This is a genomic window from Streptomyces sp. NPDC127100, from assembly GCF_042724095.1.
GTDB lineage: Bacteria > Actinomycetota > Actinomycetes > Streptomycetales > Streptomycetaceae > Streptomyces.
The window spans coordinates 56011-113275 of the sequence record NZ_JBHXFL010000003.1; the positions used below are offsets into that span (position 1 = coordinate 56011).

Annotated in this window: 46 protein-coding genes, 1 pseudogene and 1 riboswitch (2 of these 48 running past the window's edge); of the genes and pseudogenes, 21 read left to right on the forward strand and 26 right to left on the reverse strand. The window is 72.7% G+C overall.

Annotated elements, in window-relative coordinates; translation table 11 throughout:
* The 8 genes in view from ACFWJB_RS05025 to nuoN are tightly spaced (at most 11 nt apart) and all read left to right on the forward strand, a layout consistent with a single transcriptional unit that may run on beyond the window.
* Positions 1-2389: the 3' portion of an NADH-quinone oxidoreductase subunit G gene (locus ACFWJB_RS05025; protein WP_385457938.1), read on the forward strand. It extends 116 nt beyond the left edge of the window; 2389 of the gene's 2505 nt are visible here — the last part of the coding sequence; its start codon lies off the left edge, out of view; it ends in the stop codon at positions 2387-2389.
* Complete coding sequence (gene nuoH, locus ACFWJB_RS05030; RefSeq protein WP_385457940.1) at positions 2386-3762, forward strand: NADH-quinone oxidoreductase subunit NuoH; 1377 nt, start codon at positions 2386-2388, stop codon at positions 3760-3762. The genes ACFWJB_RS05025 and nuoH overlap by 4 nt, the downstream gene beginning before the upstream one ends.
* The gene (nuoI, locus tag ACFWJB_RS05035; protein ID WP_385457942.1) at positions 3755-4396 is read left to right on the forward strand and encodes an NADH-quinone oxidoreductase subunit NuoI; all 642 of its coding nucleotides are present in this window, start codon (positions 3755-3757) and stop codon (positions 4394-4396) included. The genes nuoH and nuoI overlap by 8 nt, the downstream gene beginning before the upstream one ends.
* Complete coding sequence (locus tag ACFWJB_RS05040; RefSeq protein WP_386920327.1) at positions 4393-5250, forward strand: NADH-quinone oxidoreductase subunit J; 858 nt, start codon at positions 4393-4395, stop codon at positions 5248-5250. The genes nuoI and ACFWJB_RS05040 overlap by 4 nt, the downstream gene beginning before the upstream one ends.
* On the forward strand, positions 5247-5546 hold the full coding sequence (gene nuoK, locus ACFWJB_RS05045; protein ID WP_004927567.1) for an NADH-quinone oxidoreductase subunit NuoK: 300 nt from the start codon (positions 5247-5249) through the stop codon (positions 5544-5546). The genes ACFWJB_RS05040 and nuoK overlap by 4 nt, the downstream gene beginning before the upstream one ends.
* 11 nt (positions 5547-5557) lie before the next feature.
* On the forward strand, positions 5558-7522 hold the full coding sequence (gene nuoL, locus ACFWJB_RS05050) for an NADH-quinone oxidoreductase subunit L (protein WP_386920329.1): 1965 nt from the start codon (positions 5558-5560) through the stop codon (positions 7520-7522).
* Positions 7523-7527: 5 nt separating this feature from the next.
* Positions 7528-9099, forward strand: coding sequence for an NADH-quinone oxidoreductase subunit M (locus ACFWJB_RS05055; protein WP_385457948.1), 1572 nt, complete (start codon positions 7528-7530; stop codon positions 9097-9099).
* Positions 9096-10754 carry an NADH-quinone oxidoreductase subunit NuoN gene (gene nuoN, locus ACFWJB_RS05060; protein ID WP_385457950.1) on the forward strand — a complete coding sequence of 553 codons (1659 nt, stop codon included), beginning with the start codon at positions 9096-9098 and terminating at the stop codon, positions 10752-10754. The genes ACFWJB_RS05055 and nuoN overlap by 4 nt, the downstream gene beginning before the upstream one ends.
* A gap of 80 nt (positions 10755-10834) precedes the next feature.
* On the opposite strand, the gene ACFWJB_RS05065 is transcribed toward nuoN, so the two are convergent.
* Positions 10835-11434: a Uma2 family endonuclease gene (locus ACFWJB_RS05065; RefSeq protein ID WP_385457952.1), complete on the reverse strand. Its 600-nt coding sequence runs from the start codon at positions 11432-11434 to the stop codon at positions 10835-10837.
* A gap of 214 nt (positions 11435-11648) precedes the next feature.
* Between ACFWJB_RS05065 and recQ the strand changes: the two genes are divergently transcribed.
* Complete coding sequence (recQ, locus tag ACFWJB_RS05070) at positions 11649-13631, forward strand: DNA helicase RecQ (RefSeq protein ID WP_386920332.1); 1983 nt, start codon at positions 11649-11651, stop codon at positions 13629-13631.
* Between the two features lie 18 nt (positions 13632-13649).
* Here the strand turns inward: recQ and ACFWJB_RS05075 are convergent, their stop codons facing one another.
* The 8 genes from ACFWJB_RS05075 to fahA all read right to left on the reverse strand — a co-directional run bounded on the left by ACFWJB_RS05075 (position 13650) and on the right by fahA (position 23111).
* Entirely contained in the window at positions 13650-16373 is a 2724-nt protein-coding gene (locus ACFWJB_RS05075; protein ID WP_385457956.1) for a fumarate reductase/succinate dehydrogenase flavoprotein subunit, read from the reverse strand.
* Between the two features lie 11 nt (positions 16374-16384).
* Positions 16385-17173: an ABC transporter ATP-binding protein gene (locus tag ACFWJB_RS05080; RefSeq protein ID WP_385457958.1), complete on the reverse strand. Its 789-nt coding sequence runs from the start codon at positions 17171-17173 to the stop codon at positions 16385-16387.
* A complete protein-coding gene (locus tag ACFWJB_RS05085; protein WP_386920335.1) occupies positions 17151-18044 on the reverse strand; it encodes an ABC transporter permease in 894 nt (297 codons plus the stop codon). The genes ACFWJB_RS05080 and ACFWJB_RS05085 overlap by 23 nt, the downstream gene beginning before the upstream one ends.
* Positions 18041-19396 carry an ABC transporter substrate-binding protein gene (locus tag ACFWJB_RS05090; protein ID WP_385457962.1) on the reverse strand — a complete coding sequence of 452 codons (1356 nt, stop codon included), beginning with the start codon at positions 19394-19396 and terminating at the stop codon, positions 18041-18043. The genes ACFWJB_RS05085 and ACFWJB_RS05090 overlap by 4 nt, the downstream gene beginning before the upstream one ends.
* Positions 19397-19409: 13 nt before the next feature.
* Complete coding sequence (locus ACFWJB_RS05095; protein ID WP_010986276.1) at positions 19410-19637, reverse strand: ferredoxin family protein; 228 nt, start codon at positions 19635-19637, stop codon at positions 19410-19412.
* 34 nt (positions 19638-19671) lie between these two features.
* A complete protein-coding gene (locus tag ACFWJB_RS05100; protein WP_385457964.1) occupies positions 19672-20460 on the reverse strand; it encodes a GntR family transcriptional regulator in 789 nt (262 codons plus the stop codon).
* Positions 20461-20649: 189 nt separating this feature from the next.
* On the reverse strand, positions 20650-21588 hold the full coding sequence (locus ACFWJB_RS05105; RefSeq protein ID WP_385457966.1) for a M56 family metallopeptidase: 939 nt from the start codon (positions 21586-21588) through the stop codon (positions 20650-20652).
* Between the two features lie 311 nt (positions 21589-21899).
* Positions 21900-23111: a fumarylacetoacetase gene (fahA, locus tag ACFWJB_RS05110; RefSeq protein ID WP_386920338.1), complete on the reverse strand. Its 1212-nt coding sequence runs from the start codon at positions 23109-23111 to the stop codon at positions 21900-21902.
* Positions 23112-23468: 357 nt separating this feature from the next.
* Between fahA and ACFWJB_RS05115 the strand changes: the two genes are divergently transcribed.
* Positions 23469-24638: a DegT/DnrJ/EryC1/StrS family aminotransferase gene (locus ACFWJB_RS05115; protein ID WP_385457970.1), complete on the forward strand. Its 1170-nt coding sequence runs from the start codon at positions 23469-23471 to the stop codon at positions 24636-24638.
* Positions 24631-26952: a lipopolysaccharide biosynthesis protein gene (locus ACFWJB_RS05120; protein ID WP_385457972.1), complete on the forward strand. Its 2322-nt coding sequence runs from the start codon at positions 24631-24633 to the stop codon at positions 26950-26952. Before ACFWJB_RS05115 ends, ACFWJB_RS05120 begins: the two co-directional genes overlap by 8 nt.
* 33 nt (positions 26953-26985) lie before the next feature.
* Here the strand turns inward: ACFWJB_RS05120 and ACFWJB_RS05125 are convergent, their stop codons facing one another.
* The 6 genes from ACFWJB_RS05125 to ACFWJB_RS05150 all read right to left on the reverse strand — a co-directional run bounded on the left by ACFWJB_RS05125 (position 26986) and on the right by ACFWJB_RS05150 (position 33939).
* Positions 26986-28158, reverse strand: coding sequence for a glycoside hydrolase family 26 protein (locus tag ACFWJB_RS05125; RefSeq protein ID WP_385457974.1), 1173 nt, complete (start codon positions 28156-28158; stop codon positions 26986-26988).
* Positions 28155-28607, reverse strand: coding sequence for a hypothetical protein (locus ACFWJB_RS05130; protein ID WP_386920341.1), 453 nt, complete (start codon positions 28605-28607; stop codon positions 28155-28157). The genes ACFWJB_RS05125 and ACFWJB_RS05130 overlap by 4 nt, the downstream gene beginning before the upstream one ends.
* Before the next feature lie 49 nt (positions 28608-28656).
* Complete coding sequence (locus tag ACFWJB_RS05135; RefSeq protein ID WP_386920343.1) at positions 28657-30558, reverse strand: hypothetical protein; 1902 nt, start codon at positions 30556-30558, stop codon at positions 28657-28659.
* A gap of 102 nt (positions 30559-30660) precedes the next feature.
* Positions 30661-31416: a polysaccharide deacetylase family protein gene (locus ACFWJB_RS05140; protein ID WP_385458045.1), complete on the reverse strand. Its 756-nt coding sequence runs from the start codon at positions 31414-31416 to the stop codon at positions 30661-30663.
* Between the two features lie 89 nt (positions 31417-31505).
* The gene (locus ACFWJB_RS05145; RefSeq protein WP_386920345.1) at positions 31506-32822 is read right to left on the reverse strand and encodes a glycosyltransferase; all 1317 of its coding nucleotides are present in this window, start codon (positions 32820-32822) and stop codon (positions 31506-31508) included.
* Between the two features lie 31 nt (positions 32823-32853).
* Positions 32854-33939 (reverse strand): GNAT family N-acetyltransferase, encoded by a 1086-nt coding sequence (locus ACFWJB_RS05150; RefSeq protein ID WP_385457982.1) that lies wholly within the window; start codon positions 33937-33939, stop codon positions 32854-32856.
* 213 nt (positions 33940-34152) lie between these two features.
* Here ACFWJB_RS05150 and ACFWJB_RS05155 point away from each other — a divergent pair, with 213 nt between their 5' ends.
* A complete protein-coding gene (locus ACFWJB_RS05155; RefSeq protein ID WP_385457984.1) occupies positions 34153-34962 on the forward strand; it encodes an HAD family hydrolase in 810 nt (269 codons plus the stop codon).
* Positions 34963-34981: 19 nt separating this feature from the next.
* On the opposite strand, the pseudogene ACFWJB_RS05160 reads toward ACFWJB_RS05155, so the two are convergent.
* A pseudogene (locus ACFWJB_RS05160) lies at positions 34982-35961 on the reverse strand (IS5 family transposase).
* 263 nt (positions 35962-36224) lie between these two features.
* Here ACFWJB_RS05160 and ACFWJB_RS05165 point away from each other — a divergent pair.
* Positions 36225-37175: a DUF1963 domain-containing protein gene (locus tag ACFWJB_RS05165; protein WP_125628102.1), complete on the forward strand. Its 951-nt coding sequence runs from the start codon at positions 36225-36227 to the stop codon at positions 37173-37175.
* Positions 37176-37301: 126 nt separating this feature from the next.
* On the opposite strand, the gene ACFWJB_RS05170 is transcribed toward ACFWJB_RS05165, so the two are convergent.
* A complete protein-coding gene (locus ACFWJB_RS05170) occupies positions 37302-37796 on the reverse strand; it encodes a transglycosylase SLT domain-containing protein (RefSeq protein ID WP_385457986.1) in 495 nt (164 codons plus the stop codon).
* Positions 37797-37799: 3 nt separating this feature from the next.
* Positions 37800-37965, reverse strand: a riboswitch (cyclic di-AMP (ydaO/yuaA leader).
* A gap of 733 nt (positions 37966-38698) precedes the next feature.
* Here ACFWJB_RS05170 and ACFWJB_RS05175 point away from each other — a divergent pair.
* The 4 genes from ACFWJB_RS05175 (at position 38699) to ACFWJB_RS05190 (ending at position 43151) form a co-directional block, all read left to right on the forward strand.
* Positions 38699-39709, forward strand: coding sequence for a polyprenyl synthetase family protein (locus tag ACFWJB_RS05175; protein ID WP_386920348.1), 1011 nt, complete (start codon positions 38699-38701; stop codon positions 39707-39709).
* Positions 39710-39969: 260 nt separating this feature from the next.
* Positions 39970-41181, forward strand: a complete 1212-nt coding sequence (locus ACFWJB_RS05180; protein WP_386920350.1) for an outer membrane lipoprotein carrier protein LolA — start codon at positions 39970-39972, stop codon at positions 41179-41181.
* Positions 41182-41227: 46 nt separating this feature from the next.
* On the forward strand, positions 41228-42211 hold the full coding sequence (locus tag ACFWJB_RS05185) for an ATP-binding cassette domain-containing protein (RefSeq protein ID WP_386920352.1): 984 nt from the start codon (positions 41228-41230) through the stop codon (positions 42209-42211).
* A complete protein-coding gene (locus tag ACFWJB_RS05190) occupies positions 42198-43151 on the forward strand; it encodes an ABC transporter permease (protein WP_386920354.1) in 954 nt (317 codons plus the stop codon). Before ACFWJB_RS05185 ends, ACFWJB_RS05190 begins: the two co-directional genes overlap by 14 nt.
* Here the strand turns inward: ACFWJB_RS05190 and ACFWJB_RS05195 are convergent.
* A complete protein-coding gene (locus ACFWJB_RS05195; RefSeq protein ID WP_385457995.1) occupies positions 43141-43743 on the reverse strand; it encodes a flavodoxin family protein in 603 nt (200 codons plus the stop codon). The two genes, ACFWJB_RS05190 and ACFWJB_RS05195, sit on opposite strands and share 11 nt — an antisense overlap.
* 302 nt (positions 43744-44045) lie before the next feature.
* Here ACFWJB_RS05195 and ACFWJB_RS05200 point away from each other — a divergent pair, with 302 nt between their 5' ends.
* Entirely contained in the window at positions 44046-45650 is a 1605-nt protein-coding gene (locus ACFWJB_RS05200) for a tetratricopeptide repeat protein (protein ID WP_386920356.1), read from the forward strand.
* Between the two features lie 25 nt (positions 45651-45675).
* Here the strand turns inward: ACFWJB_RS05200 and ACFWJB_RS05205 are convergent, their stop codons facing one another.
* The 3 genes from ACFWJB_RS05205 to ACFWJB_RS05215 form a co-directional block, all read right to left on the reverse strand.
* Positions 45676-46629, reverse strand: coding sequence for a M28 family metallopeptidase (locus ACFWJB_RS05205; RefSeq protein WP_385458000.1), 954 nt, complete (start codon positions 46627-46629; stop codon positions 45676-45678).
* Between the two features lie 128 nt (positions 46630-46757).
* Positions 46758-47822, reverse strand: a complete 1065-nt coding sequence (rarD, locus tag ACFWJB_RS05210; protein ID WP_386920358.1) for an EamA family transporter RarD — start codon at positions 47820-47822, stop codon at positions 46758-46760.
* Positions 47823-47959: 137 nt separating this feature from the next.
* The gene (locus ACFWJB_RS05215; protein ID WP_386920360.1) at positions 47960-48814 is read right to left on the reverse strand and encodes an SDR family oxidoreductase; all 855 of its coding nucleotides are present in this window, start codon (positions 48812-48814) and stop codon (positions 47960-47962) included.
* A 97-nt stretch (positions 48815-48911) separates the two neighbouring features.
* On the opposite strand from ACFWJB_RS05215, the gene ACFWJB_RS05220 reads away from it, so the two are divergent.
* Entirely contained in the window at positions 48912-49367 is a 456-nt protein-coding gene (locus ACFWJB_RS05220) for a winged helix-turn-helix transcriptional regulator (RefSeq protein ID WP_385458006.1), read from the forward strand.
* Between the two features lie 13 nt (positions 49368-49380).
* On the opposite strand, the gene ACFWJB_RS05225 is transcribed toward ACFWJB_RS05220, so the two are convergent.
* The 5 genes from ACFWJB_RS05225 to ACFWJB_RS05245 all read right to left on the reverse strand — a co-directional run bounded on the left by ACFWJB_RS05225 (position 49381) and on the right by ACFWJB_RS05245 (position 56301).
* Positions 49381-50439, reverse strand: coding sequence for a 2-oxoacid:ferredoxin oxidoreductase subunit beta (locus ACFWJB_RS05225; protein WP_386920362.1), 1059 nt, complete (start codon positions 50437-50439; stop codon positions 49381-49383).
* Positions 50432-52360: a 2-oxoacid:acceptor oxidoreductase subunit alpha gene (locus tag ACFWJB_RS05230; protein WP_386920364.1), complete on the reverse strand. Its 1929-nt coding sequence runs from the start codon at positions 52358-52360 to the stop codon at positions 50432-50434. The genes ACFWJB_RS05225 and ACFWJB_RS05230 overlap by 8 nt, the downstream gene beginning before the upstream one ends.
* A 237-nt stretch (positions 52361-52597) precedes the next feature.
* The gene (locus tag ACFWJB_RS05235; protein ID WP_308033321.1) at positions 52598-53257 is read right to left on the reverse strand and encodes a response regulator transcription factor; all 660 of its coding nucleotides are present in this window, start codon (positions 53255-53257) and stop codon (positions 52598-52600) included.
* 268 nt (positions 53258-53525) lie between these two features.
* Positions 53526-54893: a sensor histidine kinase gene (locus ACFWJB_RS05240; RefSeq protein ID WP_386920366.1), complete on the reverse strand. Its 1368-nt coding sequence runs from the start codon at positions 54891-54893 to the stop codon at positions 53526-53528.
* A gap of 181 nt (positions 54894-55074) precedes the next feature.
* A complete protein-coding gene (locus tag ACFWJB_RS05245; RefSeq protein ID WP_385458014.1) occupies positions 55075-56301 on the reverse strand; it encodes a sensor histidine kinase in 1227 nt (408 codons plus the stop codon).
* Positions 56302-56494: 193 nt separating this feature from the next.
* Between ACFWJB_RS05245 and ACFWJB_RS05250 the strand changes: the two genes are divergently transcribed.
* Entirely contained in the window at positions 56495-56890 is a 396-nt protein-coding gene (locus ACFWJB_RS05250) for an NADH-quinone oxidoreductase subunit A (protein ID WP_385458016.1), read from the forward strand.
* Positions 56881-57265: the 5' portion of an NADH-quinone oxidoreductase subunit B gene (locus ACFWJB_RS05255; protein ID WP_386920368.1), read on the forward strand. 266 nt of this gene lie beyond the right edge of the window; 385 of the gene's 651 nt are visible here — the first part of the coding sequence; it begins with the start codon at positions 56881-56883; its stop codon lies off the right edge, out of view. The genes ACFWJB_RS05250 and ACFWJB_RS05255 overlap by 10 nt, the downstream gene beginning before the upstream one ends.

Sequence of the window (57265 nt, forward strand, 5' to 3'; positions counted from 1 at the left end):
CATCCGGGCCGCCGAGCAGCTCGGCATCGAGATCCCACGGTTCTGCGACCACCCGCTCCTCGACCCGGCCGGCGCCTGCCGCCAGTGCATCGTCGAGGTCGAGGGCCAGCGCAAGCCCATGGCGTCCTGCACCATCACCTGCACCGACGGGATGGTGGTCAAGACCCAGCTCACCTCGCCCGTCGCCGAGAAGGCCCAGCACGGGGTGATGGAGCTGCTGCTCATCAACCACCCGCTGGACTGCCCGGTCTGCGACAAGGGCGGCGAATGCCCCCTGCAGAACCAGGCCATGTCGCACGGCCAGGCCGACTCCCGCTTCGAGGGCAGGAAGCGGACCTACGAGAAGCCGGTGCCGATCTCGACGCAGGTGCTGCTCGACCGCGAGCGGTGCGTGCTCTGCGCCCGCTGCACCCGGTTCTCCAACCAGGTCGCCGGCGACCCGATGATCGAGCTGATCGAGCGGGGCGCGCTCCAGCAGGTCGGCACCGGCGAGGGCGACCCCTTCGAGTCGTACTTCTCCGGCAACACCATCCAGATCTGCCCGGTCGGCGCGCTCACCTCGGCGGCGTACCGGTTCCGCTCCCGCCCGTTCGACCTGATCTCCTCGCCGTCCGTGTGCGAGCACTGCTCCGGCGGCTGCGCGACCCGCACCGACCACCGGCGCGGCAAGGTCATGCGGCGCCTCGCGGCCGACGACCCCGAGGTCAACGAGGAGTGGATCTGCGACAAGGGACGGTTCGCCTTCCGGTACGCGCAGCAGCGCGACCGGCTGACGACCCCCCTGGTGCGCAACGCCGAGGGCGACCTGGAACCGGCCTCCTGGCCGGAGGCCCTCCAGATCGCCGCGCAGGGACTGCTCGCCTCGCGCGGGCGCACCGGAGTCCTGACCGGCGGCCGGCTCACCGTCGAGGACGCCTACGCGTACAGCAAGTTCGCGCGCGTGGCGCTCGACACCAACGACATCGACTTCCGCGCGCGCGTGCACAGCGCCGAGGAGGCCGACTTCCTGGCCGCCCGGATCGCCGGACGCGGCCATGACCTCGACGGCACGGGCGTCACGTACACCGCGCTGGAGAAGGCGCCGGCCGTGCTGCTGGTCGGGTTCGAGGCCGAGGAGGAGGCGCCCGGCGTCTTCCTGCGGCTGCGCAAGGCCTGGCGCAAGCACGGGCTGAAGGTCTACTCCCTGGCCACCCACGCCACCCGGGGCCTGGAGAAGGCCGGCGGCACGCTGCTGCCCGCCGCTCCCGGCACCGAGACCGAGTGGCTGGACGCGCTCGCGAGCGGCGTCGGCCTGGAGGACGGCGGCGCCCAGGCCGCCGAGGCGCTGCGCGCCGAGGGCGCCGTGATCCTCGTCGGCGAGCGGCTGGCGGCCGTGGCCGGCGGCCTCACCTCCGCCGTACGGACCGCCACCGCGACCGGCGCCCGGCTGGTGTGGATCCCGCGCCGGGCCGGGGAGCGCGGCGCGATCGAGGCGGGCGCACTGCCGTCGCTGCTGCCGGGCGGGCGCCCCGCGACCGACCCGCGCGCCCGCGCCGAGGTCGCCGCGGCCTGGGGCCTGGCCGACCTCCCGCACGGCCACGGCCGCGACACCGGCGAGATCGTCGAGGCCGCCGCCCGCGGTGAACTCCAGGCGCTGCTGGTGGCGGGCGTCGAGATCGCCGACCTGCCCGACCCGGCACGCGCGCGTGCGGCACTCGCCGAGGCGGGCTTCGTGGTGTCGCTGGAGCTGCGGCCCAGCGAGGTCACCGCGCACGCCGACGTGGTCCTGCCCGTCGCCGCGGTCGCCGAGAAGGCGGGGACCTTCCTCAACTGGGAGGGCAGGGGGCGCTCCTTCGAGGCCGCCCTCAAGCCCGACCAGATGACCCGCCGCGTCGCACCCACCGACGGGCGCGTGCTCCAGATGCTCGCCGACGCCATGGACGTCCACCTGGGCCTGCCGGATCTGCGCACCACGCGCGCGGAGATCGACCGGCTCGGCGCCTGGGACGGCCCGCGGGCCGGCGAGCCGCTGCGCACCGCGAGCGCGCTGCCCCGGCCGGCCGCCGGGGAGGCCGTGCTCGCCGGGCACCGGCTGCTGCTCGACCGGGGTCTGCTCCAGCAGGGCGACGAGGCGCTCGCCGGCACCCGGCACGCCGCACGCGCGCGCGTGTCGGCCGCCACGGCCGCCGAGGCGGGCGTCAAGGACGGCGACCTCCTCGCCGTCACCGGACCCGCCGGGGCCGTAACCCTCCCGCTCCAGGTCACCGAGATGCCCGACCGGGTGGTCTGGCTCCCGCTGAACTCGGCCGGCGACGGCGTCGCCTCCGACGCCGGGGTGCTGCCCGGAACCCTCGTCCGCATCGGCCCGGCCACGCTCGCGGGCGAGGCCCCCAAGGAGGTGGAGGCATGAGCCCGTACCTCGCCGCTGAAGACCTCTCCATGTTCGGCACCGACCCCTGGTGGCTGGTGGCGATCAAGGCGGTCTTCTGCTTCGCCTTCCTGATGGTGACCGTGCTGTTCTCCATCGTGTGGGAGCGCAAGGTCGTCGCCTGGATGCAGCTGCGCATCGGCCCCAACCGGCACGGCCCCTGGGGCATGCTCCAGTCCCTCGCCGACGGCATCAAGCTGATGCTGAAGGAAGACGTCGTCGTCAAGCGCGCCGACAAGGCGGTGTACGTCCTGGCGCCGATCGTCGCGGCCATCCCGGCCTTCATGGCGATCGCGGTGATCCCCTTCGGGCCCGCCGGCAACGAGGTCTCGATCTTCGGCCACCGCACCGCCATGCAGCTCACGGACCTGCCGATCGCGATGCTGTTCATCCTCGCGGTCGCCTCCGTCGGCATCTACGGCATCGTGCTCGCCGGATGGAGCTCCGGATCGACGTACCCGCTGCTCGGCGGCCTGCGGTCCTGCGCGCAGATGATCTCCTACGAGATCGCGATGGGCGCCGCGTTCGCCTCGGTGTTCCTCTACTCCGGTTCGATGTCGACCTCGGAGATCGTCGCTCAGCAGAGCGACCGCTGGTACATCGTGCTGCTGCCGGTCTCCTTCATCCTCTACATCGTCACGATGGTCGGCGAGACCAACCGCGCCCCCTTCGACATGCCGGAGTCCGAGGGCGACCTGGTGGGCGGCTTCAACACCGAGTACTCGTCGATCAAGTTCGCGATGTTCATGCTCGCCGAGTACGTGAACATGGTGACGGTCTCGGCAGTCGCCACCACGCTGTTCCTCGGCGGCTGGCGGGCCCCGTGGCCGGTCAGCACCTTCTGGGAGGGCGCCAACCACGGCTGGTGGCCGCTGCTCTGGTTCGTCGTCAAGGTCCAGCTGCTGCTGTTCTTCTTCATCTGGCTGCGCGGCACGCTCCCGCGCGTGCGCTACGACCAGCTGATGAAGCTCGGCTGGAAGGTCCTCATCCCCGTCTCCCTGGTCTGGCTGATGCTGGTCGCGACCGTGCGGGCCATGCGGAACGAGAACTACGGCTTCACCGACATCGCCCTCTACATCGGCGGAGCCGTCCTGGCCCTGCTGCTGCTGTCCTTCGTCGCCGACATCTACCGCGACAAGGGCAAGGGCGCCGAGGAGCCCGCCGGGGAACCGGCCGCCTTCGACCCGATGGCCGGCGGGTTCCCCGTGCCGCCGATGCCCGGGCAGGAGCTGCCCCCGGTACCGCGGCGCCGCCCGCGCCGGGACCGGGAGCTGATTGTCAGTGGCGGACCCGATACTCAGAGTGACGGACCTGTGGGCGGATCCACGGATGGAAAGGAGGCGTCCGATGGCTGAGGAACCGAAGGAGACCGACCCCGGTTTCCTGAACCCCGTGGCCGGCTTCGGCGTGACCTTCAAGGCCATGTTCAAGAAGCGGCTCACCGAGCAGTACCCGGAGCAGCGCAAGACCACCGCTCCGCGCTTCCACGGACGGCACCAGCTCAACCGCCATCCGGACGGCCTGGAGAAGTGCGTCGGCTGCGAGCTGTGCGCCTGGGCGTGCCCCGCCGACGCGATCTACGTGGAGGGCGCCGACAACACGGACGAGGAGCGCTACTCCCCGGGCGAGCGGTACGGCCGCGTCTACCAGATCAACTACGCCCGCTGCATCCTGTGCGGCCTGTGCATCGAGGCGTGCCCCACGCGCGCGCTGACGATGACCAACGAGTTCGAGCTGGCCGACTCCACCCGTGCCGACCTCATCTTCACCAAGGAACAGCTGCTCGCCGGCCTGGAGGAGGGCATGGTCGACTCGCCCCACGCCATCTACCCGGGGGCGGACGAGCAGGACTACTACCGGGGCCTGGTCACCGAGGCGGCGCCCGGTACCGAGCAGCAGGTCGCCCACTCCAAGGGGGAGGTCGTCCAGGAGGCGGCCTCGACCTTCGGCGCGGAGGAGCCGGCGTCGGAGAAGGTGATCCGCCGATGAGCGCGCAGCTCGCCGCCGCGGCGACCCTCTCCGCGGGCACCTCCACCGGCGAGGCCGTCCAGTTCTGGATCCTCGGCACGGTCGCGGTGATCGGCGCCCTGTGCACCGTCTTCATGAAGAAGGCCGTGCACAGCGCGCTCTGCCTCGCCGGGACCATGATCGTCCTGGCGGTGTTCTACCTCGCCAACGGCGCCTACTTCCTCGGCATCGTGCAGATCGTCGTCTACACCGGCGCGGTCATGATGCTGTTCCTGTTCGTGGTGATGCTCGTCGGCGTGACCGCGGCGGACTCCCTGAAGGAGACCATCAAGGGCCAGCGCTGGCTGGCCCTGGTCTGCGGGCTCGGCTTCGGCGTCCTGCTGTTCGCCGGCATCGGCAACGCGTCCCTCAAGGAGTTCGACGGCCTCGGCCAGGCCAACGCGGGCGGCAACGTGGAGGGCATCGCGTCCCTCATCTTCACCAGGTACGTCTTCGCCTTCGAGATCACCGGCGCCCTGCTCATCACGGCCGCCGTCGGTGCCATGGTGCTCACCCACCGCGAGCGCACCGAGCGGGCCAGGACGCAGCGCGAGCTGTCCGAGCAGCGCGTCCGCGACGGCAAGTACCTGCCGCCGCTGCCGGCGCCCGGCGTCTACGCCCGGCACAACGCGGTCGACATCGCGGGCCTGCTGCCCGACGGCACCCCGTCCGAGCTGACCGTCAGCAAGACGCTGCGCGACCGCGGCCAGGTCCGCGACGTCTCGACGGAGGCGCTCAACGACCTCAAGGCCCTGGAGCAGCGCGCCGAGGAGCGTCTGGAGCGCGGGGCGGTCGGGCCGGCCACCTTCAAGCGGTCCGAGGAGGCGTCGAAGTGAACCCCGTCAACTACCTCTATCTCGCAGCCCTGTTGTTCACGATCGGCGCCACCGGCGTGCTGATCCGGCGCAACGCGATCGTGGTCTTCATGTGCGTCGAGCTGATGCTCAACGCCTGCAACCTCGCGTTCGTCGCCTTCTCCCGGATGCACGGCAACCTCGACGGCCAGATCATCGCCTTCTTCACGATGGTCGTCGCCGCCGCCGAGGTCGTGGTCGGGCTCGCGATCATCGTGTCCCTGTTCCGTTCCCGCCACTCGGCCTCGGTCGACGACGCCAGCCTGATGAAGTTGTGAGGGGCTGAATCGTGACAAACCTGATTGCGCTGCTGGTGGCGGCGCCCCTGCTCGGAGCCGCGGTCCTGTTGTGCGGCGGCCGGCGGCTGGACGCCGTCGGCCACTGGATCGGCACGCTGCTGGCCGCGGCGTCGTTCGTGATCGGCGTCGTCCTCTTCACCGACATGCTCGGCAGCGGCGCCGAGGACCGCACCCTGACGCAGCACCTGTTCAGCTGGATCCCGGTGGAGGGCTTCCAGGCGGACGTCGCCTTCCGGCTCGACCAGCTGTCGATGACGTTCGTCCTGCTGATCACCGGCGTGGGCTCGCTGATCCACCTGTACTCGGTCGCGTACATGGAGCACGACGAGCGGCGCCGCCGCTTCTTCGGCTACCTGAACCTGTTCCTCGCGGCGATGCTGATCCTCGTCCTCGCCGACAACTACCTGCTGCTGTACGTCGGCTGGGAGGGTGTCGGTCTGGCCTCCTACCTGCTGATCGGTTTCTGGCAGCACAAGCCCAGCGCGGCCACGGCCGCGAAGAAGGCCTTCCTGGTCAACCGCGTCGGCGACATGGGGCTGTCGATCGCGATCATGCTGATGTTCCTCTGGTTCGGCACCTTCGCCTTCGGGCCGGTGCTCGGCTCGCTGGAGGAGCCCGGCCTCGCGGGACATGCCGGCGAGGGCAAGCTCACCGCGATCGCGCTGATGCTGCTGCTCGCCGCCTGCGGCAAGTCGGCCCAGGTGCCGCTGCAGTCCTGGCTCGGTGACGCGATGGAGGGCCCGACCCCGGTCTCCGCCCTCATCCACGCCGCGACCATGGTGACCGCGGGCGTGTACCTGATCGTCCGCTCGGCGGCCGTCTTCAACGGCGCTCCGGACGCCCAGTTGGTCGTCACGATCGTGGGCGCTGTCACGCTCCTGTTCGGTGCGATCGTCGGTTGTGCGAAGGACGACATCAAGAAGGCGCTGGCCGGTTCCACCATGTCGCAGATCGGCTACATGGTGCTGGCCGCGGGCCTCGGCCCCATCGGCTACGTCTTCGCGATCATGCACCTGGTGACGCACGGCTTCTTCAAGGCCGGGCTGTTCCTCGGCGCCGGTTCCGTCATGCACGGCATGAACGACGAGGTCGACATGCGGCGCTACGGCGGCCTGCGGAAGTACATGCCGGTCACCTTCGTCACCTTCGGCCTCGGCTACCTCGCCATCATCGGCTTCCCGGGCCTGTCCGGCTTCTTCTCCAAGGACAAGATCATCGAGGCGGCGTTCGCCAAGGGCGGCACCGAGGGCTGGATCCTCGGCGCCTGCGCCCTGCTGGGCGCGGCCGTCACCGCGTTCTACATGACGCGCGTGATGCTGATGACGTTCTTCGGCGAGGAGCGCTGGCGTCAGGCTCCGACGCCGTCCCCGGCCGCGCCCGATGTCGAGCCGGCCGCCGAGACGCGCGGCGAGTACGAACCGCCCCACCCGCACGAGTCCCCGAAGATCATGACGATCCCGATGATCGTGCTGGCCGTCGGATCGGTCGGGGCCGGTGCCTTCTTCAGCATCGGCGACCGCTTCCTGCACTGGCTGGAGCCCATCACCGGGCACAGCCACGGCGACTCGCCGATCGGCGCCGGGACGGTCACCTGGGCGACGGTGGCCTGCATGGTCATCGGCGTCGCGATCGCCTGGGCGCAGTACGGGCGCCGCCCGGTCCCGGCCGTCGCCCCGCGCGGGTCGCTGCTCACCCGGGCCGCCCGGCGCGACCTGCTCCAGGACGACTTCAACCACGTGGTCCTGGTGCGCGGCGGCGAGCACCTCACCCGCTCGCTGGTCTACGTCGACCACACCCTGGTCGACGGGGTCGTCAACGGCACGGCGGCCTCGGTCGGCGGCCTGTCCGGGCGGATGCGCAAGCTGCAGAACGGCTTCGCGCGCTCGTACGCGGTCTCGATGTTCGGCGGTGCGGCGGTCCTCGTCGCCGCGACCCTGCTGATGAGGGCGGTCTGATACCGATGTCCTTTCCCCTGCTGACAGCGACGGCGGTGGTCCCGGCCGTCGGGGCGATCGCCACGGCGGCCGTGCCGGCCGCCAAGCGCGGCTTCGCCAAGTGGCTGGCGCTGGCCTTCTCGATCGCCACGTTCGTCCTCGCGGAGCTGGTGGTCGTCCGCTTCGATCCCGGCGGCGCCCGCTACCAGCTCACCGAGTCGCACTCCTGGATCGCGGAGTTCGGGGTGCGGTACGAGCTGGGCGTGGACGGCATCGCCGTGGCGCTCATCGCGCTGACCACCCTGCTCGTCCCCTTCATCATCCTCGCGGGCTGGCACGACGCGGACCCGCTGGAGACCGGCAGCAAGCGGTGGCGGCCGACGCAGGGCTTCTTCGCCCTGATCCTGGCCGTCGAGGCGATGGTGATCATCTCCTTCGAGGCCACCGACGTCTTCCTCTTCTACATCTTCTTCGAAGCCATGCTGATCCCGCTGTACTTCCTGATCGGCGGCTTCGGGGACCGGGCGCACGAGCACGGCGAGAAGGCGGCGTCCACCCAGCGGTCGTACGCGGCCGTGAAGTTCCTCCTCTACAACCTGGCCGGCGGTCTGATCATGCTGGCCGCGGTGATCGGGCTCTACGTGGTCGCCGGGAACTTCTCCCTCACGGAGATCGCCGAGGCGCGGGCCAACGGCTCGCTGGACATGGCGACCAACACCGAGCGCTGGCTGTTCCTCGGCTTCTTCTTCGCGTTCGCGGTGAAGGCGCCGATGTGGCCCCTGCACACCTGGCTGCCCAACGCGATGGGGGAGGCCACCGCGCCGGTCGCGGTGCTCATCACCGCGGTGGTCGACAAGGTGGGCACCTTCGCGATGCTCCGCTTCTGCCTCCAGCTGTTCCCGGAGGCGAGCAAGTGGGCGACGCCGGTGATCCTCGTCCTGGCGTTGGTCAGCATCATCTACGGGGCGCTGCTCGCGGTCGGCCAGCGCGACATCAAGCGCCTGATCGCCTACGCGTCGATCTCGCACTTCGGCTTCATCATCATGGGCATCTTCGCGATGACCAGTCAGGGCCAGTCCGGCGCGACGCTGTACATGCTCAACCACGGGATCTCGACCGCCGTGCTGATGCTGATCGCCGGCTTCCTGATCTCCCGGCGCGGCTCGCGGCTCATCTCCGACTACGGCGGTGTGCAGAAGGTCGCCCCGGTGCTCGCCGGCACGTTCCTGATCGGCGGTCTGGCCACGCTGTCCCTGCCGGGTCTCGCGCCGTTCGTCAGCGAGTTCCTGGTGCTGGTGGGCACGTTCACGCGCTATCCGGTGATCGGCATCATCGCCACCTTCGGGATCGTGCTCGCCGCGCTCTACACCCTCGTCCTCTACCAGCGGACGATGACCGGGCCGGTGAAACCCGAGGTGAGGGCCATGCCCGACCTGCGGGTGCGTGAGCTGGTGGTCGTGGCTCCGCTGGTGGCGCTGCTGATCTTCCTCGGCGTCTACCCGAAGCCCGTCACGGACATCGTCAACCCGGCGGTGCAGCAGACCATGTCCGACGTACACAAGAAGGACCCCCAGCCCGAGGTGGAGGCGGCCAAGTGAGCGCATCAGCCGTCCACAGCCTGTGGACAACGGCGGCAACGGCGGCCGACCCGATCGCGAAGATCGACGCACCGAAGATCGAGTACGGGCAGCTCGCGCCCACGCTCATCGTCATCGGCGCGGCGATCGTCGGAATCCTGATCGAGGCCTTCGTTCCGCGCAGGTCCCGCTATTACGCACAGATGTTCGTATCCGTCGTCGCGCTCGTCGCCGCCTTCGCCGCGGTCGTCGCGCTCGCGGCGCGCGGGTACGGCACGACCAAGGCGGGCATCGCGGCGATGGGCGCCATCGCCGTCGACGGACCGGCCCTCTTCCTCCAGGGCACGATCCTGCTGGCGGCGCTGGTCGGCCTGTTCACCTTCGCCGAGCGCCGGCTCGACCCGGAGACGCACGGCAACCGTGTCGACTCCTTCGCCGCGCAGGCCGCGGCCGTGCCGGGCAGCGAGAGCGAGCAGAAGGCGGTGAAGGCCGGGTTCACCACCACCGAGGTGTTCCCGCTGCTGCTCTTCGCCGTCGCCGGCATGCTGGTCTTCCCGGCGGCCAACGACCTGCTGACGCTCTTCGTCGCCCTGGAGGTCCTCTCCCTCCCGCTGTACCTGCTGTGTGCCCTGGCCCGGCGCAAGCGGCTGTTGTCGCAGGAGGCGGCGGTCAAGTACTTCCTGCTCGGCGCGTTCGCCTCCGCGTTCACCCTGTTCGGCATCGCCCTGCTCTACGGCTACGCGGGCTCGATGTCGTACGGCAGGATCGCGCAGGTCGTCGACGGCACCGTGCAGGGCGTCACCCCGGCGCTCGCCGGGACCATGGGCAACGACGCGCTGCTGCTCGTCGGGTCCGCGCTGATCGTCATGGGCCTGCTGTTCAAGGTGGGCGCGGTGCCGTTCCACATGTGGACGCCGGACGTGTACCAGGGTGCGCCGACGCCGGTGACCGGCTTCATGGCGGCGGCGACCAAGGTCGCGGCCTTCGGCGCCCTGCTCCGCATCCTCTACGTCGTCCTGCCCGGCCTGCGCTGGGACTGGCGGCCGGTGATGTGGGCGGTGGCGATCGTCACCATGCTGGGCGGCGCGATCGTGGCGATCACCCAGACGGACATCAAGCGGCTGCTGGCGTACTCGTCGATCGCGCACGCGGGCTTCATCCTCGCGGGTGTCATCGCGACCACGCCGGACGGCGTCTCGTCCGTCCTCTTCTACCTGGCCGCGTACTCCTTCGTGACGATCGGCGCCTTCGCGGTGGTCACGCTGGTGCGCGACGCGGGCGGTGAGGCGACGCACCTGTCGAAGTGGGCCGGGCTCGGGCGCAGGTCGCCGCTGGTGGCGGCCGTGTTCGCGGTGTTCCTGCTGGCCTTCGCGGGCATCCCGCTGACCTCCGGGTTCGCGGGGAAGTTCGCCGTCTTCAAGGCGGCGGCGGAGGGCGGCGCGGCCCCGCTGGTCGTGGTCGGTGTGATCTCGTCGGCGATCGCGGCGTTCTTCTACATCCGGGTGATCGTTCTGATGTTCTTCAGCGAGCCGCGGCCCGAGGGCCCGACGGTCGCGGTGCCGTCCCCGCTGACCATGACGGCGATCGGCGTCGGGGTGGCGGTCACGGTGGTGCTCGGCGTGGCCCCGCAGTACTTCCTGGACCTCGCGGGCCAGGCGGGAGTGTTCGTGCGCTGACGCGGGCGTCCCCCGGCACGGACACGACGGCGGCCCGGCCCCCTCGGGGGGTGCCGGGCCGCCGTCGTGCGGCGTCGCGGCTACTCGCCGCCGCGGCGTGCCTTGATGGTGGTCAGGTCCAGATCCATCGGGAACGGCGCGCTCACCTTCATGCGCTCGCGGAAGATGCCCACACCGGTGTAGGTGCCGGTGGCGGGCTCCAGCTCGAAGGCGTGCACCACGGCGAGCCCCTTCTCGTTCTCCACCCGCCAGTAATGGGCGATGCCGGCCCGGGCGTACTTCAGCGGCTTTGTCTCACGGTCGCGGGAGACGGATTCGGCGGAGACGACCTCGACGGCCAGAGTGACGGCCCCGGCGGGGCAGCGGGTCTGCTCCGGATCGTCGACCGCGTCACCACGTACGACGACGACGTCCGGCTCTGGCCGGTTCTGCCGGTCGATGTCGATGGTGAACTCGCGGACGACCTCGAACTCCGCCGGGGCGAGTGACTGCAACTGCCACTCGAAGAAACTCACCGCGCGTGAGTGGAAAAGGGTCTGCGGACTCACGAAGACCAGGCTCCCGTCGATCAGCTCCGTGTGCGGAGGCAGGTTCGGAAGCCGGTCCAGGTCGTCCGCCGTCCAGCCGCCCTCCGGCGGGATCGGCCAGGCGGGCGCGGACGCCTTCGGTGCGACGCTCATCAGTGCTCCCATGGGACGGAGTCTCGCGGGTGCAATCAGACTATCCGCCGGAAACGGACGGGTCTCCCGCGAACGTGTGAACGAGAACCGTGTCCTTGACGCCCCGGCCCGAGGGCGGCCTGTGGACGGAGCCGGGGCTGTCGGCGCGGGCCCCTATCGTTGAGGCAGTGGTCGGGACAGGACGGGCGCGGCAGGACGTACGGGGGACGGGACGATGGGCGTGATCGGCGAGATGACGGATACGGCAGGGACGACACGGCTGGACAGCGAGACGCTGGCCACGCTGCACCGGGTCTTCGGGTACGAGGCCTTCCGCGGTGAGCAGGAGGCGGTCGTCGACCACGTGGTGGCGGGCGGCGACGCCGTCGTGCTCATGCCCACCGGCGGCGGCAAGTCGCTGTGCTACCAGATCCCGGCCCTGGTCAGGCCCGGCACCGGCATCGTGGTCTCGCCGCTCATCGCCCTCATGCAGGACCAGGTGGACGCGCTGCGGGCCCTCGGCGTGCGGGCCGGGTTCATGAACTCCACGCAGGACTTCGACGAGCGGCGCGTGGTGGAGGCCGAGTTCCTCGCCGGCGAGCTGGACCTGCTGTACCTGGCGCCCGAGCGGCTGCGGCTGCAGAGCACCCTCGACCTGCTCTCCCGCGGCAAGATCTCCCTCTTCGCGATCGACGAGGCGCACTGCGTCTCCCAGTGGGGTCACGACTTCCGGCCCGACTACCTGTCCCTGTCCCTGCTCGGCGAGCGCTGGCCGGACGTGCCCCGGCTCGCGCTCACGGCGACGGCCACCCACGCCACCCACCGCGAGATCACCGAGCGGCTGGACATGCCGGCCGCGCGGCACTTCGTGGCCAGCTTCGACCGGCCCAACATCCAGTACCGGATCGTGCCGAAGACCGACCCCAGGAAGCAGCTGCTGAACTTCCTGCGCGAGGAGCACGCCGGAGACGCGGGCATCGTCTACTGCCTCTCGCGCAATTCCGTCGAGAAGACCGCCGAGTTCCTGTCGCGCAACGGCGTCGAGGCCGTGCCGTACCACGCGGGCCTGGACGCGGGCACCCGCGCGGCGCACCAGTCGAGGTTCCTGCGCGAGGAGGGCCTGGTGGTCGTGGCGACCATCGCCTTCGGCATGGGCATCGACAAGCCGGACGTCCGCTTCGTCGCCCACCTGGACCTGCCCAAGTCGGTCGAGGGGTACTACCAGGAGACCGGCCGCGCCGGACGCGACGGACTGCCGTCGACCGCCTGGATGGCGTACGGACTCAACGACGTCGTCCAGCAGCGCAAGCTGATCCAGTCCGGCGAGGGCGACGAGGCGTTCCGCCGCCGGGCCCAGTCCCACCTGGACGCGATGCTGGCCCTGTGCGAGACCGTGCGGTGCCGTCGCGGTCAGCTCCTCGCCTACTTCGGGCAGGATCCCGACCCGGCCGGCTGCGGCAACTGCGACACCTGCCTCGCCCCGCCCGAGACCTGGGACGGCACGGTGGCGGCACAGAAGGTGCTGTCGACCGTGGTGCGGCTGAAGCGGGAGCGCGGGCAGAAGTTCGGCGCCGGGCAGATCATCGACATCCTGCTGGGCAAGCGCACGGCCAAGGTGATCCAGTTCGACCACGACCAGCTCTCCGTGTTCGGCATCGGCGAGGAGCTGACCGAGGGCGAGTGGCGGGGCGTCATGCGGCAGCTGCTGGCCCAGGGCCTGCTCGCGGTCGAGGGCGAGTACGGCACGCTGGTGCTGACCGACGCCAGCGGGGCGGTGCTGCGGCGGGAACGGGAGGTGCCGCTGCGCAAGGAGCCCAAGAAGGAGGCGACAGCCCGGGGGACGGGCGGTTCACGGGGGGACCGCAAGTCCAGGGCCGCCGCGGCCGAGCTGCCCGAGGAGCTGCGGCCCGCCTTCGAGGCACTGCGGGCCTGGCGGGCGGAGCAGGCCCGCGAGCAGGGCGTCCCGGCGTACGTCATCTTCCACGACGCCACGCTGCGGGAGATCGTCACCGCCCGGCCCACCTCGGTCGCGGAGCTCGGCGGGATCAGCGGTGTCGGTGAGAAGAAGCTGGTGACGTACGGGGAGGGCGTGCTGGCGGTGCTCGCCGGGACGGCCGGCGATGCCTCGCCGGCCCCGTCCCCCGCGACCGGCGCCGAGCCCGGCCCGCACGACTGGCCCGAGGGCGAGCCGGAGCCGGAGCCCGACGACTGGATGTGAGCACGCCCGGGGGCTCTGTCACAGGGCCCGGGCCGCGTACGCCCTGACGTCGGCGTCGCTGTCGGTGGTGGCCGTGGCGAGGGCCGACCGGGCGTCCGGCGTGCCCTCGGTGTGCCGGGTGAGGGCCAGGACGGCCGCCTTGCGGACATCGGCGTTCGGATCGGCGAGGACCTTGGCGAGGACGGGGACCGCGGCGGCGGAGGCGGCGGCGGACAGGGCGGTGGCCGCGCCTGCCCGTACCTGCCAGGCCGGGTCGGACAGGGCGGTGACCGCACGCGCCGCCAGCGGGGCCGGGCAGCCCGTCTCCGCCAGCGCCGCGAAGGCCGCGCCGCGGACCAGGGCGTCGGGATCCCCGGTGAGCCGCTCGTGGGCGTCGCCCGGGGCCGCCCGCAGCGTGCCCAGGGCCTTGGCGACGGCGACCCGGACCTCCCGGGACGGGTCCTCGGCGGCCGGTGAGAGCGACTCGGCGGCGTCCAGGGAGACCAGCCCGCGTACGGCCTCGATGCGCACGGCGGTGTCCGGATCGCCGAGCGCCCCGGTGAACGTGCCGGTGCCGCCCAGCCGCAGGACGCGCAGCAGGTCGAGCGCGGTCGCGCGGACCACGGGGTCGGACTGGTCCAGCGCCCGGGCGAGGGGCTCGCCCAGTGCCGGCTCGGGTGCCAGCGTGTCGGCCAGTTCGCGCAGCGAGGCCGCCGCGGCGGCGCGCACCTCGCCGTCCGGGTCGGACAGGGCGGTGGCGAGGGCCGGACCGGTGCCGGCGGGCACGGTCTCGGTCAGCACGGTGACCGCCGTGCGCCGGACGGCGGGCTCGGGGTCGGACAGGTACGGCCGGAGGACGGACAGGTCGGGCTCGTTCTCGGCGAGGGCCAGCAGCTCCAGCAGCCGGGGCGAGGACGTCGCGGCGGGATCGGCGACCGTACGCCCGCCGTCGCCTCCGGTCACCGTGGGCCGCGCTTCCGTGGCGCGGGGCGCGGCGTCGCGGGCGCCCGCCGTCGCCACCTGCTCCGGGTGCACCTCGCCGAGGTGCCGAGAGGCGCCGCCGACCGGGGTGAACTCGTCGACCGGCACCAGGTAGGGAGCCACCGGCCGCGCCGTGAACTCCATCGCGCCACCGGGGGACTTGTGCAGGTCCAGGTGGTGGAGCCAGGAGACGTCGTCGCGTTCGGGGAGGTCGACGCGCTCGTGGTAGAGGCCCCAGCGGGACTCCGTGCGGGCCAGGGAGGCCCGGGCGGCCATCTCCGCGCAGTCGCGGATGAAGTCGACCTCGGCGCAGCGCATCAGCTCGTGCGGCGTGCGCGCGCCCATCGCCGCGATGTCCGCACGCATCCGCTCAAACGCCTCCAGGGCCAGCGACAGCCGCGCCCCGGACTTCGGCGGGGCCACGTAGTCGTTCACGAAGCGGCGCAGCTTGTACTCGACCTGCGGCTGCGGCGGGCCGTCGGGGTTGCGCAGCGGGCGGTAGACCAGTTCGTGCGCGGCGCGCAGCTGGTCGGCCGGCAACTCGCCCTCGTACGGCCGGTACCGGGCGGCGTCGGCGCCCGCCAGGTCGCCGAAGACGAACGCGCCGATCATGTAGTTGTGCGGCACGCAGGCCAGGTCGCCGGCGGCGTAGAGGCGGGGGACGGTGGTGCGGGCGTGGTCGTCCACGCGGACGCCCGAGGCGGAGTGGCCGCCGCACAGGCCGATCTCGGAGATGTGCATCTCGACGTCGTGGGTGCGGTAGTCGTGCCCGCGGCCCGCGTGGAAGGTGCCGCGGGTGGGGCGTTCGGTGGAGTGCAGGATCGACTCCAGGGCGGAGACCGACTCCTCCGGGAGGTGGCTGAGCTTCAGGTACACCGGACCGCGGTCGCTGGCGACCTCCGCCGCGAACTCGGCCATCATCTGGCCCGACCAGTAGTCGGAGTCGACGAAGCGCTCGCCGTGCCGGTTGACCTGGTAGCCACCGAAGGGGTTGGCGACGTACGCGCAGGCGGGACCGTTGTAGTCCTTGATCAGCGGATTGATCTGGAAGCACTCGATGCCGGTCAGTTCGGCGCCCGCGTGGTAGGCCATGGCGTAGCCGTCGCCCGCGTTGGTGGGGTTCTCGTAGGTACCGTACAGGTAGCCGGAGGCGGGCAGGCCGAGCCGGCCGGCGGCGCCGGTCGCCAGGATCACGGCGCCCGCGCGGACGGTCACGAACCGCCCGGTGCGGGTGTGGAAGCCCGCCGCGCCCACCGCCCGGCCCTGCGCCGTCAGGACCCGCACCGGCATCACCCGGTTCTCGATGCGGATCCGCTCCCGCATCTCGCGCCGCCGGAGCTGCCGGTACAGGACCTTCTTGACGTCCTTGCCCTCCGGCATCGGGAGCACGTAGGAGCCCGACCGGTGCACCTGGCGGACCGCGTAGTCGCCGTGCTCGTCCTTCTCGAACTTGACCCCGTACGACTCCAGCCGTTGGACCATGGCGAAGCCGCGGGTGGCCGTCCGGCGGACGGTGGACTGGTCGACGATGCCGTCGTTGGCGCGGGTGATCTCGGCGACGTAGTCGTCGGGTTCGGCCCGGCCGGGGACGACGGCGTTGTTGACGCCGTCCATGCCCATGGCGAGGGCGCCGGAGTGCCGGACGTGGGCCTTCTCCAGCAGCAGGACGTCGGCACCGTGCTCGGCGGCGGTCAGCGCGGCCATGGTGCCGGCGGTGCCGCCGCCGATGACGAGGACGTCGCAGGTGAGTTCTTCGGCGTCGGTGAGGGCGGGGATCTCCACCAGGGGGCCTTTCAGGTGCCGAGGGATGTGAGGACGTCGCGCCGCAGCGTCACGCGGGCCGGGTCGTCGTGCGCGGTGCGGTCCCGGGGGCGGGGCACGTCGCGCACGGCGATGAGCCGGCCGGAGCCGAGCAGGGCGACGCGGTCGCCGAGGAACAGGGCCTCGTCCACGTCGTGCGTGACGAAGACGACGGTCGCGCCCGTGCCGCGCAGCACCTCGACCAGCAGGTCCTGCATGCCGGCGCGGGTCTGGGCGTCGAGGGCGCCGAAGGGCTCGTCCATCAGGACGGCACGGGGGCGCGCGGCGAGGGCCCGGGCGAGCTGGGCGCGCTGCCGCTGGCCTCCGGAGACGCGGTGCGGCAACTGCCGGGCGTGCGCGGCCAGTCCCACCCGGTTCAGCCAGGCGGCCGCCCGGTCGCGGCGCTCGGCGCGGGCCAGGCCCTGGATGGCGAGGGGCAGTTCGACGTTGGCGCGCAGCGAGCGCCAGGGCAGGAGGGCGTCCTCCTGGAAGACCAGCGCGCGGTCCGCTCCCGGTCCGTCGATGCGCCGGCCGTCCTGCTCGGCGGTCCCGGCCAGCGGGTGCAGCAGGCCGGCCAGGGTGCGCAGCAGCGTCGACTTGCCGCACCCGGACGGGCCGACCACGGTGAGGATGCCGCCCGGGGCGACGTCGACGTCCACGCCGGTCAGGGCGGGGGCGTCCGGGCGGCCGAGGACGGCGTCGCGCAGGGTGAGGCGGGTGCCGTGGGAGGAGGCCCGGGGGCCGGCCGCCGGAGGGGTCTCAGTCTCGGACGAGGTGCTCATCGCGTGCCTCCTCGGTCTCGGCGTCCTTGTGAGCGGCGGGTTCGGCGGTGCGGGCGGAGGGCACGGCGGTACGGGTCCGCGCGGACCTGGGGCGGGCGGCGCCGGGTACGTACGACGCGCGCGGCAGCCAGTGGGTCAGGCGGCGGCCGAGCAGCTCCACGGCCGTGGAGGTCAGCCAGCCCAGCACCCCGATGGTGACCATGCCGACGAACACGCCCGGGTAGTCGACGACGGTGTAGTCCTGCCAGGTGCGGTATCCGACGCCGTACTGGCCGGAGATCATCTCGGCGGAGATCACGCAGATCCACGACACGCCGATACCGACCGACAGGCCGCCGAAGACGCCGGGCAGCGCGCCCGGCAGGACGACCGCGCCGAGCACCCGCCACCGGCCGCCGCCCATCGTGCGCACCGCCTCCTCCCACACGGGGGTCAGCGCGCGGACCGCGTGCCGGGTCGAGACCAGGACCGGGAAGAACGCGGCGGTGCAGGTGATGAAGACGATGCCCTGCTCGTTCGAGGGGAAGAGCAGGATCGCGACGGGGACCAGGGCGATGGCCGGGATCGGCCGGATCACCTCCAGCACCGGCCCCAGAAGGTCCTCGGCGAGCCGCGAGCGGGCCACGAGCACACCGGTGGCCACGCCCAGGACGGCGGCGAGCAGGAAGCCGGTGAGGATGCGGGTGAGGCTGTCGGTGAGGTCCGTCCAGTAGTCGGGGCCGGCCAGCCGGCCGGCGAAGGTGCGGGCCACGTCGGTGACGGTGGGGAACTGCGAGAAGCGCAGCCAGAGGTCGACGTCCCGGCTGGTCAGCAGCTGCCACAGACCGAGCGCGGCGGCGAGCGAGACGGCGCGCAGGGCGTACCGGATCACGACGCCCGCTCCAGTGCCTCGGCGTACGTGACGACGCGCGCTCCGCGGTGCCCGGCGAGGTACGCCTCGGCGGTCGCCGGTGTGACGAAGGGCAGCAGCGCGTCGCCGTCGGCCACCCACACCGACTGCTCGGCGAACCACAGGGTGCCGGTGGTGGTGTCGGGGACATAGGCGGCCCGTACGTCGTCCCGGTGCGTGGCGACGTGCCGCAGCAGGGCGGTGGGCGAGGTGAAGGGGACGGTCTTCCGCGCGCCTTCGGGCCAGACCTCGCCGGCCGGTTCCGGGGGTGCGGCGGAGAGCCGCTCGGCGTACTCCGCCGCACCGAGCGCCCTGCGCACGTACCGGTCGTCGACGAAGGCGTCCACGTCCACGTCGCCGGTCAGCTTCGCGTCCTCGAGGACGGACACGTCCTCCTTCAGGGCCGCGACGAGCTCAGGTCTGATCGCCGGGTCGAAGGTGGCGATGCCCTGGGCGCCGTTGTAGAGGTAGACGGCCTCGGCGGGCAGGCCGGTGGCCTTCGCGACCGTCTCGGCGGCGTCCACCGGGTGCGCGTCCAGGTAGTCGGTCGCCTGGGTCTGGGCCTTCAGGAACGCGTCCAGCACGGCCGGGCGCTTCTTCGCGAAGTCCTCGCGCGCGGTGACCCCGTGGAAGGTGGGCAGGTCCAGCTGCGCACCGTCGTACAGGGCCTTCGCCTTGCCCTGCTGGGCGAGCAGGCCGGGCCAGGCGACGAACTGCGACAGGGCGTCGGCGCTGCCCGAGGACAGGGCGGAGGCGCCGACGGCCGGCTGCTGGTTGAGCTTCTCGATGTCCTCGTCCGGGTCGAGGCCGGCCCGCTGGAGCGCGCGTACGAGGGTGCCGTCGGCGGCCGAGCCGACGCTGGTGGAGACCTTCTTGCCCTTGAGGTCCCTCAGGGAGGTGAGTGAGGAGCCGGGCGCTGTGACGATGGTGTTGAGGCCGCCGCGGAGGTTGTAGCCGGTGACCGAGACCAGCCGGGTCGGCTTGCCGAGCTGCTTGCCGCGGGCCGCGTTGATGAGCAGCGGGAAGTCGCCCATCGAGCCGATGTCGATCTTCCCGGCGGTCATCTGGGCGGTGATGGGGGCGCCGGTGGCGTAGTCCTGCCAGTTCACCTTGTAGGTGACGCCGTCGCCGAGGGCGTCGAGCTGCTTCTCGAAGTAGCCGAGCGAGCGCAGCAGCGTGCCGGCCGTGACGGTGTTGATCGTCCGGGACTGGTAGCCGACGGTCACGGTGACCGTCGAGCCGTCGGCCGAGGCGTCGCCGCCGCAGGCGGTGAGGGGCAGCAGCAGGGCGGCGACGGCCGTGGTGGCCAGGACGGCGGAGCGTTCGGTTCTCATCGGAGTCGGCCTCTCACCGGAGCAGGTAGGGCATGTTGACCGTGACGGCCCCGGTGGGGCAGCGGGCGGCGCACGGGCCGCAGTACCAGCACTCGTCGACGTGCATGTACGCCTTGCCGTTGCTCTCGTCGATGGCGAGGGAGTCCAGCGGGCACATGTCCACGCAGAGCGTGCAGCCGTCGATGCACTTCGACTCGTCGATGGTCACGGGCACGTCGGCCCGCTGGGGCGCCAAGGGCATGGCTGTCTCCAGGGATGTGCGCGAAGGAGGGTGGTTACCGGGACCGGTGCAGGAGGCCGCTCATCGTGATGCGGTCCCCGCGGAAGCGGATGAACTCCAGGTCGACGGGGCGGCCGTCCGCGAGGTGGGTGAGGCGTTCCAGCATGAGGACCGCCGTGCCGCGCGGGGCCTCGAGCACGGCGGCGCAGTGCGCGTCCGCGGTGACCGCCTCCAGGGTGATCTCCGCGTGGCCGAGGGACCGGCCGGTGACGGACTCCAGGAGGCGGAAGACGTCGGTGTTCTCCAGGTCGGCGCCGAGCAGGGCGGTGCCGATGTCGAGGGGCAGGTAGGTGAGGTCGAGGGAGAGGGGGATGCCGTTCAGGCGGCGCAGGCGCTCGATGTAGAGGACGTCGGTGCCGGGCGCGACCCGGAGGCGTTCGGCGACCGGGGCGGGTGCCCGGACCGGGACCGTCGTGCGGACCTCGTTGGTGACCCGGCCGTGTTCGTGGAGGGTCTCGGCGAGGCCCATCAGACGGTCCAGCCCGTGGGCGTACTTGCGGGCCACGACCACGGTGCCGACGCCGGGCTGGCGGGCGACGAGGCCTTCGGCGCGGAGCAGGTCCAGCGCCTCGCGGACGGTGTTGCGGGAGGCGCCGTACTCGGTGGCGAGGGCGTCCTCGTGGGGGAGCGTGGTGTCGGGGAAGGCCTCCGTGAGGATCTGGCGGCGGAGCACGTCGGCGAGTTGGCGGGCCCGGTCGGCGCGCAGCCGGCGCCGCGCGCGGTGGGCGGCGACGGTGGTCGCGCCCTGGCCGGCGTGGTCCCGGATGCGGTCGGTGGGCGGCATGGCCGGAACCATACCTATCCGGTGGGGTACGTGGTGTTGCTGGAGTGTTGCGCCACCGGGGGCCCCGTCCGGAGTGCGGTTGAGCTGCGGTTTCCTGGTGGGTGGGGTGAGAAGTGCCACCGGGACGCGGGACGGTTGAGGGGCGTCCGGCGCGGCCCGGGCCGCGGGCGCGCGTGGCCGGCGATCCGTCTACGTCAGCGCCGTCAGGCCCGGGGCGAAGGTGATCAGCAGGGGGATGAGAGGGACCAGGGCGGCCGTCGCCGTGGTCAGGGCCCGGTGACGGGGGGTCAGGCGGGGCCGGGGCTCCAGGAGGCGGTCGACCCGTTCGCCGAGGAGGCGGTGGCTGGAGGCGCAGGACAGGACGCCCCGGTGCTGGTTGAGCTCGATCAGCGCCAGCGCCGTGGTCAGGTGGCCGCAGCGGCGGGAGGCGGTGTCGTCGGCGGCGAGTTCGACCAGGCGGTGGGTCTGGTCGCAGAAGTGGGAGAAGAGCGGGACCCGCGGGAAGCCGGTCGCCAGCGCGGTGGACAGGTGCAGCAGCCAGTCGTGACGGGCCCGGGCGTGCCCGCGTTCATGGGTGAGCACGGCGTCGAGCTGGTGGTCGGTCAGGCGGTGCAGCGCGCCGGTGGTGACGACCAGCTGGGACGGGCTGCCGGGCATCCACCAGGCGTCCGGGTACTCGTCCTCGAGGACCAGGAGGGGACCGCGGGCCCGGGGGAGCCCGGCGGGCAGGTCGGGGGCGCGTTCGCGCAGGTGCGCACGGGACCGGGCGCGGCGCCGTCGGGCCTCGACGAGCTCGCGGGCCAGCATCGCGGTCGTCCAGGCGGCGCCGCATGCCAGCAGCAGGGTGAGGGTGGCCGCCCAGGGCGGGCCGGCGGAGAGGTTGTAGGCGGCGGTCACCGCGGGCGGCGCCGGTGCGAACACCTGGGCGCGCACGGTGCCGAAGACGGCGGCGGCACCGAGGACGAGGGACGTCAGGCAGCACAGCAGGACGGTGGCGACCAGGCACTGCCACACCCACAGCGCGACGACGGGGTCCCGCTCGGGCCACGCGGACCGGGTCAGCGCGCGCGGCACCGGCACGGCGGCGGTCGCGGCGACGACGAACAGCAGGAGCAGGCAGACGGTCATGCCACGGGCTCCGGATCCTGGTCGGAAAGGCGGCTCTGGCTGTGGTGCTGTGGTGCTGTGCGGTGGTGCGTGACGGTGCGATGGTGCGTGACGGTGCGATGGTGCTGCGCGTCGGTGCGGTGGCGACCGCGCGGCGGTGCTGCCGGGCGGTGCCGTCCGGGCCCGCGCCCCGGGCCGGGCGTACCGCGGCTCCGGCCGTCCCGGCGGGCGGACGTGCCGCGCACACCGCCCGACGCCAGTATGACGGGGACGGGCGGTGCGAGTCAGGTGCCGGCGGACATCGGATGCCCGCGCGGGGCATCCGGGGGCGGTTACCGGCCGACCACGCGCCCGGTCACCTCGCCGAGCCCCACCCGCAGGCCGCCCGGACCCGGTGCCCAGGCCGACAGGGTCACCTCGTCCCCGTCCTCCAGGAAGGTCCGCTTGCCGTCCGGGAGGTCGAGGGGGTCACGGCCGTTCCAGGTCAGTTCGAGCAGCGACCCGCGCTCGCGCTCGGTGGGCCCGCTGACCGTGCCCGACCCGTAGAGGTCGCCGGTGCGCAGGGAGGCGCCGTTGACGGTCATGTGGGCCAGCTGCTGGGCGGCGGTCCAGTACATGGTGGAGAACGGCGGCTCGGAGACCACGTGCCCGTTGACCGCGACGGAGATCCGCAGGTCGTAACCGCCCGGCTCCTCCCCGGCGTCGTCCAGGTAGGGCAGCAGCGCGTGGGTGCGCTCCGGCGGGGCCGTCCGGGCCTCGTCCAGGGCGTCCAGCGGCGTGATCCAGGCCGACACCGAGGTGGTGAAGGACTTTCCGAGGAACGGGCCGAGGGGCACGTACTCCCAGGCCTGGACGTCCCGCGCGGACCAGTCGTTGAGCAGGCACAGCCCGAAGACGTGCTCGCGGAAGTCGCCGAGCGCCACCGGATGGCCCAGTTCGGACGGCGTGCCCACCACGAAGCCGACCTCGGCCTCGATGTCGAGGCGGACGGACGGGCCGAAGACGGGGGCTGCGTCGGCCGGGGCCTTGCGCTGCCCGGAGGGCCGTACGACGTCCGTGCCGGACACGACGACCGTGCCGGCGCGGCCGTGGTAACCGATCGGCAGGTGCTTCCAGTTCGGGGTGAGGGAGTCCTCGGCATCGGGGCGGAAGATCCGGCCGACGTTCCGGGCGTGGTTCTCGGAGGCGTAGAAGTCGACGTAGTCCGCCACCTCGAAGGGCAGGTGGAGGGTCACCGACGACAGGGGGTGGAACAGGGGCTCCAGGGCCTCCCGGTGGGAGGGCACCGTCACCCAGGCCGTCAGCGCGCGCCGCACGTCCGACCAGGCGGTGCGGCCGGCCGCCAGCAGCGGGTTCAGGGTGGGCCGCGCCAGCAGGGAGGCGTACGGCGATCCGAGCGCGTGGGCCGCCGCGCCCGCGTCCAGGACGTGGTCGCCGAGCCGGACGCCCACCGTCCGCTCCTGCGCGCCGCGGATCGAGAACACGCCGTACGGAAGGTTGTGCGGGCCGAAGGGATCGCCCTCGGGGACATCGAAGGGGGGCATCGGGTGCTGCCTCGCTCTCGTGCTCGCCGTGCGCCACGTGATCCGTGGCCGCGCCACACGTTACGGGTGGCGGACGGGTCTTGGGCAGTGCCGAAAGAGGTGGCGGAGCCGACAGGGGCCGGCGGGCCGGCCGAGGGACGGTGGCGCTCCGCCACCGGACGTGTGCGGGAAGTCGTCCACAGGCCGGGAGGCAATCTTGACGCAGTGGTGCGAACGGGGCGACTCTGGGCGGGTGCCGGAAGGCCTCGGGGAGGGGGCGTTCCGACGGCACATCAGGGGGAGCGGATGGCCACAGGGGAGGCCGGTCCGGGTCCGGCGCGGTCGGGTTCGCAGCCGAGAGAGCGGCTCGAAGCGACCATGCGCGGCCGACTCGGCCGGGAATGCGTGTACGTACCGTCGTGCCGTCTCGGGCTGTACGCGGCACTGCGCCACTGGTGCCCGCCGGGCGGCCGGGTGCTGATGTCGCCGGTCAACGACGACGTCATCTTCTTCGTCGTCCTGGCCGCCGGACTGCGGCCGGTGCAGGCGCCGCTGAATCCGCTGGACGCGTCCATCGACGTCGACGCCGTGCCCGCGGAGGTGTGGGGCTCGCTGTCCGCCGTGCTGACGACCAATCTGTACGGCAACCCGGACCCGGCGCCCCGGCTGCGCGAGCGCTGCGACGCGCTCGGCATCCCGCTGTTCGAGGACGCGGCGCACGCCATCGGCAGCGAGGTGGGCGGGCGGCCCGTCGGCACCTGGGGCGACGCGTCCGTGTTCAGCCTGTCCAAGCACGTGGGCGCCAAGGCCGGCGGAATCCTCGCGGTCGCCGACCCGGGGCTGCGGGAGGCGCTGGAGAAGTCCTGCGACGACCTGCTGCTGCCGGGCCGGGCCACGGCCGAGGCCGCCTACGCCGTACGGCCGTACGCGGAGGCCGCCGTACGCGGGCTGCGGCTGCGCCGGGCGGCCTGGGCCACGCTGCGGCTGCTGGGGCGGACGGAGCGCGAGGGGATCCGGATGCCGCTGCGGCCCGGGGAGCTGGCCCGGGCGGTCGCGGCGGCCCCGGACCTGGAGGCGCACGACCCGTGGGTCCGCGTCGACATGCACGACTACCGCCTGCGGTCCGGCCGCTTCCGGCTCGGGCGCGTCCGGCGCGGACTCGACCGGCTGGACGAGGTGCTCGAGGGCTGCCGGGCGGGCACGGAACTGCTGCTGTCGACCCGCTGGGCCCACCCGGCGGGCGGCCGGCGGCCGGCCGTGCCGCAGCCGTTGTTCCGGGTGCCGCTGCTCGTGGCGGACCGGGACGCGGCGATCGCGGCGCTGGCCCGGCGGGGCATCGTCGTCGGATACCTCTACGATCCGCCGCTGGACGACTACGCGGGTGCGGAGTTCACCGACCTCTCGCCCAGCCCCGAGGGGGCGCGCTGGTTCGCCCGGCACGCGCTGCCCGTGGACCCGCTGCGTGCCCGTACGGCCGTCCGGGCGCTGCAGGAGTCCGGGGCGCGGCCCGCCGAGGCGCCGGAGGGGGCGGGACCGTCCCGTGGCTGAGACGCGGGTGCAGGAGACCGCCGCGGCGCCCGCGGGCGGTGACCCGGAGCCGTCCGGGAGCGGGCCCGGCTCCGACTCGTTGTTCAAGAACGCCTACTTCCTCATGCTCAGCACCGGCGTCTCCGCCGTGCTCGGCCTGGGCTTCTGGCTCGTGGCCGCCCGCTACTACTCGGAGGAGGCCGTCGGCCAGGGCTCGGCCGCCATCGCCGCGATGCGGCTGCTCGCCAGCATCACGGCGACCACGATGATCGGCGCCGTCGTCCGCTTCGTGCCGCGCGCCGGACGGGCGACCGGCCCGCTGGTGTGGCGTGCGTACGTGGCCAGTTCGGTGGTCGTGGTCGTGGCCGCCGTGGTCTTCCTGCTCACCCTCGACCTGTGGGGCGCCTCGTACGCGCCGCTGGGCACTCCCGCGGCGGGGGCGCTGTTCGTCGCCGCGTGCGTGGCCTGGGCGCTGCTCACCCTCCAGGACGGGGTGCTGACCGGGCTGCGCAAGGCCGAGTGGGTGCCCGCCGGGAACGCGGTGTTCTCGGTCGGGAAGCTGATCCTCCTGGCCGTCCTCGCCTCCGCGCTGCCGGTGCTCGGCATCTTCGTGTCCTGGGCCGTGGCCATCGCTTTCTCCACCCTGCCGCTCGGCTGGCTGATCTTCCGCAGGCTCATCCCGCGCCAGGCCGCCGCCGACCACGACGTGGAGCCGCCGAAGGCCCGCGAGATGGGCCGCTTCCTGGCCGGGGACTCGCTGGGCGCGCTGTTCAGCCTGGCGATGATCAATCTGCTGCCGGTGATGGTCGCGGTCCGCTTCAGCGCCGCGGAGAACGGCTTCTTCTACGTCGCGTACACGGTCGGCGGCACCATGGAGTTCATGGCCATCAACATGGCCTCCTCGCTCACCGCCCACGCCTCGCACGACCCCCGCCACCTCGCCGACGGCGTGCGCGGGGCGCTGCGCCGCATGACGCTGCTGCTGGTGCCGGTCGTCCTGGTGCTGGTCGTCCTCGCACCGCAGATCCTCGCCCCGTTCGACGCGGACTACGCCGAGCACGGTTCCACGGTGCTGCGGCTGCTGGCCGTCGGCGCGCTGCCGAGGATCGTCGTCGAGCTGTACATCGGCGTGCTCCGCGTCCAGGGGCGCACCGGCGTGCTCGCCGCCGTGCAGGGCACGATGTGCGTCCTCGTCCTGGGCAGCGCCGCCGTGCTGTTCACCCCGGCCGGGATCGCGGGCGCCGGCTGGGCCGTGCTGCTGAGCATGACGCTGGTCGCCCTGGGCTGCGCGCCGGGCCTGCGGTCCACGCTGCGCGGCGGCGGCACCGGTGGCACCGGCGGCGGGCGGCGGCGTGGCGGCGGCCGGGAGGCCGAGGGTCCCGACTACGGCACCAGCTGGGCCCGGCTCAACGCCACCGCCGGGTACGGCACCGGCTGGGCGCGACGGGCCGCGTACGAACAGCGGGACGGCGACGGGGACACGGCCACCTTGTTCATCGGCCGTCCCGGCTACGAACGCGAGGCGCTCCAGGCGGACACGCTGGCCCTGATCGTGCGGCCGCCCGGTTCCGGCCCCGGCGGCGGCCCCGGCGGCGGGACCGGCGGCGGGACCGGCGGTCCCGACGGCCCGGCGCCGCCCGCGCGGGCCGGGGCGGCCGAGCGCGGGGAGCGGTGGCTGAGGGGAGCCCTGTGGTCCCTGCTCGCCGTCGCCACCGTGGCCTTCTGGGCGGCGCTGCGCGGTCTGCCCCGGCCGGGCGGCGCGTCCGCGGCCGACGGGGACGGGCTGACCGGGCGCCGGCTGCTGGAAGGGCTGCCGCCGCTCGCGCTCGTCGCGGTGGGCCTGCTGCTGGTGGTGTTCGCGGCGGCGGTGACGCTGTGCGCCGGGCGTGACGCGTGGCTGCCCGGGGCCGCCCTGGGGTCGGCGCTCCTCGCGCTGCACGCCGCGCCCGCGGCCGTCGGCCGGGAGCCCCGTCCGGCCGACGGGGCGTGGACCTCGGGGACGGCCCGTTTCCTGGCGGAGGCGGTGGGCCTCGACGGGCCCGGGGCGCTGCTGCGGTGGGGGCCGCCGGTCCTTCAGCTGCTGTGTCTCGTACCGCTGTGGCTGCTGCTCGCCCAGGTGGGCGGACGGTTGCCCCGGGCGGTGCGCTGGGGCGTGCTGTACCTCGTCGCGATGGGCGGCTGGGTGTGGCGGGAGGCGCTCGTACCGGCCGCCTTGCCGCTGTTCGTGGTGCTCACCGTGCTCGTCCTGCTGGTGCCGCTCGGCCGTGCCGCGTCGGCGAGAGGGCTCCCGCGCCCCGGCGGCACGGCCGGCCGGGGCGCTGATCCGGGGCGCTGATCCGCGTCCCCGGACCGGCCGGCCGGTGCCCGGTCAGCGGGTCGGCACCGGCTGGTGGAAGTACCGGTTCTTCCCGGCCTCCCGGTAACCCTTCAGCCCCGGGCCGGCGTTGACGGTCAGGTCGCACGCGGGGTTCTCCGAGGGGGCCCGGTTCCAGTGGACCAGCGCCTTCACCCGGGGGAGCTCCTTCACGGCCGCGGGGATCTCCGTGTACCAGTCGCGCTGGCGGTCCGGGTCGCCGGCGTCGGGCGCGGTGGCGAACTCGGCGAGCATCACCGGCTTGTCGTCGGTGACGTTCTCGCGCAGCCAGGCGTAGCTGGGCTGCTGGCTGCGCAGGAAGTCCTTCCAGTCGGTCGTGTTGTGGCACCGGTAGTAGTTGTACTGGTCCATGGCGATCCAGTCGACGTACTCGTCCCCGGGGTACAGCGCCTTCATCTCGTCCGCGCTGCCGAGGTAGCCGGAGACGGTCCACACCCACACCACGTTGTCGGCGCCCAGTTCGCGGAAGCGGTCGTGGAGATGGCGGTAGGCCGCGACGAACTCCGCGGGGGTGCCGGCGCCTTCCTTGATGCGGGCGTCGGTCTCCTGGTCGAAGGAGAGGAAGACGCGCTTGCCGTAGGCCTTGATGCGCCGGATCTGCGGGTCGAGGATCTCCTCGTCGTACTTCCCCGAGGCGATGTTCTTCCAGCCGAGCTGCGTCTCCGTCCAGTTCTCGTGGTGCGGTTCGGTCCAGACGGTGGACTCCCAGGCCAGCATCAGCAGCCTGTCCCTGCCGAGTTCCTGCTCGTCCGGCGTGAGCAGTTGCCCGTCGAGCTCGGTGTCCGACATGTCGTGGTAGTTGTAGACGAGGTCGAGCCGGCGGCCGATCCGCTTCTCGAAGCCGAGCACGGCGTCCTTGAGCGAGCCGTTGCCGGCGTACGGCACGTAGGCGCCCCACCAGGCCCCGCAGGGCGGGACCAGTGTGCCGGTGGGGGCGCAGGGCCCGGTGGGCAGCTCGCCCGAGGCCGCGTTGCCGGGCAGGGCGTCACCGGCGGGCGTCCTCCGGTCCTCGGAGCGGCCGGCCCAGACGCCGAGCCCGGCGAGCAGCGCGGCCACCACCACCAGGACGACGGCCGCCCAGGTGCGCTTCCCGGTGCCCTCCGTGCCGGTCTCCTCGTGCGTTCCGGACGGTGTGTGCGGTCCGCCCGACCGGTGCCGGCCCGTCATGTGCCGCCACCGCCGGCCGGCCCGCGTGCGGCGCGTTCGACCGCGCCGCGCCGGGCGGCGGGCAGCGGCAGCCCCGGCAGGGCCGCGGCGACCGTGGTGAAGACGGCGAGCGGGACGAGGAAGGCGGTGGCCGAGAAGCCCTCCACCAGGAACAGCGAGGTGGCGGTCAGGACGCCGAGCGAGAGGCTGACGGGCGCGACCAGCGCGACGGCCTCCAGCCGGGCGCCGGTGGCCAGCCCGGCGGGCTGCGGGTACAGCGCCGCGCAGCCCGGCCCGAAGAGGGTGAAGAGCAGCACCGGTATCCAGCGCAGCGGCGAGGGGCCCGGCAGGGCGGTGGCGGCCAGGGCGAGCCAGCCCGAGGCGGCGACGAGGACTCTGAGGCGCGTCGGGGTGACCACGGGGCCCCTCGCCGCCTCGGTGCTGTGGTCGATGTCCGGGGTGGTGTTCATGGCCTGACCTGACTGCCCTTCGTCGTCACTGCGCTCACGTGGTGGTCGTTCAGCGGATGGCCGGGCGGTACTCCAGCACGACGCCGTACGGGTGTGCCTCGACGGTCCGGAAGAGCGGCGAGGCGGTCAGCTCCGTACGCAGCGTCTCGAAGCCGCCGGCCGGCAACAGGCCCTCTCCGGCGGTGTAGACGTCCTGGGTACGGGTGAGGACGACGTACGTCCTGGTGCCCGGCGGGATCCCCGCGGCGAGGTAGCCGGCCGGGTCCTTCAGCATCCGCTCGTTCTCGGGCAGCTCCTGCTCGGCGAAGTACCAGTGCTCCAGCCGGTCGTAGCGGTGGAGTGCCTGTGGGAAGGAGCCGGTGGTGGCGAGGATCAGCGAGCCGTCGGGGGCGCTGTCGAGGGCGCGGGTGACCAGCGCGGTCTCCTCGGGCGGGGTGTAGTACATCTTCTCCTTGCCGTAGTAAGACGGCAGGAAGCCGGCCGACAGCAGCACCAGCACGGCGGGCAGCGCGACGGCCGCGGTCCTGTCGCGCAGGACCTTCCTCCGGCCGGGGCGCGGTCCCGCGGCGGCCGGCACGAGCGCTGCGGCGGCGAAGAAGGCGGCGCCGGGCAGGCCGAACAGGTAGACGCGGAACAGCATCTCCCCGCCGTAGTCGTTGACGGCGAACAGCGGCACGGGGGCGACGGAGACCAGCAGCAGCGGCAGGGCGCTGCGGGTCAGCCGGCGCCGCAGCACGACGGCCGCGCCGGCCAGGACGACGATCGCGAGGACCATCAGCACGCCGGCCCGGCCCGCGAGTTCGGGTCCGGGACCGGTGAGCTGTCCCGCGTAGCCCGCGCGGGAGTTCTGGGTCAGCTCGCCGATCGACTCCTTGAGCGTGGAGAGCGTCTCCGTGAACAGGGGACGCCCCATGGTGAGGTCCCAGGTCAGCATCAGCAGCCCGGCCACGGCCAGCAGTCCGGCGTTGCGGTAGCGGCGGGTCAGGTTGAGCGCGAGCAGGCAGACGCACAGCATCACCGGCGTGAGCTGGTGCGTCGCGTTGACGGCGGCGATCAGCGGGGCGAGGACCACGACGCAGACGGCGCGCTGCCGTCGGTCGGTGGGCGGTGGCACGGCGGCGGCGGCCGGGTCGAGGAAGGTGCGGTCGCGCAGCCGCCCGGCGGATCCGGGGCGCACGAAGTGCCGCAGCACGACCGCGATGACCGTGAGGTGCAGCAGGTAGGCGAGCCCCTGGGGGGCGAAGTAGTCCTGGCCCACCCAGTTGGCGAGCTGGAAGATCCAGACGGCCGTCCACACCAGCCGCCAGTCCCGGCAGAAGGTGCGGTAGATCAGGACCAGCACCGGGATCATCAGCAGGCCGAGGACGACCGGCGCCCAGTTCGCGTACGCGGCGGCGCTCTCCGTGCCCAGGGCGCGGGTCAGGCCCGCGTTGAGCGTGAAGAAGCCGGGCCACTGGTCGTACGCCGACATGTTGCCCGACAGCGCCGCCTCCGGACGCAGCTCGCCGTTGGCCAGCAGCGTGTTGACGACGGCGTCGTGCTTCGAGGCCCACGGGTAGCGCACCGCGTCGTACAGCACCGCCGGGGGTGCCTTGATGGCGAACAGCAGCGCGGCGCAGTGCGCGGCCGGCCACCAGGGTGCGGTGGCCGCGCGCCGCAGGCCGACGACGAAGCCGGCGGTGAGGACGAGCAGCGAGAGGTAGTAGGTGAGGGGCAGCCGGTCCAGCAGGCCGTAGTCGCCCATCTCCCGGAAGCCGATGCGGGGCAGGGAGTACGTCCACAGTCCGGCCGCGAGCAGCAGGGTCAGCGGGCCGGCGCCGGGCGTACCGCGCGGGATCCACCGTCTCCGGGCGCCGCCGCCGTCCCCGCCCGGGCGTTTCCGTCCGGTGGCGGCGTCGGGGGCGGGCAGCGTGCTGCTTTCGGCGGTCGGTACGGGCACGTGGTGCTGCACGTCGAGACTCCCCTCCCCGGGCCAAGTATAGGAACTTTTCTGGTTTTTCACGCCGAAATCGTCGGACTCGGACCTTCTGGAGAGGCCGCCCGCCCCCGCCGTTCAGCCGGCGAAGACGGGACCGCGCAGGGCGGCGCGGGTCCGGCGGTACCAGCGCCAGCCGACCGTCCTCGGCCCGTCGCGGTACGGCGCGACCCGGGCACCGCCGCCGGCCAGCCAGGTCCGCACGTCGTCGGCGGTGTGGCCGCGGCGCACGATGAGGCGGGCGATGCGGTACCGCTCGTCGCGGCCGGAGCTGAGCGCGTGCCGTACGGCGGTGGCCGTCTCGTAGCCGGCGCGGGCCGACATGGCCCTCACCCGCGGGCTGTTGTAGCCGTGCGGGTAGGCGAGGTGGCGGACCGGGTGGCCGAGGGCGTCCTCCAGCACGTTCTTGGACGTGCGCAGTTCGTACGCGAGGGCCGTGCCGGACAGGGTGTCGAGCTGGGCGTGGGTGACGGTGTGGCTGCCGATCTCCATGCCGGAGCGCTCCAGTTCCGCGGCCTCGCCCAGGGTCATCATCGGGGCGGGCGGCAGCAGGCTGCGGCCGCCCGGGGTGATGGCGCCGGTGGTGAGGTAGGCGGTGGCGGGCAGCGCGCGTTCGGCCAGCGCCTCGGCGGTCGGGCCCGGCAGGTCGGCGAAGCCGTCGTCGAAGGTCAGCAGCACGGGCCGGGGCGGCAGGGGGGCCCGCCCGGCGAAGTGGTCGGCGACCGCGCCGATGGTGACGGGGGTCCGGCCGCTGTCGACGACCGCGTCGAGGTGAGCGGCGAACTCCCGCGGGCTGACGGTGAACTCGGCGATCCAGCCGGGTGGGTCCGCCATCACGGCGTGGTAGAGGAGGACGGGGACGCAGTCGCCGTCCGCCCGTTCTCTGCCGTCCGGCGTGTCCTCGCCCCGACGGCCCGTCGCCCTCATCGCGTCCTCCCGGGAGCGGACCGGAGGGCGTACCGGGCGCGCAGGTAGCCCACCGGCCCGTAGGCCATGCCCCGTCGCTGCAGCCGCGACAGCCGCCGCGGCCACGGGTGGGTCCGTTCGTCGTGGCCGCCCGGTGCGCCGCCGCCGTCCGTGTCGCGGACGGCGGTCAGCACGCGCGCGTGGACCAGCCCGCGCGGCAGCCGGGCGAGGAACGCCGGCAGCAGCGCCGGCCGGTTCACCAGGATCGCCGTGAGGTACGCGGTGAGTCCCGCGCCGTAGCCGTACGCCTGGGTCTCCAGGTCCCGCCAGCTCTCCCGGTGGTGGTGCCACACCAGGGCCGTCGGGGTGTAGTGCAGCCGTGCGCCCTGGGCGAGGACGCGCACGAAGCCGTACAGGTCGTCGCCGCCCCGCGCGTGCGTGCCCGCGCCGGTCGCCGGGTCGAATCCGCCGACCGCGCGCAGGGTCGCCGTGCGGAAGGCCATGTTGGCGCCGGAGCCGAAGCGCCCCGCGGTGAAGGGGAACAGCGGTTCGTCCGCGGGCGGGTGCTCCGGGTCGTACGTGCGCGGGACGAAGCCCTTCGCGAAGCCGCCGTGGCTCTCCAGGAGCACCTGGGCGGGGGTGCGCAGCCGCGCGGGCAGGATCAGCCCCGTGGCACAGCCCAGGCGCGGGTCGGCGGCGAAGGGGGTGGTCAGTTCGGTGAGCCAGCGCGGGTCGGCGACGACGTCGTCGTCGGTGAAGGCGACCACCTCGCCCCGTACGGCGGCCAGCCCCCGGTTGTGGGCGACGGCGAGTCCGGGCACCGGCTCGCACACGTACCGCACCCGCTCGGCGTACTTGCGCTCGACCAGCTCCCGTGTCTCGTGGGTCACCGGGGCGTTGTCGACGACGACGATCTCGGTGTCCGGGTGGTCCTGCGCGAGCAGGGAGTCGAGCGCGCGGGCGAGCCGGCCGGCGCGCTCCCGGGTGGCGACGACGACACTGGCGGACGGCGGGGCGGGCGGCGGGGTGGGCGCGGGCCCGGGATGCGGTCCGGGTGGCGGGGCGGGGTGCAGGCGCCGGGCGAGCGCCGCCAGCGTCCGCGTCGGGTCCGCCCCCTCCGGCACCCGCCCGAGCAGGGTGCCCACGGGCCGGCCCCCGCGGCGGACCAGGACGAACACCGCGCCGGCCGTCACCGGCGGACCGCCCGGCCCCGCTCCGAGGCCGGCCTCCCCCCCGTCCCCGAGGTCCAGCTCGGCGACCTGCACCGGCTCGATGCCGAGGAACCTCTCGATCTCCTGCCGTGTCTCCTGCCGCGCACGCCGTGCTCCGGCCATGCGCCCCACCCCCCTCGTGGTCGCCCCTCCGTCACGGCCGGCGCAGCCGGGCCGCCCCCCTCAGCGTGCGTGCCGCCAGTGACGCCAGCCGCGGCCGGTCGCGCACGAAGCCGTGCGCGCGCCGGGCGGGTTCGCGGCCGAGCCACTGCAGCGCGGCGCCCGCCCCCGGGCGCGTGGCCGTCCCCTCGTACACGGGCAGTTCGCCGGTCCGCAGCGAGTCCTTGTACTCCGCCGCGCCCCGCCCCATGTCGAGCAGGCCGATGCCCTCGGCGGCGGCGGCCTCGGCCATCCGCAGGTGCAGTACCAGCCCCGGCGAGTACTTCGCGGCCTCCGGGTCGTACGCCGGGAACCAGCAGGCCAGGACCGAGGCCGAGCGCAGCCCGAAGTGGGCGGCGACGGGCCGGCCGCCGGCGTAGAGGACGGACAGCGTGCCCGTGCACTGGGGCGCCCGGGTCCCGGCGAGCCGCCCGACGAGCCGGGTGATCCACTCCTGCGCGAACCGGTCCCGCCGCCCGGTCCTGCGGTACTGCGCCGACTTCCACTCCATGAGCGTGCGCAGCGCGGCCGGTTCGCGCTCGTCGAAGACGAACCGCACGTCGCCGACCTGCCGGCCCAGCCTGCGCTCCTTGGCGAGGGTGGTCTTCAGGAACTTCGGCGACTGGGCGCGCAGCACGTTCTCGTACGCCTCGTAGCCCTTCTCCACGTCGATGACGTAGGTGGTGTGCTCCTCGGCCGCGTACGGCACGAACAGGCCCTGCTCGGCCTCCAGGTTGTCGAAGGCGAGGCTCGACAGGGAGCAGGCCCGCAGCAGTCGGCGGGTGTCCGGGACGAGACCGGGCCGCAGCACCGCGCCCTGGCAGTCCGAGACCCCGAGTCCGATCGCCCGGCCCTGGCCCAGCGGCCCGCGCTCGTGCGGCAGGAAACCGGCGGCCTCACCGCCGTCGTACAGCACCGCGACCCGCGCCCCGGTCCGGACCCGGCCCACGGCGTCGGTGAACTCCGGCTCCATGAACGGATTGCGCGGCGCCCTCGACGCGGCGCGCAGCGCGCGCCAGCGCTCCCGTTCCCCCTCGCCCAGCTCCTCCGGCCTCAGTACACGTACACGTCCGCCGTTCAACCCGACCCCCCGATCAAGTCCCCCCTGGACAGAAGGAAGGTACCCCCGGGGCCGCCGGGAGGGTAGAAGGCGGAGCATGTTGTTGCCAACTGGTGCACAGGCCTTTAACCGCCTTTAGACGATGTTGCGTCAGGTTTCGGACACCTGCGAACGTCCTCGTGCGCAACCGGTCGTGGGTGAGTCGGACAGGTCCGGTGTCCGTATTCTCTGATCATGGACCGCACCGCATATGCCCTCGTCGCCACCGACCTCGACGGAACGCTGCTGCGCGGCGACGACACCGTCTCCGACCGGTCGCTGGCCGCGCTGGAGCGGGTGGCCCGGGCCGGCGCGCGGCACCTGGTGGTCACGGGGCGCCCGGCACCGAGGGTGCGCCCGCTGCTCGACGGGCTGGGCTGCACGGGGCTCGCGGTGTGCGGACAGGGCGCGCAGGTGTACGACGCCGGCGCGCACCGGATGCTGTGGTCGGTCACCCTGGACCGGGAACTGGCGGAGACCGCGCTCGGCAAGATCGAGGCGGAGGTGGGGGAGGTCTACGCCGCGGTCGACCAGGACGGTGTCGACGGACTGACGCTGATCGAGCCGGGCTACCTGATGCCCCACCCGACCCTGCCCGCGGTGCGGGTGGAGCGGCGCGACGAGCTGTGGGGCGCGCCGATCAGCAAGGTGCTGCTGCGCCACCCCGACCTGTCCGACGACGAGCTGGCGGCGACGGCGCGCGCCGTGGTCGGTTCCCTCGCGACGGTCACGATGTCGGGGCCGGGGACGGTGGAGCTCCAGCCGTGCGGTGTCACCAAGGCGACCGGTCTGGCGCTCGCCGCCGAGCACCTGGGCCTGAGCCGGCGCCGGACGATCGCCTTCGGGGACATGCCCAACGACATCCCCATGTTCCACTGGGCGGCCCGCGGGGTCGCCATGGCCGGCGCGCACCCCGAACTGAAGGCGGTCGCGGACGAGGTCACCACGACGAACGAGGACGACGGCGTGGCCGTCGTCCTCGAGCGGATCTTCGGAGCCGGCTAGGGGCTGTGTGATGTCGTGATCACACGGTGTACTTGAGCGAGTCGTCGATCCAGATTATGGAGGCTCGGAGGTGGAGGCCGGCAAGGTAGCTTTCGGGTGACTTGTCGTAGCGGGTGGCGACGCCCCGCCAGGCTTTCAGCTTGTTGATCAGGCGTTCGACAGTGTTCCGTTCCTTGTAGAGGTCGGCGTCGTGGCTGATGGACCGGCCGCCGCGTGAGCCCTTTTTCTTGCGATTTGCGGCCTGGTCCTTCTTCTCCGGGATGACTGCTTTGATGTTGCGTTTTCGCAGGTAGCGGCGGTTTCCGCGCGATGAGTAGGCCTTGTCACCGGCGACTGCGCCAGGTTTGGTGCGGGGACGGCCGACCGGCAGACGGACTCGCACTTTCTCGAGCACGGGGATGAACTGCGGACTGTCCGCGGCCTGCCCGGCGGTCAAGACGAAGGCGAGCGGACGGCATCTGCGGTCCGCCGCGAGATGAATCTTGCTGGTGAGGCCGCCCCGGGACCGGCCGAGCAGGGCTTGCTTCAGACGGAGCTTGTGTCGGCGCCGGATACGCCGGCGCTCGTCCTGTCCGTTCTGTTCCTCCGTACCACCCCTTTTTGCCGGGCTGTCTCCTGCTTGTGCGCAGCCTCCTCCAGGGCCGACATGAGGTGCTTGCTGACGCGGAGCCCCGCGGCGTCATGGTGGGCACGGACCGTAGTGGAGTCCACGCTGACCAGCGATAAATCTGTTTGCTCCGCGCGGGCTGCCTGAGCGATCAGGCCTTCCAGCAGGGCGGTGAACACACCGGCGTCTCGCCAGATGCGGAAACGTCCGTAGACGGTGGCCCATGGGCCGAACTCGGCAGGCATCTCCCGCCACTGACCGCTGGAGCGGAACCGCCAGATCACCCCCTCGAACTGTTCCCGCAAACGCTCCGGATACGGGCCGTACTTACCGATCGGCAGATACGGCTCGATGAACTTCCACTGAGCATCGGTGAGTTGCCTACGCGTCACGACCACAGTCCTACCGGCTTCCACCTCGCGAAGAGCTCAGAACCCGGCAACTAATCACGACAACACACAGGCCCCAGGAGTCGCCGGCGCCGCGCCACCCTCAGGCCGACGATGGTCCGAGGGTGACGCGGCGTGTGGACAGCCTTAGGGGCACCGGCAGTTGGCGACGAGGGCGTTGTCGGAGGGGTGCTCTACCGTGTTGATCAGCATCGGGCTCCGCCCGCACGGTGCCGGTCACCGATCCCTCGTCAGAAAGCGAACTCGTGAGCAACTGGGACAGCACAGTCGGCCCCTCCGGCGATCCCGTGGGGCAGACGTCCCGCAGCAGTGCCTTCCGGGCCTTCGCCCGGCGGCACGGGGTGTCCGACGACGCCATCACCCGCCTGCTGTGGAGCATGGAGCCGGCCGTGTACTTCAAGCAGAAGACGCCGGAGAGCGTCCGGCCCGGCGACCGGGTGATCGGTCACATCGGAGGGGCGCCGGCGCTGCCCCTGGACATGGAGTGGAAGGTGGGCGACATCTTCGTCGCATCCTTCGACCTCGCCGCGGTGCCCCGCACGCTGTTCGACGACGGGCTGCCCCGGGAGGGGCACCTCCTGCTGTTCACCTGGTCGGACGCTGGCGGCGGCAAGGCGCTCTACATACCGCCCGGGACCAAGACGACCGTGCGCCCGGCCCCCGTCCCGAGCGAACTGGACCTGCAGTTCGGGTCCTCCCACATGATGCTGGACCGCTGGACCATGGTCGCCTCCCACAACGACGCATGGGACGCCCACGCCTGGCTCATCGGCGAGGACCACGGGGGCATCTGGGGTGAGCCGGAAGGGGAGGAAGCCGAGTGGCACGCTCGGCTGGAGGCCGCCGTCGAGGAGTACGCCGCCAAGGTCGGCGTCAGACCGGCCATGGACAACAGCACCGACAAGCTGCGGGGAGTGCAGGGGAACATCCACCACAGCTGGGACAAGAGCACAGAGGCGTTCCAGCGCCTGCGGGAGGAGGCGGTCCGCGAACTCAGGGACGCCCCGGAGCGGTTCGACGAGGTCTACGACCGGGCATGGCGGGAGCTGCCCGGACAACCGCTGTTGCACCTCGCGACCTTCAACATGGAGTCGCTCCAGTACGACTGGATGGACGGCGACATCAGCTGGTTGATCAGCCGCGACGACCTTCACGCCAGACGGTTCGACAAGGTCGAGCACTACTGGTTGGGCTGATTTCTGCGGTTCGGCCTGTCCCGGAGGCCTCGTGACCACCGCGTGATCACGACATCACACACCCCCTAGGGCCCGGTCCCGTCGGAGGCCGACGGGACCGGGTCACGGCCGGGTGCGGGGTACGGCTCAGTACGCGCTGAAGACGTTGTCGATCGAGCCGTACCGGTCGGCCGCGTAGTTGCAGGCGGCGGTGATGTTGGCGACCGGGTCGTACGAGTCCCAGGAGGTGCCGGCGACGTGGTACGCCTGGAAGGTCGGGTCGATCACCTGGAGCAGGCCCTTGGACGGGGTGCCGTTGACGGCGTTGATGTCCCAGTTGTTGATGGCGAGCGGGTTGCCGGACGACTCCCGCATGATGTTGCGGTGGATGCCGTCGTACGTCCCGGGGATTCCGTGCTGGGCCATGATGTCCAGCGACTCGCGGATCCAGCCGTCGAGGTTGTCCGGGTACGCCGTGGTCGCCGCGGTGGCGGCGGTGGTCGTGGTGGCCGGCGTGGCGGCGGACGCGGTGGCGGCCCCGACGAGCGGCATGGCGAAGACGGCGGCGCCGGCGCCGGCGAGGGCGAGCTTGCGGCCGAGGCGGGCGGTGCGGGCGTGACGGTTCTGACCGTTGGCAGGCATGTGTGTGTCCCTCTCCTACGCCTGCGAGGTGAGCTGTCGGGTTCGGGCGGGGAGGTGCCCGGCCGTGCCCTGACGGGCACGGCTTCACCCCGAGCCGCTCCGGTGGTGTCCGGTGCGGCGACTTACCTGGGTCCCCCGCTCCTGCCTGCGAGTGTGTCGAGTGGATGACTGTGCGTCGGGGCGGTGGCAGGATTCGGCGTCCGCCCGACAGGCCGGGAACGTATGCGAGAGCACATGTCCGGAACAAGTGCAGGAATCACTCGACGTGCCTCTTGACCTTGATCCGGGCGTTTTGGGGTGCTTGATCCTTTGCGACTGCCAAGGGTCAACTCCCCTACGGGGCAAAGGGGTGGCGGGGTTCGCGGCGCGGGCGCGGGGGACCGCGGGGGCGTGAGCCAACTCACGGGCCTCAACAAGGTCGGCAAAACGGGCATTAGGGCCAACTGGTGGCCAACCGGCCGCCGATGGGGGTCGCTTCGCCGACGGGCGCGGGACGGGCGGCCGGGCCGGGGCTCCGCGCCCTCGGTCGCACCTCGCCGCCGGTGGTCCGTCCCGGTGTCCGCGCGCGCTGCGCGGGCATCCGTTCGGAGAGGGGGGAGGGCGGGAGGGTGCCGAATGGGTGACGTTCCCGGGGTGCGGCCCGTTGGGAGGAATGGTGGGATCTTCGGTGGCGGTTTCCGGCGCGCCGTGTCCCGGTTCGCGCCGTTCTGGTGGCATCGGGCGGTATCTGCTCATATCGCCCGATCAAAAACATACCGCGCATGATCCAATACCGACCGGCCTGTAACGGTGGGCGCTAGCGGTGATCGAAACGTGACCGGATACGCTGACTCGAGTGGTGGCAGCGACCTATCGACAAACCAGGTAATCGCCAGTAGACACCAGCAGACAGGAGACCCCTCGTGACCGTCGTCGGGCCGTTCGGGCTGAGCGTGCGGGACCAGGCTCTGGAAGCCGATGTCCAGACCGGATTGGCGGCCGTCGAGGAAGGGTTGCTTGAGGCAACCAAGAGTGAGGTGCCGTTCATCACGGAGGCCGCCCAGCACCTGGTGCGGGCCGGCGGCAAGCGGTTCCGGCCGCTGCTGGTGATGCTCGCCTCCCGGTTCGGCGACCCCTACGCGCCCGGCATCGTGCCCTCGGCCGTGGTCGTGGAGCTGACCCACCTCGCCACGCTGTACCACGACGACGTGATGGACGAGGCCGCCGTGCGCCGCGGCGTGCCCAGCGCGAACACCCGCTGGGACAACTCGGTGGCGGTCCTCACCGGCGACTTCCTGTTCGCCCGCGCCTCCCAGATCCTCGCCGACCTCGGGCCCGAGGCGGTCCGGGTGCAGGCCCTGGCGTTCGAGCGGCTCGTCACCGGCCAGATCCTGGAGACGGCCGGCCCGCAGGACGGACGGGACCCGGTCGACCACTACCTGGACGTGCTGGGCGGCAAGACGGGGTCGCTGGTGGCGGTCTCCTGCCGGTTCGGCGCGATGATGTCCGGCGCCGACGAGACGGTCGTCGACGTGCTGACCCAGTACGGCGAGCGGCTCGGCGTCGCCTTCCAGCTCGCGGACGACGTCCTGGACATCGCCTCCGACTCCCACGAGTCGGGCAAGACGCCCGGCACGGACCTGCGCGAGGGCATCCCGACCCTCCCGGTGCTGCGGCTGCGCGAGCGGGCGGCCCGGCTGGGGCTGGCCGAGGACGTCGCCCTGTGCGAGCTGCTCGACTCCGACCTGAGCGACGACGCACGGCACGCCGAGGCGCTGCGCCTGCTGCGCGCCCACCCCGCGCTCGAGCAGGCCCGGCGGGACACCGTCCGGTACGCGAAGGACGCCCGGGCGGCGCTGGCCCCGCTGCGGGAGTGCGACGCGAAGGCCGCGCTGATCGAGCTGTGCGACGCGGTGGTGCACCGGGCCGGCTGACCCCGCCCGGCCGTTCCCCGCGCCCTCCCGGCGTGGCGCCCCTGCCCCCTACGGGCCGGGGGAGATGCCGCTCCTCCGTGTCATCCCGCAGGAGTACGCGGAGTTGAGCCCGAGGTCTGACGCTTCTTCCTGACCGATTTGGTCAGATGGACACCACGGAAAAACACCACTCCTCACCGATTCGGGTGAGAATGGCGGCTCACGGGTGAACAGTGCGAGGTCGCGAGACAGCCGCCGCCGACGACGGAGGTAGGGCACACATGGCACCGATCGATTCCGACGACAGCACGACCGCCGGGGAGCGCGAGGAACCGCGCACCGGACGGCGCAGGGCCGCGCGGTACGTCGTCCCGGTCGCGGTGATGGGCGTGGCGGCCGCCACGATCGGGCTCGTCCCCGCGCTCGCCGACTCCGGCGACCCGGACCTGCCGGAGGTGACGGCCCAGCAGCTCATCGAGAGGATCGCCCGGTCGGACGTCCAGCAGCTGTCCGGCACGGTGCGGATCAGCACCGACCTGGGCCTGCCGGACCTCGGCGGCCTGGAGAGCGGCCTGATGTCCGGCATGTCCGGCGGCCCGGGGGAGGGCGCGGGCGACGACGGCTCCGCCGCGGACCCGTCCACCAAGCTCACCGGGCTGGTGACCGGCACCCACACGCTGCGCGTCGCGGCCGACGGCCCCGACCGGCAGAAGCTGTCCCTGCTGGAGGACGCCGCCGAGTACAGCCTGATCCACGACGGCAAGGACGTCTGGGGCTACGACAGCAGGTCCAACGAGGTCTACCACTCCACCGCCGCGGCGGGCGCCGAGCGGCCCGCCGAGAAGGCGCCGGCCACCCCGAAGGACTTCACCGAGCAGGCGCTGAAGGCGGTCGACGACACCACCTCTGTCACCGTCGACGGCACCGCGCAGGTGGCCGGCCGGGACGCCTACCGGCTGGTGATCAAGCCCAGGCAGTCCGGTTCCACGGTCGGAGCGATCAGCGTGGCCGTGGACGCCAGGACCGGCATGCCGCTGAAGTTCACGCTCACCCCGTCCAGCGGCGGCGCCGCCGTCGTGGACGCCGGCTTCACCCAGGTCAGCTTCGCGAAGCCGGACGCGTCGACCTTCGACTTCACCCCGCCCAAGGGCGCGAAGGTCACCGAGGGCGACACGGCGGCCGAGGCGCCCGAGCGGGGCCGGGGGCCCGGCGGCGACCTCGCCGGGGGCCTGGACGGCCTGAAGGTCATCGGCGAGGGCTGGAACTCGGTCGCCGCCTTCGACACCGGCGGCCAGGGTCTGCCCACGGCCTCCGCGGGTGGCGACCTGGGCGGCTTCCTGGGCTCCTTCGGCGACCAGGTCAAGGGCGACTTCGGTTCGGGCACGGTCTTCAAGACCCGCCTGGTCAACGCCCTGATCACGGACGACGGCAAGGTCTACGCCGGCGCGGTCACCAAGGACGCGCTGGTGAAGGCGGCCGACGCCGCGAAGTAGGACCGGACGCCACGGTCCGTACCCGTACGACGAGGAGAGGGAGCCGATGGGTGAGCCGTCCGCCGCGGAGCCGGAGCGTCCGGACCGGGGGAGCGCGGGTGACGCCGTCATCGCCACCCGGGCGCTCACCAAGCGCTACCGCGGCGGGCAACTCGCCGTCGACGGCCTGGACCTGACCGTCCCGGCGGGCAGCGTCTTCGGCTTCCTCGGCCCCAACGGCTCCGGCAAGACCACCACCATCCGCATGCTGATGGGCCTGATCGAGCCGACCTCGGGCACGGCACGGGTGCTGGGCCGGCCCGTGCCGCGCGCTGCCCGTGCCGTACTGCCCCAGGTCGGCGCCCTCATCGAGGGCCCCGCCCTGTACGGCTTCCTCTCCGGCCGCGACAACCTCCTGCGCTACGACGCCGCCGACCCCACCACCGACCCGCGCACCCGGCGCGAGCGCGTCGGGGCGGCGCTGGACCGGGTGGGCCTCGCGGCCGCCGCGGGCAAGAAGGCGAAGGCGTACTCGCTCGGCATGAAGCAGCGCCTCGGCCTGGCGGCGGCGCTGCTCCAGCCGCGCCGCCTGCTGGTGCTGGACGAGCCCACCAACGGGCTCGACCCCCAGGGCATGCGCGAGATCCGCACCCTCGTGCGCGAGCTGGCCTCCGACGGCACGACCGTCTTCCTCTCCTCCCACCTGCTGGACGAGATCGAGCAGGTGTGCACGCACGCCGCGGTGATGGCGCGGGGCCGGCTGATCACGCAGGGCGCGGTGGCCGACCTGGCGGCCGGGGCGCGCGGCCGGCTGGTGGTGACCACGCCGGACACGGGAGAGGCGGCACGGGTGCTGAAGGAGCGGGGCGCCGGGGACGTGGCCGTCGCCGAGGACCGGGTGACGGCGGAGCCGCCGGGCGGCGACCTCGCCGACCTGAACGCCGCGCTGGTCGCGGCCGGCGTGCGCGTCCGCGGGTTCGGAGTGGAACGGGCCTCCCTGGAGGACGCGTTCGTGGCGCTGACGGGGGAGGGCTTCGATGTCGCGGGCTGAGGCGTCACCGGCCGGGGCGGCACGGCCCGACGGAGCGGTGGGCGGGAGCACGGACGTGGACGTGGACGCGGGCGTCGTGCGCGCGCCGCGCCGCCTGTGGACCCTCGGACTGCTGCGCAGCGAGCTGCTGACCACCTTCCGGCGCTGGCGCACCCTCGCCCTGCTGGGCGTGCTGGCCGCGGTGCCGGTCCTGGTGGGGATCGCCGTGAGGATCGAGACGGGCGACGGCTCGTCGTTCGGCGGCGGAGGCCGGGGCGGCGGGGGCGACGGACCGGCGTTCATCTCGCAGATCAGCAACAACGGACTGTTCCTGGTCTTCACCGCGCTGGCCGCGACGCTCCCGTTCTTCCTGCCCATGGCCGTCGGAGTCGTCGCCGGTGACGCGATCGCGGGCGAGGCGAGCGCGGGCACGCTGCGCTACCTCCTGGTCGCCCCGGCCGGGCGCACCCGCCTGCTGCTCACCAAGTACGTGACGGTGATCGCCTTCTGCCTCGCGGCCACCCTCGTGGTCGCCGTCTCGGCGCTCGCGGTCGGGGCCCTGCTGTTCCCGCTCGGTGACCTGACCACCATCTCCGGCACCCACATCACGTATGCCGAGGGACTCTGGCGGGCCCTGCTGATCGCCCTGGTCGTGGCCGCCTCGCTCGTCGGCGTGGCGGCGCTCGGCCTGTTCGTCTCGACGCTGACCACGAGCGGCATCGCGGCGATGGCGACCACGGTCGGGCTGCTGATCACCGTCCAGATCCTCGACCAGATCCCCCAGCTCCACGCGCTCCAGCCCTACTTCTTCTCGCACTACTGGCTGTCCTTCGCCGACCTGATGCGCGAGCCGGTCTACTGGGACGACCTGGTGAAGAACCTCGGCCTCCAGGCCCTGTACGCGGCGGTGTTCGGCTCGGCCGCCTGGGCCCGGTTCACGGCGAAGGACATCACCTCGTAGCCGGCGCGTCCGTCCGCTCGTAGGGGAAACGGGCGAGTGGCGGCTCCTGGGCGAAGAAGGTCTTGGCGCGGGACAGCGCGTCGGTGTCCCGCAGGACGTCGCCGGGCCTGCTGCCGTTGCCGAGCAGGACCCCGCCGAACCGCATGCCCATGTACGCCGCCGAGTTGTTCAGGCTGCCGATCAGCGGGTCGGCGACCTCCGGCTCCTCGTGGGCCAGCGCGGTGACGCCCCACAGGGTGCGTCCGGCCAGGGTCGCCTTGAAGTCGAGGCCGGGGGTGCGCAGCCAGCCGGACCAGTGGTCGAGGTAGCGCTTGACCGGGGCGGACAGCGAGTACCAGTACAGCGGCGAGGCGATCACGAGGTCGGTCGCGGCGAGCGTGGCGTCGAGCAGCAGGCCCGTGTTCCCCGTGGTGGGCCGGGTGTGGTCGCTGTCGTGCCGCAGGTCCTCGAACTCGGGCAACGGGTGCTCGGCCAGGCTGATCCAGCGCTGCTCGGTGCTCGCGGGCAGCTGCTCGGCGGCACGGCGGGCCAGCAGTTCGGTGTTGCCGTCGGGGCGGCTGCTGCCCAGCAGGAAGAGGAAGCGGCGGCTCATGGGTCCCTCCAAGTGATCGGCGTGCGCGAATTACCAGCACGTGCAGTATATGCGCGTGCATGAGTTTGTCCAGGGTGGTGCCGGGCGGTGCGCGGGACGCCCGCTCGGGCGGCGCCGCCGGCGGTGTCCGACACGGCCCACCGCACCTCCGTGACCTCCTGGAACGAGCCTGTGACACCGCGGTGACGCCAGAATCGCGGGTGAGCGGAGAGACTCGACGGCAGATGAACGACAGGCATGACAGGCTCTGGACGGCAGGGAAGCGAAACCGCCGACGGAAGCCGCCTAGGAGTGGGGGGAAGATGTCTCGACTCGGCCGCGACGAGCAGCGGGCCCAGCTACGCGCCGAGCGCCCGCTCGCTTCCGTGGAGACGCCGATCGACGTCCGCGTGCCGGAGGCCGGCGGTGACGCGTGCGGCGCCTCGGTCGACGGCGTCCTGGTCGTCGCCGCGCCCGGCGAGGAGATCCGGCACGCCGTCCTGAACCGCCTCCACCGTTTCGCCCTGGCCGGGGGCAGGCCCGTCCTCGCCACGATCCACGACGAGCGCATCGGCTGCGTCGTACGGCTCCGGGTCGACCCCGACGGCTCCAGCCACCTCGCCGGCAAGCCGGTACCGACTCCGCGCACGCCGGTGGCCCCGGAGGCGGTGGCAGTCGCCCCGGCGGTGCCCGAGGCCCCGGGGGTGCCGGCGTCCGAGCCGGCCTCGGCGGGCCCCGCGGTCCGGCAGGCCCCGGCGGTCCCCACCGGCGAAGTCCCCGCGGGCGCCCCGGCCCCGGCCGCCCCGGTTGCCGACGGGCCGGCGGCCGCGGAGCCGCAGCGGACGGCGTCCCGTGCGTCCGTGCCCACGTTCGTGCCGCGCGCCCTGCCCGAACCCGCCGTGCCCACGGCGCCGGGTACGGTGGGGCCGCCGACGGGGGTGTTCGGTCCACCGCCCCGGATGGACGCGGCGCCCGCGGCCGGCGGTACGGCGGCGGACCCGGCCGCTCCCGCCGGTCCCGCGTCCGCGGCTCATCGGGCCGGTCCGTACGCGCCCGGCGCCCCGACACCGCCCAGCGCTCCCGGCCCCTACGCTCCGGCCCCCGTTGCTCCTGCCGGTCCGGCGCCGGCCGACCGGGCATCCGCCGCTCCCGCGCCCACCGGCTCCGCGTCCTCGGGTCCGATGTCCACCGATCCGGCGTCCTGGGGCACGGCACCGACCGGTCCGGCGCCCTCCGGCCCGGCGTTCCCCGCCCCGGTGGCCGGCGCCGCCCGGGGCGTGCCGCACGCGCCCGCCCCCGTGCCCGGCGCCGTCTCCGCCGCCCGTCCCAAGCCGGTCCCCGGCCTCGTCCTGGACGCCGATCCCGGCCCCAGGCCCACGCCCACCCCCGCCCGGGGCTTCGACGCCGTGGCCGAGGCCGTGCTCGGCGACGCACCGCTCACCGCACCCGGCGACGCCACCACTCCCGCCCTCCTCGCCGAGCCCACGGCGCGGATCAACGAGGCGGTCAAGGAGGGACGTACGCAGGACGCGGCGCGACTCGCGGAGCGCTCCGTGGCCGAGGCCTCGGACACGCTGGGGCCGGAGCACCCCGAGGTACTCCGGCTCCGTGAACTCACCGCCTACATCGCCTACCTGTCGGGCGACCCGGAACGCGCCTTCCGGCTCTCGCTGGACCTGGCCCGGATCCACCGCACGGCCGGCGACGCGGAGGCCGCCTACGGCAACGTCCAGAGCGCGGCCACCGCCTGGCGGGCCGTGCGCGACCCCGAACGGGGGCTGGAGCTGGGGCACGACCTGGTCGGCCTGTGGAGCGAACTCGCCGCCGGGCCGGGACCGGCCGCCGACGACGTCGAGGAACTCGAGACGGCCCGGACCCGCATGGGCCGCCTCGCCGACCGGGCCCGCGCCCACGCCCGGGCCGACTGACCGGCCGGCCCGGACGCGCCGGGCGCTACTGCGAGAGCGCCCAGACCGCGTACGCGACGGCGTCGCTGTTGCGGTTCAGCGCCGTGTCGTTGATGTTGGCGGTCGTGTCGCAGGACGAGTGGTAGCACCGGTCGAACCGCTGGCCCGCGGTGCCGCCCCACTTGGCCGCCTGCGCGGACGTCTTGACGTAGTCGGCGCCGCTGAACAGGCCGCCGACGGGGATGCCCGCGTTCTTGAAGGGCGCGTGGTCGGAGCGGCCGTCGCCCTCGGTCTCGATCTCGGTGGAGACACCGAGGCCGGCGTAGAAGTCCTTGAAGGTCTTCTCGATCGCGGGATCGTCGTCGTAGACGAAGTAGCCGGGGTTGGGCGAACCGATCATGTCGAAGTTCAGGTAGCCGCTGATCTTCGCGCGTCCGGTGGTCCCGAGGCTGTTGACGTAGTAGCGGGAGCCGACCATCCCCAGCTCCTCCGCGCCCCACCAGGCGAAGCGCAGGTGCTTGGTGGGCTGGTAGCCGGAGCGCGCCACGGCGAGCGCGGTCTCCAGGACGGCGGCCGAGCCGGAGCCGTTGTCGTTGATGCCGGCACCCGCGGTGACACTGTCCAGGTGTGACCCGGACATGACAACCCGATTGGTGTCGCCGCCGGGCCAGTCCGCGATGAGGTTGTACCCGGTGCGGCCGGAGGACGTGAACTGCTGGACCGTGGTGGTGAAGCCGGCGGCGTCCAGCTTGCCCTTCACATAGGTGAGCGACGCCTGGTAGCCGGGGCGGCCGTGGGCGCGGTTGCCGCCGTTCGCCGTGGCGATCGACTGGAGCTGCGTGAGGTGGGCCTTGACGTTGGCCACCGGTATGTCGGGTGCGGCGGCCGCGGCGGCGGTCCCGGTGGCGGGTGCCGCACCGGCCGCGGAACCGCCGGTGACGAGGGTGGCGACGGCGACGGCACCGGCCGCCAGCGCACGCCCGGAAACGGAAACCTTCATGTGGGGGGCTCCGGATTCCTGGGGAGTCCCTGGGGAGGACTCCCGGGTGAATGGGGTGCCTGGATGGTGGGGCCGTCACTGACGCCGCGTCAAGACCGCTATCCGGCCACCGCGTCGCGCATATCGGTCTACGGCTTCACGGTCGGGGTGTCGAGCCGCGCGGGCGCGGACGCGGGAGGCGCGGAAGCGGAATCCGGGGCCGGACCTCCCGAGGCCACGATGTCCGAGTCCCGCGCGGAGTCCTCCTTGACCGCCGGCACGCCGCCGCCGGCCCGGTCCAGCTGCGCCCGCAGGGCCCGGGAGGTCCGGTGGGCGGTGCGCAGGGCGTCCCAGGTGAGCAGCGTGAGCGCCAGCCAGACGAGCGCGAAGCCGGCCCAGCGCTCGGGCGGCATGGCCTCGCCGAAGTACAGGATGCCGAGCAGGAACTGGAAGACCGGCGCCAGGTACTGGAGCAGTCCCAGCGTGGACAGCGGCACGCGGATCGCCGCCGCGCCGAAGCAGACCAGAGGGATCGCGGTGACCACGCCGGTCGCGGCGAGCAGGGCGCCGTGCCCCGCGCCCTCGGTGGTGAAAGTGGAGTCGCCGTGCGCGCCCAGCCACAGCAGGAAGCCGAGCGCGGGCAGGAACTGGATCGCCGTCTCGGCGGCCAGCGACTCGACGCCCCCGAGGTTGACCTTCTTCTTCACCAGCCCGTAGGTGGCGAAGGAGAAGGCGAGGCAGAGGGAGATCCACGGCGGCCGGCCGTAGCCGATGGTGAGGACGAGGACGGCCGCGAAGCCGGTGCCGACCGCCGCCCACTGCACGGGCCGCAGCCGTTCCTTCAGCAGCAGTACGCCCATCGCGATGGTGACCAGCGGGTTGATGAAGTACCCGAGCGAGGCCTCGACCACGTGGCCGCTGTTCACGGCCCAGATGTAGACGCCCCAGTTCACGGTGATGACCGCCGCGGCCACCGTGATCAGGCCCAGCTTGCGCGGCTGCCGCAGCAGCTCGCCGGCCCAGGCCCAGCGCCGTACGAAGAGCAGGGCGACGGCGACGAACACGAGGGACCACACCATCCGGTGGGCGAGGATCTCACCGGCCCCGGCCGGCTTGAGCAGCGGCCAGAACAGCGGGACGAGCCCCCACATCCCGTACGCCGCGAAGCCGTTCAGCAGGCCTATGCGCTGTTCACTCCCGGACGACCCGGCCACGGGCACCTCCTTCTCGCCTACGGCGCGCCGAACACGGAGGCGTGCCAGGTCGAAAATAGCGCCGCACCCGGCCCCCTGTCATGCCCGTATCGCCATACGGTCATGACAGGGGGCCGGGTGAGCCGGGTGGTGCGGGCTCAGGCCTTCAGCGCGGCCCGGATCGCCTCGGCGAGCGGCGTCGCCGGACGGCCGGCCAGCCGGGACAGGTCGCCGGTGGAGACGACCAGCTCGCCCTTGGCGATGGCGGCGTCCACGCCCGCGAAGACGGCGGCCAGCGGCTCGGGCAGCCCGGCGCCGGTCAGGATGCCGACGTAGTCCTCGACGGAGACGGGCCGGTAGGCGATCTCCTTGCCGGTCTGCCGGCTCAGCTCGGCGGCGTACTCGGCGAAGCTCCAGGCCTCGTCGCCGCCCAGCTCGTACGCCGTGTTCTCGTGGCCCTCGCCGGTCAGCACGGCGACGGCGGCGGCCGCGTAGTCGGCGCGGGCGGCCGAGGAGACGCGGCCCTCGCCCGCCGCCTGCACCACGGCGCCGTGCTCCAGGACCGGAGCGAGCTGCTCGGTGTAGTTCTCGTGGTACCAGCCGTTGCGCAGCAGCACGTACGGAACGCCCGAGCCCACCAGTACCTCCTCGGTGGCTCGGTGGTCGTCGGCGAGCGCGGCCGTCAGGCTGCTGGGGGCGCTGGTGTAGGCGAGCAGGGCCACCCCGGCCGCCTTCGCCGCGTCGATCACGACCCGGTGCTGCTGGACGCGTCCCTTGTCGAACTCGTTGCCGGAGATCAGCAGGACCCGGTCGCCGGCCGCGAACAGGCCGTCGAAGGTGGCGGGGGAGTTGTAGTCGGCGACCGCGAGCCGCACTCCGCGGGCGGCGAGGTCGGCGGCCCTGTCGCGGTCCCGGACGACCGCGGTGACCTGGTCGGCCGGCACCTTCTCCAGCAGCTGCGCCACGACGTGGCGGCCGAGGTGTCCGGTGGCTCCGGTGACGACGATGCTCATGGTGCGGAACTCCTTGTGGGGGATGAGGTGCGATGCCACCGACGTTAGGGGAAGCGCTAACCAAAAGAAAGTACCCACTTTGAAGTAAGGTACCCGTATGGCGGTAAGTGATCCCCGGGCCGGCGAGGCGATGTGCCCCTACCGGCTCGTCCTCGAGCATGTGACCAGTCGCTGGGGCGTCCTCGTCCTGATCGAGCTCCTGGACCGGCCGCACCGGTTCAGCGAGCTGCGCCGGGCGGTCGGCCGGGTAGGCCGGAGCGTCAGCGAGAAGATGCTCACCCAGACCCTCCAGACCCTCGAACGCGACGGCCTGGTCCACCGCGACGCCAAGCCCGTCATCCCGCCCCGCGTCGACTACTCCCTGACACCCCTCGGCCGTGAGGCCGCGGAGCGGGTCCGGGACCTGGCTGAGTGGACGCGCGAGCGGATGACGGACGTCGAGCGGGCCCGCCTGGCGTACGACGAGACCCGGGCGGCACGGCAGGAGGCCGAGGCGGTACGGGATGGAGCGGAACGGCAAGAGGCCCGGGCACTTCCGTCCCGGGCCTCGTGATGCGGTACGGCGCTCAGCCGACGACCGTCCAGGTGTCGCCGCCCGCCAGCAGCGCCGCCAGGTCGCCCTTGCCGTTCTGCTCGACGGCGGTGTCGAGCTGGTCCGACATCAGCGTGTCGTAGACCGGCCGGTCGACGGAGCGCAGCACACCGATCGGGGTGTGGTGCAGCGTGTCGGGGTCGGCCAGGCGGGACAGCGCGAACGCGGTGGTCGGCGACGCGGCGTGGGCGTCGTGGACCAGGATGTCCGCCTCGTTCTCCGCGGTGACCGTGACGACCTCGAGGTCACCGGTCCGCGGATCGCGGACGACGCCCTTGGAGCCGTCGGCACCGAAACGGATCGGCTGCCCGTGCTCCAGCCGGATCACCGCCTCCTGGGCCTGCTGCCGGTCCTTGAGGACGTCGAAGGCGCCGTCGTTGAAGATGTTGCAGTTCTGGTAGATCTCGACGAGCGCCGTGCCCGGGTGGTCGGCGGCCTGGCGCAGGACCTCGGTGAGGTGCTTGCGGTCGGAGTCGACGGTCCGGGCGACGAAGGACGCCTCCGCGCCCAGCGCCAGCGAGACGGGGTTGAAGGGCGCGTCCAGCGAGCCCATCGGCGTCGACTTGGTGATCTTGCCGACCTCGGAGGTCGGGGAGTACTGGCCCTTGGTGAGACCGTAGATCCGGTTGTTGAACAGCAGGATCTTGAGGTTAACGTTGCGGCGCAGCGCGTGGATGAGGTGGTTGCCGCCGATGGACAGCGCGTCGCCGTCGCCGGTGACGACCCACACCGACAGGTCGCGGCGTGAGGCGGCCAGGCCGGTGGCGATGGCGGGGGCGCGGCCGTGGATGGAGTGCATCCCGTAGGTGTTCATGTAGTACGGGAAGCGGGAGGAGCAGCCGATGCCGGAGACGAAGACGATGTTCTCCTTCGCCAGGCCCAGCTGGGGCATGAAGCCCTGCACGGCCGCGAGGATGGCGTAGTCGCCGCAGCCGGGGCACCAGCGCACTTCCTGGTCGGACTTGAAGTCCTTCATGGACTGCTTGCCCTCGGCCTTCGGCACGAGCTGGAGCAGCGCGTTGGCGTCAGTCATCGATGGCCTCCTTCAGCGCCGTGGCGAGCTGCTCCGCCTTGAACGGCATGCCGTTGACCTGGTTGTACGAGCGCGCGTCGACCAGGTACTTCGCCCGGATGAGCGTGGCGAGCTGCCCGAGGTTCATCTCGGGGACCACCACCTTGTCGTAGCTCTTCAGGACCGGGCCGAGATTGTGCGGGAAGGGGTTGAGGTGGCGCAGGTGGGCCTGCGCGATCGACTCCCCGGCCCGCCGCAGCCGCCGGACGGCCGCCGTGATCGGCCCGTACGTCGAGCCCCAGCCGAGCACGAGGGTCCGCGCGCCGTCCGGGTCGTCGACCTCCAGGTCGGGGACGTCGATGCCGTCGATCTTGGCCTGGCGGGTGCGGACCATGAAGTCGTGGTTGGCCGGGTCGTAGGAGATGTTGCCCGTGCCGTCCTGCTTCTCGATGCCGCCGATCCGGTGCTCCAGACCCGGGGTGCCCGGCACCGCCCACGGGCGGGCGAGGGTCCGCGGGTCGCGCTTGTACGGCCAGAACACCTCGGTGCCGTCGTCCAGGGTGTGGTTCGGCCCCTGCGCGAACCGCACGGCCAGGTCGGGGAGCTCGTCGAGCTCCGGGATCCGCCACGGTTCGGAGCCGTTGGCCAGGTAGCCGTCGGAGAGCAGGAAGACCGGGGTGCGGTAGGCCAGGGCGATCCGCGCCGCCTCCAGGGCCGCGTCGAAGCAGTCCGCCGGGGTGCGCGGGGCGACGACGGGCACCGGGGCCTCGCCGTTGCGGCCGTACATGGCCTGGAGCAGGTCCGCCTGCTCGGTCTTGGTCGGCAGACCGGTGGAGGGCCCGCCGCGCTGGATGTCCACGATCAGCAGCGGCAGCTCCAGGGAGACCGCGAGACCGATCGTCTCGGACTTCAGCGCCACCCCCGGGCCGCTCGTCGTCGTCACGGCCAGCGACCCGCCGAACGCGGCACCGAGCGCCGCGCCGATCCCGGCGATCTCGTCCTCGGCCTGGAAGGTGCGCACACCGAAGTTCTTGTGCCGGCTGAGCTCGTGCAGGATGTCCGAGGCCGGGGTGATCGGGTACGAGCCCAGGAACAGCGGCAGGTCGGCCTGGCGGGACGCGGCGATCAGGCCGTAGGCCAGGGACAGGTTCCCGGAGATGTTGCGGTACACGCCCGGCGGGAACGCCTTCGCCGCCGGCGCGATCTCGTAGGAGACCGCGAAGTCCTCCGTCGTCTCGCCGAAGTTCCAGCCCGCCCGGTAGGCCGCGATGTTGGCCTCCGCGATCTCGGGCTTCTTCGTGAACTTCGACCGCAGGAACCGCTCGGTGCCCTCGGTCGGACGGTGGTACATCCAGCTCAGCAGGCCCAGCGCGAACATGTTCTTGCTGCGCTCGGCCTCCTTGCGGCTGAGGTCGAACTCCTTGAGCGCCTCCACCGTCAGGGTGGTCAGCGGCACCGGGTGCAGGTGGTACCCGTCGAGGGAGCCGTCCTCCAGCGGAGACGTCTCGTAGCCGACCTTCTGCATGGCGCGCCGGGTGAACTCGTCGGTGTTGACGATGATCTCCGCGCCGCGCGGCAGGTCGCCGACGTTCGCCTTGAGCGCGGCCGGGTTCATCGCCACCAGCACGTTCGGCGCGTCGCCGGGGGTGAGGATGTCGTGGTCGGCGAAATGGAGCTGGAACGACGACACGCCCGGCAGGGTGCCGGCGGGCGCCCGGATCTCGGCCGGGAAGTTCGGCAGCGTCGACAGGTCGTTGCCGAAGGACGCCGTCTCGGACGTGAAGCGGTCACCGGTGAGCTGCATGCCGTCACCGGAGTCCCCGGCGAACCTGATGATCACCCGGTCCAGCCGGCGGACGTCCTTCGCCCCTACCGGTTCGCGCTGCTCTCCTACGACGGTTCCGTCGGCCTGCTCCGCTGGGCTGCTGACCTGGCTGGTCACTGAACTGGACCTCCCTCGAGGCGGCTGTCCGGGGACTGGTCTCCCATCGACCGTCCCGGATCAACCCTACGTCCGCGGGTGTTGACTTCCGGTGGACATTCGCATGATGGGCGCGACCCCGAGCCGGACCGGCGTCCTGCCGGTCCACGTCTCCCCGCCCCCCGTGCGCCGGTGAAGACGCCCCCTCTCCGTGCCGCGGTTTCGCCGTCGTCCGGATGTCCTCCGGTGACGCGGTGCTCAGGAATTGAGATAGGTGAGCACGGCGAGGACGCGGCGGTGGTCGCCGTCGCTCGGGGACAGCCCGAGCTTCAGGAAGATGTTGCTGACGTGCTTCTCGACGGCCCCGTCGCTGACGACGAGCTGCCGGGCGATCGCGGAGTTGGTCCGGCCCTCGGCCATCAGCCCCAGGACCTCCCGCTCCCGCGGGGTGAGCCCGGCGAGCACGTCCTGCTTGCGGCTGCGTCCGAGCAGCTGCGCGACCACCTCGGGGTCGAGCGCCGTACCGCCCTGCGCCACGCGCACCACCGCGTCCACGAACTCCCGCACCTCGGCCACCCGGTCCTTGAGCAGATAGCCCACGCCCCGGCTGGAACCGGCCAGCAGCTCGGTGGCGTACCGCTCCTCCACGTACTGGGACAGCACCAGCACGCCGAGCCCGGGGTGCGCCTTGCGCAGCTGCACCGACGCCCGCACGCCCTCGTCGGTGTGCGTCGGCGGCATCCGTACGTCCGCCACGACGACGTCCGGCAGCTCCCCCTGCGCGTCCAGTTCCGTGATGGTCTTGATCAGCGCCTGGGCGTCGCCGACGCCGGCGACCACCTCGTGCCCCCGGTCGGTCAGCAACCGGGTAAGCCCCTCCCGGAGCAGCACTGAATCCTCGGCGATGACCACCCGCACCCTGTCCTCCACGTTCTTCGGCCCCCCAGCCAGACTCCGTCCACCCGCACGGCCCGCGCGGCCCGCGCCGCGTCCACGGACCGCCCGTGCGACAGGTCCAGCATTCCAGCATCGGAGGCCGGATGCGTTCGTACGACCGGAAGTACCGGGAAGAAGGGGAGGCCGGGCCGGGATTCGGACGCCCGGTGGCCGAAAATCGATCACGCCGGCCGGAGCCCGGGGGTACGGGGCTCCGGCCGGCGGTGTCTCCGGTGGCGGCGGCAGCCGCTCAGCGGCGTACCGGCTCGGTCCGCCACGGGAGTTCCGCCGTCACCCGGGTGGGGCCGCCGGCCGGCGAGTCCACCACGAGGATCCCGTCCACCGCGCCGAGCCGCTCGGCCAGCCCCGCGAGACCCGAACCGGTGGACGCCCGCGCGCCGCCCACGCCGTTGTCCACGACCTGGATCATCAGCCGGTTCTCCACCCGCCAGACCTCCACGGCGGCCGCCGTGGCCCGCGCGTGCTTGCTGATGTTCTGCAGCAGCTCCGAGACGGTGAAGTAGGCGATGCCCTCGATCGCCGACGCCGGCCGCTCCGCCAGGTCCACCTCCACCCGCACCGGCACCGCGCAGCGCGAGGCGACCGAGGACAAGGCCGCGTCCAGGCCGCGGTCGGTCAGCACGGCCGGGTGGATGCCGCGCGCCAGGTCCCGCAGTTCCTGCAGGGCCGTCTTCACCTCGCCGTGCGCCTCGCCCACCATGCGCGCCGCCTCCTGCGGGTCCTCCCGCAGCTTCTCCTTGGCCAGGCCCAGGTCCATGGCCAGGTTGACCAGGCGGGCCTGCGCCCCGTCGTGCAGGTCGCGTTCGATGCGCCGCAGATCGGCCGCGGCCGTGTCGACCACGACCCCCCGGTCCGACTCCAGCTCCACCACCCGCGTCGCCAGCCGCGACGGCCCGAGCAGCCCGTGCACCAGCAGCCGGTCCACCGTCGTCAGGGCCCGGACGATCCACGGCGTCACCAGGGTGACCAGCAGCCCGACCAGCGCGGTCACGGTGATCTCGAAGGGGTTGTCCAGGTAGATCCGGTGCGTCCCGTCGCCGTACAGCTGGAGCCCGTCCTGGCCGGCGTACGCCGGGAACACCCAGAACCACACGGGGTACGTCAGCATCGTCCAGCCGACCGACCAGAAGGTCACGGAGACCACGAACGAGAACACCGACCACGGGAACTGCACCAGCGCGTACAGCAGGCTCCGCCAGGACGAGCCGCTCTTGAGGACGGCCCCGATCCACGCCATCGCGCCCGGCTTGCCCGCCCGCAGCGGTTCCGGCGCGGCCACGTCGAGCCCCAGCAGGCCGCGCGCCCGGGCCCGCTCCAGCGCCCCGATGCCCCGGCACCCGGCGAGCGCGGCGGCCAGCACCGGGACGCCCAGGAACGTCACCAGCAGTCCGGCGCCGAGCGACATCATCGTGACGGCGTACGTGAAGAGCCCGATCCCGATCGGCAGGCTCAGCAGCACGAAGGCGAACTCCCGCCAGTGGCGGCCCTCGAACGGCGCCCGCAGTCCCGCCGGCAGCCGGTGCCGTCGCGCACCGGTGTCCGCGGAGAGGCCGGAGCCTCCCCCGAGTCCGTAACCCTGTCCGTACTCCGTGGCCATCGGTGCCGTCCTTCTCCTCGACCTGTGGCTGTGCTGTTCCGACTCCACCCTCCCGGACCGCGCGGGCGCGGGCCATGCGGCCCGTCGGCGTCCTGGAAGGGGGGTTTTCCCCACCCCCGGCGAACATGGACACGCCCCGACGCGTGCACGTCGGGGCGTGTCCCGGGACCGGCCCGGCCGGTTACCTCGCGCCGGAGGCGGCGGCCCCGTCGGTGTCCGAACGGTCGCGCCACGGCAGCTCCGCCGTGACCGTCGTCGGGCCGCCCGGCGGCGAATGGACCGCGAACAGGCCGTCGACGGCACTGAGCCGCTCGGCGAGCCCCTTCATCCCCGTACCGCCGTCCAGCCGCGCACCCCCGCGCCCGTCGTCGCCCACCTGCATCAGCAGCCGGTCGGCCGTCCGCCACACCTCCACCGAGGCGGACCTCGCCCCGCTGTGCTTGCTGACGTTCTGCAGCAGCTCCGAGACGGTGAAGTAGGCGATGCCCTCGATCGCCGCCGCCGGCCGCTCCACCAGGTCGACGGTCACCTTCACCGGCACCGTGCAGCGCGAGGCGACCGAGGACAGGGCCGCGTCCAGGCCGCGGTCGGTCAGCACGGCCGGGTGGATGCCGCGCGCCAGGTCCCGCAGCTCCTGGAGAGCCAGCTTCACCTCTCCGTGCGCCTCGTCGACCATCGCCGCCGCCGCGTCCGGGTCCTCCAGCAGCTTCTCCTTGGCCAGGCCCAGCCCCATCGCCAGGTTGACCAGGCGGGCCTGCGCCCCGTCGTGCAGGTCGCGTTCGATGCGCCGCAGGTCCGCCGCCGCCGTGTCGACCACCACGCCCCGGTCCGACTCCAGCTCGGCGATCCGCCGCTCCAGCTCGTCGGACGGGCACAGCAGCCCCCGCACCAGCGCCCGGTCCACGTTGGCCAGGCCCCGCGCGACGAACGGCAGCACCGGCCACAGCACGAACAGCGACACCAGCGTGACGGCGAAGGTGAAGACGCCCCAGGGCAGCCGTATGAACTCGTACAGCACCGTGCGCCAGCCCACCGGGTCCTTCAGCGCCAGCCACATCCGGGAGAAGAACCCGCCCCGCCCCCGCCACGGCAGCCGGCTCGGCTCCTCCACCCGCACCCCGAGCAGCGCACGGGCCCGCGCCCGCTCCAGCCTGCCCAGCAGCCGGGCCCCCGACAGACCGGCCGCGAGCAGCGGCAGCCCGATCACCGTGACCGTCAGGCCGGCACCGGCGAACACCATCGTCACGACGTACGTGAAGCCGAGCACGGACACCGGGAGGTTCGCCAGCAGGTGGGCGATCTCCTTCCAGGTGTGCCGGTCGAGGGCGAAACGGGCCGGTGGCAGGCGGTCGCTGTCCGCTTCGCCGGGGTACCCGGCATGCGTCGAGGACGAGAGGCTTTCGGTCATACGGGTCAGCGTGCCGTGCGGCACGGCCCCGCGCCATGAGGCGGACCGCCGGGCGTCCCCTGAGGAAAACCCCACCCCGGCGTCCCAACGTACGACGGGCTGCTTACCGTCTCTTTATCAGGCCCTAGACTCCCGTGCGTACAGATCGTCGAACAGCAGCGTTCGGGGTTCGGACAGGGAGTGAGGAACGGACGTGCCGGAACCGGGTGTCGGCATCGCGGCCGACTACTTCCAGTCCTACTCGGTCGTCGGACTACTCGCCCTCGTCGGCGTGCTCTTCGTGGCCGTCGCCTTCGGCGCCGGGCGGCTGCTGCGGCCCGTGGTCCCGACGCCCGAGAAGCTCCTGACGTACGAGTGCGGAGTCGACCCCGTCGGCGAGGGCTGGGCACACACCCAGGTCCGCTACTACGTCTACGCCTTCCTGTACGTGATCTTCGCGGTCGACTCGATCTTCCTCTTCCCGTGGGCGACGGTCTTCGCCGACCCCGGGTACGGCGCCACGACACTCGTGGAGATGTTCGTCTTCCTCGGCTTCCTCGCCGTGGGCCTGCTCTACGCATACAAGAAGGGCGTCCTGTCATGGACGTGAACCCCGCGGCCTCCTCCGCCTCTTCCTCCGCCTCCTCCGCGTCCGCCGCTACCGAGCCCGTCCCGCTGCCGGAGCCGAAGCGGCTCGGCGCGCTGGCCCGGCTCGCCCCCGAGCCGATGAAGGTCGTCCTCAACTGGGGCCGCCGCTACTCGCTCTGGGTCTTCAACTTCGGCCTCGCCTGCTGCGCCATCGAGTTCATCGCCGCGTCGATGGCCCGCCACGACTTCATCCGCCTCGGCGTCATCCCGTTCGCGCCGGGGCCCCGCCAGGCCGACCTGATGGTGGTGTCGGGCACGGTCACGGACAAGATGGCCCCCGCCGTCAAGCGCCTCTACGAGCAGATGCCCGAGCCGAAGTACGTCATCTCCTTCGGCG

Coding starts and splice junctions, on each gene's coding strand:
- ACFWJB_RS05105 (WP_385457966.1), bottom strand. CDS start 21,588: ATGACCGTCTGCCTGCTCCTGCTGTTCGTCGTCGCCGCGACCGCCGCC.
- ACFWJB_RS05220 (WP_385458006.1), top strand. CDS start 48,912: ATGGCGGTAAGTGATCCCCGGGCCGGCGAGGCGATGTGCCCCTACCGG.
- ACFWJB_RS05090 (WP_385457962.1), bottom strand. CDS start 19,396: ATGAGAACCGAACGCTCCGCCGTCCTGGCCACCACGGCCGTCGCCGCC.
- ACFWJB_RS05130 (WP_386920341.1), bottom strand. CDS start 28,607: ATGAACACCACCCCGGACATCGACCACAGCACCGAGGCGGCGAGGGGC.
- ACFWJB_RS05080 (WP_385457958.1), bottom strand. CDS start 17,173: ATGAGCACCTCGTCCGAGACTGAGACCCCTCCGGCGGCCGGCCCCCGG.
- ACFWJB_RS05140 (WP_385458045.1), bottom strand. CDS start 31,416: ATGGCGGACCCACCCGGCTGGATCGCCGAGTTCACCGTCAGCCCGCGG.
- ACFWJB_RS05170 (WP_385457986.1), bottom strand. CDS start 37,796: ATGCCTGCCAACGGTCAGAACCGTCACGCCCGCACCGCCCGCCTCGGC.
- ACFWJB_RS05065 (WP_385457952.1), bottom strand. CDS start 11,434: ATGAGCGTCGCACCGAAGGCGTCCGCGCCCGCCTGGCCGATCCCGCCG.
- ACFWJB_RS05095 (WP_010986276.1), bottom strand. CDS start 19,637: ATGCCCTTGGCGCCCCAGCGGGCCGACGTGCCCGTGACCATCGACGAG.
- ACFWJB_RS05040 (WP_386920327.1), top strand. CDS start 4,393: ATGAGCGCGCAGCTCGCCGCCGCGGCGACCCTCTCCGCGGGCACCTCC.
- ACFWJB_RS05195 (WP_385457995.1), bottom strand. CDS start 43,743: ATGAGCCGCCGCTTCCTCTTCCTGCTGGGCAGCAGCCGCCCCGACGGC.
- ACFWJB_RS05190 (WP_386920354.1), top strand. CDS start 42,198: ATGTCGCGGGCTGAGGCGTCACCGGCCGGGGCGGCACGGCCCGACGGA.
- ACFWJB_RS05180 (WP_386920350.1), top strand. CDS start 39,970: ATGGCACCGATCGATTCCGACGACAGCACGACCGCCGGGGAGCGCGAG.
- ACFWJB_RS05215 (WP_386920360.1), bottom strand. CDS start 48,814: ATGAGCATCGTCGTCACCGGAGCCACCGGACACCTCGGCCGCCACGTC.
- nuoI (WP_385457942.1), top strand. CDS start 3,755: ATGGCTGAGGAACCGAAGGAGACCGACCCCGGTTTCCTGAACCCCGTG.
- ACFWJB_RS05245 (WP_385458014.1), bottom strand. CDS start 56,301: ATGACCGAAAGCCTCTCGTCCTCGACGCATGCCGGGTACCCCGGCGAA.
- ACFWJB_RS05155 (WP_385457984.1), top strand. CDS start 34,153: ATGGACCGCACCGCATATGCCCTCGTCGCCACCGACCTCGACGGAACG.
- fahA (WP_386920338.1), bottom strand. CDS start 23,111: ATGCCCCCCTTCGATGTCCCCGAGGGCGATCCCTTCGGCCCGCACAAC.
- ACFWJB_RS05115 (WP_385457970.1), top strand. CDS start 23,469: ATGCGCGGCCGACTCGGCCGGGAATGCGTGTACGTACCGTCGTGCCGT.
- ACFWJB_RS05125 (WP_385457974.1), bottom strand. CDS start 28,158: ATGACGGGCCGGCACCGGTCGGGCGGACCGCACACACCGTCCGGAACG.
- ACFWJB_RS05145 (WP_386920345.1), bottom strand. CDS start 32,822: ATGGCCGGAGCACGGCGTGCGCGGCAGGAGACACGGCAGGAGATCGAG.
- recQ (WP_386920332.1), top strand. CDS start 11,649: ATGGGCGTGATCGGCGAGATGACGGATACGGCAGGGACGACACGGCTG.
- ACFWJB_RS05185 (WP_386920352.1), top strand. CDS start 41,228: ATGGGTGAGCCGTCCGCCGCGGAGCCGGAGCGTCCGGACCGGGGGAGC.
- nuoH (WP_385457940.1), top strand. CDS start 2,386: ATGAGCCCGTACCTCGCCGCTGAAGACCTCTCCATGTTCGGCACCGAC.
- ACFWJB_RS05205 (WP_385458000.1), bottom strand. CDS start 46,629: ATGAAGGTTTCCGTTTCCGGGCGTGCGCTGGCGGCCGGTGCCGTCGCC.
- ACFWJB_RS05240 (WP_386920366.1), bottom strand. CDS start 54,893: ATGGCCACGGAGTACGGACAGGGTTACGGACTCGGGGGAGGCTCCGGC.
- ACFWJB_RS05225 (WP_386920362.1), bottom strand. CDS start 50,439: ATGACTGACGCCAACGCGCTGCTCCAGCTCGTGCCGAAGGCCGAGGGC.
- ACFWJB_RS05055 (WP_385457948.1), top strand. CDS start 7,528: ATGTCCTTTCCCCTGCTGACAGCGACGGCGGTGGTCCCGGCCGTCGGG.
- ACFWJB_RS05200 (WP_386920356.1), top strand. CDS start 44,046: ATGTCTCGACTCGGCCGCGACGAGCAGCGGGCCCAGCTACGCGCCGAG.
- ACFWJB_RS05100 (WP_385457964.1), bottom strand. CDS start 20,460: ATGCCGCCCACCGACCGCATCCGGGACCACGCCGGCCAGGGCGCGACC.